The organism is Lutispora sp. QWL-02 (genome assembly GCF_058315355.1).
Genome location: NZ_CM177762.1, coordinates 2,940,796 through 2,998,466, shown reverse-complemented (window position 1 = coordinate 2,998,466; position 57,671 = coordinate 2,940,796). Strand labels below are relative to the sequence as shown.

Sequence of the window (57,671 nt, the reverse complement as noted above, 5' to 3'; positions counted from 1 at the left end):
AACTATCCAAAAGAAAATAACCGAAGAAGACACCGCACTGTATTTCGGCAGCGGCTCCATAAAGGATCTGCTGGCTACGCCCGTACTATCGGCCTTGATGATCGAAGCTGCGGTTTCTGTAGTAGACCCCCTTCTCCCGGACAATTACATCACTATCGGCAAATTTTTAAGCATCGATCATTTCCAGCCGACGGTAAAGGATATGACGGTTACGGTCAATGCTTCCATATCAGAGATTGAAAATAACAGAATCGTTTTCCAACTTAAAGCATACGATGAGCTAGGCGAGATTGGCAGCGGACATCATGAAAGGCATATTGTCAATCATGGCTTGCTCAGAGAAAAGGTCAGCAAGAGAATAGAAGGATTACAGCCTCAACCATAAATATGACAAGATTAAGGGTTATATTTTAAACTCTACTCTAACAACTTTCCCGATTATATTAATATTTTTCTGGTTCGATAGAATGGGCTGATATTCATGATTGTCTGCATAAAGAAGAATATCTTCCTTGTCTAGAAAAGCTATACGCCTGATATAGCATTTGTTTTTCTCCATATATAATATTATATCCCCGTTTCTTATGGAATCTGTGATAAAGACAAGAGCCAGATCACCTTTTGAAATTCTTGAATTAGCCATGGCATTATCCTGTGCAATATAATAAACAAATTCTCCATCGGGAACATTGGCTGCCTTGTTTTGAAAAACCGGCTCATATTTGTAATCCACTATATCATTTTTATTAGGAAAATCCTTTACTGAGGTTATTTTATCAATAACGGGAATCTTTCTGACAGCCTTGGACAATGCTGATGATATGGCATTATCATCCTCAGAAGGTTTTCTATCAGTAATTTTGTGCTTTAGGTTTTTAGGTTCATTTTTTTCATCATCATCTTCAAAGTATTGGGAAAAATATGAGGGTTCAAGCAAGTCAACGCTTATACCAAGGGCTTTAGAAATAGATTCAATAAGCTTTTGATTGGGAATCTTTTTCCCAGACTCAATATCAGCCAAGTATTGTTCAGTAACCCCGGACTTCTTGGCAAGCTCTTTTAAAGACAAATTCTTCTTATTTCTTGTGTTTCTTATATTTGTACCAATGATACTCATCTAAAAGCCTCCATTATTAATGTTGATTCCTCTGCAATCGTTGTTGGTATGAGCAACAGAGATTCACAAATGAGTCATTGCAGTAGACTCAATGTTAAAAAAAACTAATAAGCCATAAAATAAATTTACTTGTAAATGCATATTATTTATATTATCATAATATCACTATAGATGAAAGCTTGGTAAATAATTGTAAACTTTTTGTAACAGCCTGAAACATTATTTATTTTTTTACGTCTATGTAGTATAATAACATAATAAAAATTGAATAATGCTCATACTTTCGCTGAATTCCTTTGAGAGGAAACGGGGGAACCAATAATATGGGGTGAATCCCACTTTTGTGGGTAGGGCCATTCTCTTTCGGTCCGAATCCGTCAGCTAACCTCGTAAGCGTGGGAAGAGGAGGTTTGGGTGTATAAGGTCTATACGCTTTATGAAGTGTATTGAAAAAACCTTAAGCCGTGGATTCCTCCGCGGCTTTTTTTATAGCTCCTGCCTCCCCTGACAATCTTATATTTTACTAATAAATAAAAGGAGGTATAACTATGGTTGTAGTTAACAGAACCAGTGTAGAACTGAATCACTTTATATTGAAAAAGCTTCTAAGAGTGAGGAAAGCAAACAAAAATGATTTGAATGAAATATATGGCATAGCCTGCTCTGTGGGCAGCTCAGAAAAAATATCCGAGCAAGGTTTTTTGGTGGATGATTATAGAGCCAATCCTAAGTTTTATAAGAAGAAGCTATTGAAAGGTATCAACAGCCTTGATCACTTCTATGTTGCTGAATATGATAAGATATATGGTTTTATGATGACATATACGAAAGAGCAATGGCTGGAAGATAATCCGGATTGGCTTGCGGATGTGTATTGGAGACCGGATTTTGATAAAAGCAAGCTGGATAATTTCGTTGTCGTAGATAAAACCGCTATAAAGGCAGATTTGACAGGGCAAGGTATAGGCAGTCTTATTTATACAAGATTATTATCTGATCTAAAAAGTGAGGGTGTCCACAATATTTTCGCGGAGACAATAATAAGTCCCCAACCTAATTTTGCTTCTCTTCAGTTCAGAAAAAAGCAAAAATACAGCCTTGCCGGAATGCGATATGAAAATTATAACGATAATTTATATACAGATCTGATATATCACAAGAAGGTAGAATAATGAATATAATAAAAGCACCCCAAAAGGGGTGCTTTTATTATATTCATTATTCAATTATCTTCCAGACATGCTTCTTTCAGCCTGTTCTATCATCTTCTTAACCATGTTTCCGCCAACTCTTCCGGCATCCCTTGATGCTAAATCACCATTGTAACCTTCCTTAAGGTTTACACCTACTTCAGAAGCTACTTCAAATTTCATTCTATCGAGAGCGGCTGTAGCTTGAGGTACTACTTTACGATTTGTTCTTGCCATTAATATCACCTCCTGCTATTATATTTTACTTTTTTAATTAAAATATTAGTGTTATATTTTGCATACGCTGCTAAGTATTTCTTAGGAAAGTATTTATATTTAAAATAAAAAGTACCATGGCCAAGAAAAAACGATATATTATGCATATTTCCCGATAAATCCTTGAATAATGAAAATAAAGATGAAATAAGGCTCTTTAATTTAAACTATCAGTATGATATAAATAATATATGAAAGTCAAAGAAAGTCAAAGTCAAAGGGGATGAGGATTATGGATATTAACAAGCTGACACAAAAAGCCCAAGAAGCAGTTTTCGAAGCACAGAACCTGGCGATCAAGCTTAGCCATCAATCTATAGATGCAGAGCATTTGCATCTTGTTTTGCTGTCGCAAAAGGATAGCTTGATTTCAAAAATATTGACCAAAATGAATATTCCATTTGATTTTTATTATAAGGATTTAAATGATGAATTATTCAAAATGCCGAAGGTATATGGCAGCAATAGCAATGTTTCAATCACCAGAAGATTTGAAGAAGTATTTATAAAGGCCGAGGAAGAGGCCAAAAAGTTTAAGGATGATTTTATTAGCGTTGAGCATCTTTATTTAGCTATTATAGATGAAAGAAATAGCCCTTCAGAGAGAATAACGAAAAAATATGGTGTAAACAGAGAAAGATTTCTAAAAGAATTGTCCTTGATCAGAAGCAATCAAAGGATCACCAGTCAAAATCCCGAAGAAACCTATGAAGCCCTGGAAAGATTCGGGAGGGATTTGGTTGAAGATGCGAAGAAAGGAAAGCTTGATCCTGTTATCGGGAGGGATTCCGAGATACGGCGCATCATAAGGATACTTTCAAGAAGAACAAAAAATAATCCGATATTGATAGGCGAGCCGGGAGTGGGCAAAACTGCAGTAGCCGAAGGGCTGGCTCAGAGAATTATGAAGGGTGATGTGCCTGAGGGCTTGAAGGGCAAAAGCATATTTTCCCTGGATATGGGAGCGCTTATTGCCGGAGCAAAATATCGCGGAGAGTTTGAAGAAAGGCTGAAAGCAGTTTTAAAAGAGATTGAGGGTTCCAATGGCAGGATAATACTTTTTATTGATGAGATACACAATATCGTTGGAGCGGGCAAGACAGAAGGCGCTATGGATGCCGGGAACCTTTTGAAGCCTATGCTTGCAAGGGGCGAGCTCCATTGCATAGGTGCGACAACCATGGATGAATATAGGAAATATATAGAGAAGGATGCCGCGTTGGAGAGGAGATTTCAACCCGTTGTGGTTGATCCTCCTACAGTAGAAGATACCATATCGATTCTAAGGGGATTGAAAGAAAAGTTTGAGATACATCATGGAGTCAGGATACAGGATAATGCTTTAATATCCGCTGCAGTTTTATCAAACAGATATATAAGCGACAGATTCCTGCCTGATAAGGCAATCGACTTGGTAGATGAAGCAGCAGCTATGCTTAGGACAGAGATTGACAGCATGCCTGCGGAGCTCGATGAAATAATGAGAAGAATAATGCAGCTTGAGATAGAGAGGGAAGCATTAAAAAAGGAAGATGACAAACAGTCCATGGAAAGACTAGAAATGCTGAATAAGGAGCTCTCGGATCTGAAGGGCCGAAGCGATGTTATGAAAGCACAGTGGGAACTGGAAAAAGCGGGTATTAAAAGCATAAGGGAAACAAAAAAAGAAATTGAAAGTGTTAAAGCTCAGATAGAAAAAGCTGAGCTGGAATATGATTTAAACAAGGTAGCTGAACTTAAGTATGGCAAGCTCACAGCCCTGGAAAGAAAGCTGAATGAAGAAAAGCTCAAGCTGGAGGGTTTGCAAAAAGGAGAGCAGCTCCTGAAAGAAGAAGTGACAGATGATGAGATATCGGAAATAATTTCAAAATGGACCGGAATTCCGGTGACCAGGCTTATGGAGAATGAGAAAGATAAGCTCCTGCGATTGGATGAAGTGCTGCATGAAAGGGTTATCGGCCAGGATGAGGCCGTATCCGCAGTAGCAGATGCGGTGATCAGGGCGCGAAGCGGCCTGAAGGACCCAAGGAAGCCTATAGGATCATTTATATTTTTAGGACCTACAGGAGTGGGTAAGACGGAGTTGGCAAGAACCTTGGCTCAAGCACTGTTTGATACCGAAGATAATATGGTCCGTATAGATATGTCCGAATACATGGAGAAGCATACCGTATCCAGACTTATAGGAGCTCCTCCCGGCTATATAGGATATGATGAAGGCGGGCAGCTGACAGAAGCGGTGAGAAGAAAGCCTTATACCGTAATACTATTTGATGAGATCGAAAAAGCCCATCACGATGTTTTTAACATCCTGCTGCAGATACTGGATGATGGAAGAGTTACCGACAGTCACGGTCATGTGGTTGATTTCAAGAATACGGTCATCATAATGACCTCAAATATCGGCAGCTCACATCTGCTGGAAGGCATAGGCAAAAAAGGAGCATTGGATGATAAGATACAGGATGCTGTTGTAGCTGAGATGAAAAAGTATTTCCGGCCTGAGTTTTTAAATAGAGTTGATGATATAGTATTCTTTAAGCCCTTAAGCAAAGATGAGATATTAAAAATAATCGATTTGCAGTTTGACCGCATTGCTCAGCGCTTGAAGGACAGAGAGATAGAAATCCGATTGAGCGAAGATGCCAAGAATTTGATTCTTGAAAATGCATACGATCCTATATATGGAGCAAGGCCTATAAAGAGGTATTTGCAAAAGAGCATCGAAACATTTATAGGCAGGGCATTGATTTCCGGCGAAATTGCAGAAGGTCAAAAGGTATTGATCAGCAGGGACGGAGATAAACTGAATTTCAAAAAGCTGTAAGGCTGCTTCAGGCAAAGATCATCTCCACTGGATATATTCTGGCAGAGATGATTTTTCCTTCCTTCTATATGATATAATTCAAAATATATGGATTAATACAATACTGTTTGGAGGGGATAATATGAGTACCATAATAAAAAATCAAGAGTCATTGGAATGGATTAGGAATTCTAAGCATAGGGATGTATTCCTTAGGCATCTGACCACTTCCAAAGAAAATGACAGATTGTCAGCTCATATAGTTAGAATAGAAAAGGGTGGAGAAATTGTGCCTCATACCCACGAAATACTTGAGGTGTTTTATATAATGAAAGGTGAAGGCCTAGCTCTGGCAAATAGAGAAAGAGTAAAGACTGCAGCCGGAGATTGCATTATAGCCCATCCGGGAGAAGAGCATGGGCTTATTAACACAGGTGAAGGGGAAATACTTTTATATTCAGTGTTTTCACCGGCGAATTGTTGATTAAGGCGGAGATCAAATGAAGGATATAAGGATCACTGAAAATGAAGCAGGCCAAAGGCTGGATCGATTCCTAAGGAAGCTGTTGAAAAAAGCATCCTTGAGTGAAATATACAAAGACATAAGAACAGGCAAGATAAAAGTAAACGGCAAGAGATCCAGGGAAGCCAATATGCTTGCTGTTGGAGACATAGTTACTTTGAGCAATATTGATATGGGAGTCGAGCCCCTGTTCAAAAAGAAGGATACCAAATGCGGAGATATCAAAATAGTTTATGAGGATGAAAATATTATAATCGTTGATAAGCCTGCCGGACTGCTAAGCCATCCTCAAAGCGCCCAGGATAAGGATACGCTTATATACAGGGTACAGCACTATTTAGAATCTGCTGAAGGGTTCAGCACCTCCCCAACCTTTTCGCCGGCTATATGCAACAGGTTGGATAGAAATACTGCAGGTTTGGTTATCGCTGCAAAAAATTACAAAAGCCTCAAAGCCGTCAACGAGATGATAAGGGAGAGAAGCCTAAGAAAGCTTTATCTGTGTGCCGTAAAGGGCATTACGGAAGTAAATGGGGAAATAATAGGCCTGCTGGAAAAGGATGAAAGCAGCAGAAAAACATTTTTAGCAAGGGAAGAGGATGATAGAGGGAAGGAAGCCAGAACGTATTATGAGAAAAAGTGTGATAATGGTGAATACTCCTTGCTCTTGGTCGAACTGGTCACGGGGAGATTCCATCAAATAAGGGCTCATCTATCAAATATCGGCCATCCTGTAATAGGCGACGCCAAATATGGAGATAAAAGGGTCAATGAATATTTTAAGAAGAGGTTTGGGCTGAACCATCAACTTCTACTGGCTCATATATTAAATTTCAATAATCCTCCTCAAGAGCTTCAATACTTAAAAAACAAGACATGGCACAGCAGCATGCCGCAAGAATATGAAGCAATAATTAAGCATCTCTTCGGCCAGCGAACACTATAGGAAGACGGAACATTACAGAGGACTTCATATAAAGTCAATATCCTATCTCGAATAAATAGGGATTAATGGCTATTGGGAGCTATAACAACGGCTATGGAAGGCTGAGCACCGAGAAAAGATTCTAAAAATAGTATATAATTAATCTATAAAGTGAATTAAATGCTTTCAGAATTTCGGAGGTGTTTATCAAGGTTGAAAGGCATTTTATTATTATCAAAGTCGGATTTAAAGCGAGGTGTTATGATGAAGGATAATAATAAAGCATTACTTTCAAAACCGGAAGCCTACCAGAACATAATCAGACTATTAAAGCTACAAGAGCGGTTGTCTTCTGACGAGACATTGAAGCATGCAAAGCAGATGCAAAATGGAAGTAAGAGCTGTACAGCAGTTAATCCAATAATTTAAGATAAAAAGCAGATGATTTATCTGCTTTTTATCTTTTTGCCTTGTACATTTTATGATATATGTATTAGAATTATTATGGTTGATTATATAGTGAATTTATCCTATTAGGGAATAGGGGAAGTCTATATGAAAAAAAATATACCATACTTTCAGTGCGTGGCTGTAATAGTAACTTTGAGCGTTTCTCTGATTCTTAATATATTTGTTTTTAATAAACCATTGTATTTTGGACTTATTATAGGGTTAATTGCATCATTTATTGTTGGAATTATTAACGGATATAATATAAGGACATTGATCAATTTTGCATATGCAGGTCTGAAAAAAAGCTCCAAGGTATTGATCATGCTATCAATGATAGCTATGCTGATAGGCATATGGAAAGTCGGCGGTGTAATACCTGCTATGCTGTATTACAGCTTTGGAATGATAAATGAGAGGATATTTCTTGTATCGTCATTTATTATATCCTCAGCAATATCTATGCTCATGGGAACTTCTACCGGTACGGTGAGCACTGTGGGTATCGTATTGATCGGATTAGGAAGTGCAATGAATATACCGCTTCCCGCTATAGCCGGCACCATAATATCCGGAGCCTTTTTTGGGGATAGGACCTCGCCTATCTCAAGTGTTTTCAATCTTGTTTCAACCATGACCGAAACAAGCCCCCATGAAAATTCGAAGTATTTTATGAAAACTATATCTATAGGAGCGGTGTTAAGCATTATTTTTTATTTTGTCATAGGGCTGAATTATACAGGCATGAACTCTAATGCTCATAATATTATAGATTATAAAAATTTGATGACTCAATATGCCAACATATCGCCTCTGCTTTTGATACCTCCTGTAATATTGATAGTTTTCTATGTCTTTAAGCTTACGGCCTTATATACAATGGCAGCATCAGTGGCTATTGGAACAATTTTCTCCATTGTTTATCAGCGGATTTCTGCTATTGAAGTGGTAAAGGCGGCAGTTATGGGATTCCATCCCTCAATGCCTGCCGAATATAGCGTTGTTCTGGCCGGAGGAGGACTTGTTTCCTTTAAAACCATGTTCATTGTGCTTGTTTGTGCCACCTCATTAAACGGAGTATTTGAAGGGACCAAAATGGTAGAAACCTTGATTGAGCCCATATTGAAGAAGATTAAAACATCAAGAGAGCTTATGCTCTTTACCATAGGGTTTAGTATTGTTTCCGCATTGTTTATGTGCAATCAAGTGATATCAATAATAGTACCATCAGGAGTGTTGATGCAGAGATATAAAGATATGGGAATTGACAAAAAAGAATTTGCCAGATTGCTTTCAGACTCAGGAGTCATGGTGAGCTCCATAATACCATGGAATGTTGCGGCTTTAACGCCGGCATCCATCATGGGGGTATCGGTAATAAGCTATTTGCCCTATGCATTTTTATCATATATCATGCCTATAATATCAGCAGTAAGCATACTATTTTTTCAAAATAATAGTTTAGCATTTAAAAGAGGGAATATGAATGAAGAATCACATAGTTAAGTTAGGTATGAGCAAAAAAACATTGATAGCATATTTGAAGGAAGATATGTATTTATCCTCAAGAAGAGCTAAGGCCTTAATGGATAAGGGTATTCAAATTAACGGAAAAAAAGCATATGGAGATTCGCGGCTGAAAGACGGCGATCTCCTTATCATTGAAGAAGAGGACCTGCAAAAAGATAATATAGTTCCGCAGAAAATGGAGATTAGCATCTTGTATGAAGATGATGATATATTAGCAGTTGACAAACCGCCTTATATGGTAGTTCATCCAACCAAAAATCACAAGGGAGAAACTCTGGCAAATGGCTTGAGATACTATTTCGATGAGAATAATATAAATGAGCCTGTGAGGTTTTTTAACAGGATTGATATGAATACTTCAGGAATAGTTATTATACCAAAAAGTTCTCAAATACACAGCCTTATGGATAGATATTCTGCCGATAGCCTTGAAAAGAAATATTTGGCGGTGGTTTCGGGTATACCAAAGAATAAAAAAGGCAGGATAGAATCTTTTGTAAGCGATCATCCGGATGAGGTCGGCAAAAGATATATATCTGATGAGGGAAAATTTGCAGTTACTGAATATGAGGTATTAGAAGCCTATACTTCTGCATCGCTTTTAGCCATATCTATAAAAACCGGGAGAACTCATCAAATAAGGGTTCATTTGAGCGGCCTGGGACATCCTATATTAGGCGACATCCTATATGGAGGAGACGATGATAGAATAAAGAGACAGGCTCTTCATGCCTCTGAACTCAGTTTCACCCATCCGGTCAAAAATGAGCGTATAGTTATTAAATCCCAGCTTCCTTCGGATATTTTGCTGCTGCTGAAAGGGCTTAAGGAGGCTTTATTAAATTGAAGGATCATAATGAATATATCATTGATGAACAATATTCAGGCAGATGCATAAAGGATTTTCTGATAAATAAATTAGGAGTTTCCCATAGGAACTTGGTCAATATGAAAAGGAATTCGTCTATACTATTAAACGGCGAAGCAGCCTATGTCAATGCAAAGCTTACAATGGGCGACAGGCTTGAGGTTTTTTTAGTGGACAAGGAATCAGAAAATATTTTACCGGAAGCTTTTGATCTGGATATAATTTATGAAGATGATTATATTATTGCTGTAAATAAAGAAGCGGGAATGCCGGTGCATCCTACAAAGGGGCATTTTACCGGAACAGTTGCCAATGCTTTGGTATACTACTGGCGGAATAAGCGGAAAGATATTAAGATAAGACCTATAAACAGGCTTGACAAAGATACATCAGGGCTTGTACTTTTTGCAAAAAATTCTCATGTTCAATATATGATGTCCAAAGAGAAATTTTCATTTCATAAGGAGTATATTGCTATTGCCGAGGGCTTGATTGAAAAGGAAGCAGATATCATCGACTTGCCTATTAAGAGAGAAAGCTATCACACTATAAGGCGCATAATAAGCAAGGACGGGCAAAGAGCAGTTACTTCTTATGAGGTGATAAAAAAGAGTGAAGCAGCAACTTTGCTGAGGATCAACCTTATCACAGGGCGCACACATCAGATAAGAGTCCACATGTCTTATTCGGGTCACCCCCTGTTAGGCGATGAGTTATACGGGGGCAGCAGAGAGATAATACAAAGGCAGGCGCTCCATGCTGAAAAGATTTTTTTTATTCACCCCGCAATAGGATCAGATATTGAGCTGCATGCCAAAATACCTGAAGATATGATGCTGCTATGTGATATATTGGGCTTTTAGCCTTTACAGGATATTTTGCAGTGTAAAGGATTCTTTCTCAGGTATATGCTTTACCAGCAGCTTTAATATAGATAATTTTGATAAGGCTTGAGTTTTGTCCCTGCTTATTAAAAAAGATTCCAGCTCGGAAATATGGATGTCAAGATTATCTATCTCCAAGTGGTCAATGAGCATTGGCCAGACCTTTTTATATTTTTTCCACTGATTATGGAGCTTATCACCTTTTTCACCGGCATCATCCCATTTTTCAGACATTATATCGCTTTCCATTTCCAGTACAAAATCATATAATATTTCTGCATCCTTTTTAAGCATATTTATTGTAAATATGCCTGAGCCTATTATTGCCAGTGTCAGTATGATCGTATATAATAATGGTTTCATTTATCATCATCACCTTTTGTTTTGTCCTTTAGTTGAAACATAAACTTGTTGTCTTGGGAGATATAAGCAAATAAAACATCATCGGAGGATCTTATGTTGCTGTTATCCAGCTGCTTTGCCAACCAATTTTTATCATGGCCTGCTATAGAAAGATTTTGTAAATTTATATGACCGTCTATGATCAATGATATGGGCAGACCTTCATATGCGGCATTTATATTTAGGTCCTCCCTGATCACCGGCTTTTTATTAGTCTTAAGAATTACGCTGATTTGTCCCCCTGTTTCCAGCAGGGCATATTCTACATCATTTATATCGCTTACATCCTTTAACCTAAGCTGCTCCATCAGATCGTCAATGTTGAATCTCTGTTTTCTCAATTCATTTTCAAGTATTTTCCCTTTTTCAACCACTATGCTGGGCTTGCCAGATATAAACCTTCTGGCTGGCTGACTTTTTAAGGATATGTAAGATAGCAATGCCTCACAGATAAATAAAGTGAGAATTGGTATTATGCCTGTAAGCAGGGGTATGCCCACATTGCCCATAGGGATTGCTGCCAGATCAGCTATGACTAAGGCTACAACCAGCTCTGAAGGCTGAAGCTGTCCTATTTGTCTTTTACCCATCAGCCTCATTATCAATACTATTAAAAAATATAGAATTATAGTTCTAACAAAAACGATCAGCATTATAAAGCACCTCATCTTCAACACGGGACTCGACTAACATATACATTTTAACCTGATAACAGATTTATATTCATATCAATCAAAGCAATAAGCCTCCGGCTAAGCCGGAGGCTTATCAAACTCAAGACAAGGTATCCTTTGATATATCATGCAAGGCTTCTCCGGCTTCATCCGCATACATGCCTTCGACAGCCAAGTCTCCGATAGCTATTATGCCTACAAGGCTGTCACCGTCAACAACGGGTAGCCTGCGTATCTGTTTTTTGGACATTATATCGGCTGCTTCATGGACTTCAGTGTCTGAGCAGACGGTTTCTATATCTCTCGTCATAACATTAGATATTTTCTGGCTTGAGTCCTGGCCTTGTGCTACAGAACGGAGCACAATATCTCTGTCAGTAATGATTCCCACTAATTTGTTGTTTTCAAGGACAGGGACAGATCCAATATCCATTGTATTCATTATGTTTGCAGCGTCTTTTATGGTCGCATCCGATGAAATAGTTCTTACATCGCGGCTCATAAGCTCTCTGATTTTCAAATCAATCACCCTTTCAATAGTAGTCTGAATATATTTTTTCCATTAGAATTTTAAATAAATGTATAAAAAAATAGTTTAAATTGAAACATTTTCTATGAAAATATTGTATTCTTTATACATGGAGGTGATGGCGTGAACGATCAAATTAGCAAAGAACTGCTTTTATCCTGTAAGAAAAGAGACAAGCAGGCATTTTCAGAGCTGTGCAAATCATACGAAAGATATCTTTTCACATTATGCTTCAGATATGCAGGAAATGAACATGATGCATTGGATTTAGTACAGGAAATATATATAAAAATTTTTAGATTTATTGATAAATACAATATCGACAAACCCTTTCATCCATGGATCAGAAAGGTTGCGGTTAATACCTGCCTGAATTTTATAAGAGAGATTAAAAGCAATGTCATATCCCTAAACGCCGTAGCCAATAATAATGTGCCTCTTGAGGAAATATTGCCTTCATGTGAGGATTTGGAATATAGGATAGAAAAGATAGAGTTGAAAAAGACCATTGAGAAGCTGTTAAAAGAATTGACACCACGGCAAAGAATGGTCATATCATTAAGATACTATGAAGATTTGACGTATAAGGATATCGCTTTAACTTTGGATCAGCCGATAGGAACGGTTAAAACAGATCTGTACAGAGCACGAAATGCTTTGAAAGAGTATTTATCCGGAGAAATGGAGGTATGAATATGGAGTGTAAATTTGATACATCACTGCTGCAGGCATTGATTGATGATAATATCGAACCCTTGGAACTGATTTTTCTATCTGAACATTTAAAAGTATGCAAAAGCTGTATGGATGAACTGAAAATGCTTTATTCTATTGATCAAAGCCTTAAATCTCTGTTCAATGAAGATAATGAATATACGGATAAACTCTCGTCAAAAACTGAACTGGTGATAGATAACCTGTTTGCACAATTAGAAGAAGAAAAGAAGCTGAAGGATATTGTCAAGGATTCTGCGAAACTGAATGGTTTAATTATTGAAAACTCATCAAGATTTCTTGAATTTATACCTGGAATGCCATTGCTGAGAAGAATGGGAATAAGTTATATGAGAAGAATGAGAATAAGCTATAAAAATAGGATAATGAGTTATGCAATACCTCATAGAAGAAAATCACAATGAGGAGGGGAAAAATTTGATTTTGCTGACTTTTTTGTTAAAGCTGCTTCTTTCGTTGGTATTATTATTTTTTGTAATAACTGCGGTTTTGTTGCTGGTGCCTTTTTATTATCATATGGATTTGGCATATAATAAAGGTATGGCCTTAGATCTGAAAGTAAAATGGGCTAAGAGGTTCTGCTTAAATGGTATCTATAATAGTGACGCTGGATTTGTAACAAAGCTTTTTATATTCGGCAGGGAAATAACAATAAAGCCCAAAAATAAAGCAAAGCAGAAAAAAGAGCAAAAAGACAAAGCAGGTGAATATAAAAAGCATAAAAAACGAAAATTCAAGATCAATGATATTATGGATAAGTATTTTCTTGAAGAATTAATAGTATTTCTAAAAAAAATACTTATAGCCATTAAGCCGGAGCAGTTAAGAATAAAGCTTCTCTATGGATTTGACGATCCTTTTGTTACAGGTTCCGTTTCAGGGATTGTTTATTTCTTAGAGAGCATTTTCCCTAACGCAGATTGTGATATCAGCCCTGTGTTTGATGAAGTAACTGCTGATTTTGAAATGGTTGTCAGCGGTAAACTCACCCTTGGTACATTTATGGTTGAATTGATCAGATTTTTATTTAAAAAAGATGTAAGAAATAAATTAAAAAATTTAATCAAAGCTGAAACTTTTAGCTAGGTATATGTGTAAATATTAATGAGATAAAGATTGAGAGGAGAGAAAAAAATGGATAATAAATTACCCATTGACAACAGTTTGGAGCTAGTATTCAATAAGCTTGAAAATTTCTTAAAAACTGAGACAGTAATAGGTGAACCCATTGCGATTGGTGAAATTACCTTGATTCCCATTATCACAGTTTCTTTTGGCTGCAGCGGCGGTTCCGGCCAGGGCAAAGACTCAAAGGGTTCTGATGGCGCAGGCGGCGGGCTTGGAGTCGGAGCTAAAGTATCACCCGATGCCATGCTGGTCATTAAGGATGGAGACGTCAGTGTCTTACCCATAAAACAAAAGCATAATTTGGAAAAACTTATTGATATGGTACCGGAATTAATAAAAAAGATAGACTTAAAGAAAGCAAATAAAAACTGCTGCAGTGATACTTCTGAAGAAGAGCAGAAAGAAGAATAAGCCCGTTAGGGCTTTTCTTTTATTGAACAGAATTTTGTGATATTCTAATGATGGAAGCGGGGTTAGTATATTATGGACATGATCAAGGCTTTGAATATTGATATAAATAAAAGGCATCTGATTTCCATTGTAGGTGCCGGAGGGAAGACCACTCTACTCTATAATCTGTCAGAAGAATTGAAACAGTTCAATAAAAAAATATTATTATCTACTACTACTCATATATACATACCGCCAAAAGAAATTAATAATGATTTGATCATAAGCAAGGATAGGAAAGCTTTGCTAAGATATGTTGAAGCCATTAGAGATAAAGGAATTTATGTGATGGGGAAGGAAATCACAAATGAAAATAAAATAAAGGGCATAGATATTCATCTTGCAGATGAGTTATATAATACTGGTGTCTTTGACTTTATGCTGTTCGAAGCCGACGGAGGGAAAAAGAAACCAATAAAGGCGCCGGCAGAGTGGGAACCGGCAGTGCCGCAATCAACTACGGTATTGATTGGAGTGATCGGCTTGGATTCACTGGGCAGGGCTGCGGGGGAAGAAACAGTTCACAGACCGGATGAGTTTTGCATCATCTGCGGATGCCGCCCTGGTGATAAAATTGACACGATCATGTTAGCCAAACTGATCAGGCACCCTCAAGGATTGTTTAAAAACGCACCTGATAATGCAAATAAGATAGTTCTGCTTAATAAAGCGGATAATTCCGGTTTAAGAGAAGCAGGATTAAAAATAAAAAGCATGGCAGAAGATGAAAATATCGGGTTTGTCATTGCTTCACTTAGAAATAAGATGTATTGGATGTGATTGATATTATAACGGGTATTATACTTGCTGCCGGAAGTTCGAAGCGTATGGGAAAACAAAAGCTGATATTGCCTTTGAAAAACAGCACGATAGTTGAAAATGCAGTAGAGACGGTTAAAAGCTGTAAAGCATTTTGGGAGATACTTGTGGTTTATCATTCTGAAGAAGTGATGGACAGGATCAAAAAATATGATGTGAAAGCTGTCTATAATGCAAGAGCAGAATTCGGTCAGAGCACTTCGGTAATTGAAGGAATAAAAAATTCTGATCCGGATGCAAAGGCTTATATGTTCATAGCAGGAGACCAACCTTTTATGACCAAAGATATTATCGAAGCGCTTATAAATGCTTGGAAGAAAAATCAAAATTCCATAATTGTACCTTGCTATGACGGAAAAAAAGGAATGCCCACAATATTCCCCGTGGAATTCAAACAAGAGCTTATGAACATCACAGGTGATACCGGAGGAAGAACGATTATACAAGGCAATTCCGACAGGGTGATGTTTGTTGACTTTTATGGCACAATGGCAGGATTTGACATCGATACCCCTGAAGAATATAATGAGACGCTGAAAATAATATAGGTATTGATTAAATCCCTTTTATAATGATATAATATAATTTGAAATCTAATGGGCGGTTAGCTCAGCTGGTTAGAGTGCCACGTTGACATCGTGGAGGTCGTTGGTTCGATCCCAATACCGCCCACCAAAGCATGAAATCATAAGCATTAAAAATTGCGGTGTTATGCACCGCAATTTTTGAATAATAAGCCATTCTTATTTTAGATTTTCAGGATTTAAGCCTTCCAGTTCTTTTAGTACAAACAGGCCGTTTTTCCGCACCAGCACATCGTCAAACCATATTTCTCCGCCGCCGTATTCAGGAGTTTGAATGAATACCAAATCCCAATGCACAGCAGACTTGTTTCCGTTGAAACAATCATCGTAAGAGCTGCCGGGGGTAAAATGGAAGCTTCCCATAATCTTTTCATCAAAGAGGGTATCCTTCATCGGCTTTGTTATATACGGGTTTACACCTATGGCAAACTCACCCACATAGCGAGCGCCTTCATCGGTATCAAATATTCTGTTTATTCTTTCGGTGTCGTTTGCTGTTGCTTTTATGATTTTTCCCTTTGAAAATTCCAGCTTGATGTTCTCGTATGTAAAGCCTTGATATTCTGAAGGGGTATTATAGGTTATATATCCTTCGACTGAATCCTTTACTGGGGCAGTATAAACCTCTCCGTCAGGAATGTTGGCTTCGCCTGAACATTTAATTGCAGGCAGATTCTTTATAGAGAAGCTTAAATCCGTATCTTTGCCTCTAATTTTGACTTTATCGGTTTTATCCATTAACTCCTTCAAAGGATTCATCGCCTTATCCATGTTTGAATAGTCAAGGCAGCAAACATCAAAGAAAAAGTCCTCAAACCTTTCCATGCTCATGCCGGCCATTTGAGCCATAGCATGGCTTGGATACCTCATAACGCACCATTTGGTATGGGGAACTCTTATGTCCGAATGAACGGGCTTCGACCAATTTTTCATATAGATGCTCAGCTTATCTTCCGGGATGTCCGACCATTCTGAGGAATTGAGCGCACCTCTGATAGCTATGTAAGCATGCATTTTTTTCATTCTGTCGGCTTCAAAGGATGATAGAGCAAGCATATGTTCTTTACTTGTGTTCATGATCAGATCCTTCATAAGCTTTCTGCTCTTAATTGAAAGAAATGGGTTGGCCCCCGCCCTATAGCATTCTCTGATAAGCTCTGAAGCCAATTCATCGCCTGAATCAAATAGCTCAATGAGAAGATTTTCACCGGGCTTTATGCTTACTGAGTAATTTATTAGATTTTTTGCTAATTGAGATATTCTAGGATCTTTCAAGTTCTCTCCTCCAATTCGATTGCACTTTTATATTAATCAAATTATATCATAATATAATATAGGTATATAGAATATTCCTGTGGAAAACATATAATTATCACATGTAACAGCTACGATTGGGGTTGAAAAAATGAGCGTTGTTGAAAAAGTATATGGAAGAAGCTTTAAAACTATACTATGGTTTGCTGTACCTTTTAAGAAATATTTTGTTCAGACTTTTTGCCAGGTTCATATGTTTATCAATAAGCGGGCCTTAGAAATACTAAAAAATGACGGTTATAGGGAAGCTTATGAATTTTTCCTACAATATCTGGATGAAATAAATAAAGGTGTTTATTGGGCAGATCAGGATTTCAGAAGCAGAGAGCATTTTTATAATCCATATACGCATAGAGGCTTATACGGATGCAAAAACTCAAGGCAAAGATTCGCGCGTTATTATGGCTGCGCCAAGGTATATTGGGAATCGGGGGATAAAGAGATGGCCATGACTTATCTTGGAGCAGCGGTGCACCTTATACAGGATTCCACAGTGCCGCAGCACGGTGATATATATTTATTGAAAAGCCATAGACGTTTTGAACAATGGATTAAAGCAGTCCATGATAGTTTTGAAAATTACGCAGCTTCTCAAGGCGGTATATATCTTGAGAATCCATATGACTATATCGAAAGGAACGCTAAGGATGCGATTGCAATATATAGAAGATATTCTCTGATCGCGTGTAGACGGGACAGGTTTTATAGGATTGCAGGCCAGATATTTCCGATGGCTCAAAGAACCACAGCGGGATGCTTTCTAAATTTTTATAAGGAAGTTGGAGAAAAAATCTAAGGCGCCTGTATGGCGCCAAATAATTATTTAAGCATGGAAAATACATATACAAAGCGAGTGGCATGTTCCTGTTCATCTGTTATAATCTCGAAAAGCATATCTCTGTGCTTTTTTGAGTTCAGCATGGAGCGTATATCTCTGTATAGTTCCACAGCCTCTAGCTCACCATTGATGCTGCTTTTGACAGCATCAATATAGTTTTCGTATTTTTCTACTTGAGGGATAGGAATTTCTATAGTTCTGCCCGTTAAATCCCTATATATTTTTTGAAACATCCTGTAGTGCTTTCCTTCATCCTCATGGGCAAAGCGTACCTGATCCGCTATTTCTCTGCTTGGTGCTGCCTCCATCATCATTTTGTATTTAAGGTAATCATGCCTTTCGTCTTTCATAGCTTCCCTGAGCAAGTCCAAAAGTTTGCTGTTGTCATCATAATTATCCATATACCATATGGCCCCCTTAAAGAATCATTAGTATATTATATGAAGTTATATAGAAAAGTTTACTTTACGTGCTTATTTTCACAAACTCATCCAGCGGAAAGGACATCAGCCTTTCTTCAGCACCGCCCTTTGGGTCTTTTATTGAAAACAGGATATGCTTGCCTTGCTCCAGGCCGCCCAGCATATCTGCATCAAATATTTCAAACCTTATATATTTAAGCTTCTGTTTCACATCCATAGAGATTAGCTCAGGCATATGACTGGCTATATTTTTTTCATTCTTCAAAAAGCTGCTGACTTGCCCCTTGATTGCTGCGCTGTTGAACCTGTGGATACAAGCCGGCATGTTGGTTCCGATTGACTTAAAGTAGTCAAATTTTAATAATTCATTGAATAAGCAAGATCTCCCTATTATTTTTAATGCGAAACCGTATAAAAGCTCATAATGGTCAGATATTTTTAAAGATCTGCTAAACCCATCGTTATCAACATAATAAGCACCTAAAGCTTTAAAAAATTGAAAAGGGTTAATATTGTGCTCTTCAATCAGATATGAAAGGCTCTTGCTAAATCTAGCCGAGTTGTGGAATATTTCTACCAGCTCTTCTATAATTTTTAACTCCAATATATCCTTATAACTTACTTCTTTTGTTGACAAGACCTCATAGGGAGGGTGAGCATTATACAAAATACCGTATTTATCAGCGGCCTGTCTCAGCCCAGAACCTCTGAGCAGCTTCAAAAAGCCAAGCTGAAGCATATTGGATTTCAGATAATAAACGTCGTTAAAGGATTTTTCGAAGCTTTTTATGTCCTCGCAAGGCAGTCCTGCGATGAGGTCCAAATGCACATGGCAGTTACCTATATCAATGAGCTTTGTTATGTTGTATCTTATACTCTCGAAGCTTTCCGTCCTGCTTATAGTTTCAAGTGTATCATCATTTGTAGACTGAACTCCTATTTCAAACTGGAAAATTCCTTTTGGTGCCTTTTTTACCATATCTAAAAAATCAGAGTCTATAAGCTTGGCGGAGATTTCAAAATGAAAATTAGTATTGCCCTTTTTACTGAGTATGTAGTCCATTATTTTGAGACATCTTTCCTTGCTGCAGTTAAAAGTCCGATCTACGAGCTTAACCTGCCTAACATGGTTTTCTATAAATATATTTATATCATTATAAACTCTCTCCAGAGAAAAATATCTTACACCCGTCTCCAAAGAAGAGAGGCAATATTGGCATTTAAACGGGCAGCCTCTTGAGGTTTCATAATAAAGTATTTTATTCTCCAGGCCGTCAAAAGAAACATATGGGAAAGGTAGCCGGTCAAGGTCGGATATGGGATTTCGCAGCTTGTTTATATGGATGATTCCATTTTTATTGCATGCAAGGCCATCTATATTTTGAGCGGACTCACGCCCCGATTTGAGACGAGACGCAAATTCATAGAAAGTTTCTTCGCCTTCCCCAAAGATAATGTAATCAATCCAAGGGTTTTCTTTCATAGTGGATTCGACATCGTAAGAGACTTCCGGCCCTCCCAATACGATTATGGAATCCGGCATTACTTTTTTCAGGCTTGATCCCAGCTTCATCACCAATTCCCTGTTCCATATATAGCACGAGAAAGCCATTACATCACTATTGCTCAAATATATTTTTTTTATTATGCTGTCAAAGCTGTCGTTTATGCTGAATTCTAATATATATGCTTTTATATTTTTGTTTTGAAGATAGCTGCTTAAGTATCTTACTGCCAGATTAGAGTGTATAAATTTAGAATTTAAAGCTATGAGAGAGAGCTTTTGTATATCCATAGTACGCCTCCGTTTAAAATTGATATAATATTAATTATAACAGTAATTTTAATAATTATGATCGCTAGACCGCAGGCAATCGTCTTTATACTGCTCCATGTTTAAAAAAGTCATAATTTTTATCTTAAATAAGAATACTGTCAATGTATAAAAGTATATCACATGGTTGCTAATAGAGGATAATTTGTTAGAATGTAATTAATATTGCGAGGTGAGAGTATATGGATAAGCGAGAAATCAGCAGGATACTGGAAGAAATAGGGCTTATGCTGGAGATAAAGGGTGATAATCCGTTCAAAATCAAGGCCTATGTGAACGGGGCAAGAATTTTGGAAATGCTGGAAGGAGAACTGGATGATTATATTGAAGATGATAAAATAGTAGGAATAAAAGGAATAGGAGAGGCCCTGTCGGGAAAAATCATTGAGCTTCACAGAACAGGAAGACTGGAGTTTTATGAAAACCTAAAAAACAGCATACCGCCGGGAATTTTTGATATTTTAAAGATCCAAGGCATAGGGCCCAAGAAAGCGAAGATGCTGTATGAAAAATTGGGTATAGAAACCGTTGGCGAGCTTGAATACGCCTGCATGGAGAATCGCTTGCTGAGCTTGGAGGGTTTCGGTGAAAAAACTCAAAGCAAGATACTGAAAGGTATACAGGACATAAAGAGATTCAGCGGACAGTATCTTTATGGATACGTCATAGAAGATGCGGAATCCATAAAGGATAAACTTCTTAAATCTCCTTTGGTCATCCGATGTGATATAGCAGGAAGCTTAAGGAGAAAGAAAGAAGTGGTAAAGGATATAGATATCCTGGCAAGCACAAATCAGCCATTGAAGCTTATGGATTATTTTACTGCTTTTGAAGAGATAGGTGAGGTCGTATCTAAGGGAGAAACAAAGACTTCGGTAAGGCTGAAAAAAGGGATAATGATGGATTTGAGGGTAGTGGAGGATGTTCAATTTCCCTACGCACTGCACCATTTTACAGGCAGTAAGGAACATAATACGGCTTTAAGGCATAGGGCCAAAGCTGAGGGAATTAAAATAAATGAGTATGGTTTATTTCAAAATGATAATTTGATTGATTGCAAAACTGAGACTGAGGTTTATAATGCCCTGGGGCTGAGTTTTATTCCGCCTGAGCTGAGAGAAAATACTGGTGAGATTGAGATGGCGGAAAAAAGAAGTTTGCCTGATTTAGTAATTTATGAGGATTTGAAAGGAGCATTTCATATACATACCTCCTATAGCGACGGCTCTTCGGGAATAGCTCAAATGGCAGATGCGGCAAAAAGAATGGGCCTTAGCTATATAGGGATATCAGATCATAGCCGTTCGGCATTTTATGCGAATGGCTTAAAAGAAGATGACATAAGGAGGCAGATTGAAGAAATTGATGAATATAACTTTAAGTCCAAAGACTTCAAAATATTTAAAGGGGTTGAGTCAGATATTTTGCCGGATGGTTCTTTAGATTACAGCGATGAGATATTATCCTTGTTTGATTTTGTTATTGCATCTGTCCACTCAAACCTGGGCATGGAGAAGGACAAGATGACCGCTAGAATAATAAATGCTATAAAAAACAAGCATACTACTATTATAGGGCACATTACAGGAAGGATTCTTCTGGCTCGTGAGGCGTCAGATATGGATATTTATTCAATTATAGATTCTGTGGCTGATAACGACAAAATCATTGAAATAAATTGCGATCCGCATAGGCTTGATCTGGATTGGAGATACATAAAATATGCAAAATCCAGGGGTGTAAAATTTGCAATAAATCCTGATGCACATAGCGTAGAAGGCATGAAAAATATCAAGCTTGGTGTAGGGATTGCACGTAAAGGATGGCTTGAATCAAAAGATATAATAAATTGCATGGAATGCAGTGAATTGGGGGATTATTTTGAAAAACAAAAACGATAAGCCTTTATTGGTCATGGAGAAGCTGGCAGAGCTTTATCCTGAAGCTAAATGCGAATTAAGCTTCGAAAATACTTTTCAACTGTTGGTAGCAACGATGCTAAGTGCTCAATCGACAGATAAAAAGGTTAATGAAGTTACATCAGAACTCTTCAAGCACTATAAAACACCTGATGGCTTTTTAACAATGAATCACCATCAATTAGAGGAAAAAATAAAAAAAATTGGGCTTTACAGGAATAAAGCCAAGAACATACTGAACATGTGCAGCATTCTGGTCAGTGATCATAATGGAGAAGTTCCCGGTAATATGGAAGATTTGATTTCTCTGCCTGGGGTCGGAAGAAAGACTGCCAATGTTGTATTGAGCAATGGCTTCGGTGTCCCTGCCATAGCTGTGGATACTCATGTATTCAGGGTATCTAACAGAATAGGCTTAGCTGACAGCAAGAATGTGGACGAAACAGAAAAGCAGCTTATGAGCTCTTTGCCAAAGGACATCTGGTCATTAGCTCATCATCTTTTGATATGGCATGGAAGAAGAATATGCGATGCTAAAAAACCAAAATGTGAAATATGCAATATCAAGGACATTTGTGATTATTATAACAAAGAAAAACGGTAATTGAGAAAGGAAATTTGCATTTAGATGCAATAGATGCGTTTAAAATTGCAAGTGTTGACTTGTCATTATTTAAGCAGAAATGTTATAATTTTAGATATTAAAATAATATAATAATTGTTTCTTTTTTTGAACAGATTATATTGCAGGAATTTATACATTAGTGACGAATAAATACCAATGTTTGTATTAATTCGTCTGTATATTTCCAATGTACTTTGTACAATATGAACAATCCGCGGCGTCAGAGTAGAATCTGAAAGAGGTGGTGAGAGGTATTGCTGTATATGACATGATATTGCTTTATTGATCTGCGGCAAAGCATATAAGGTATATTGGAAACCCAAAATTATAAATCTAGGGGGTGACTAGATGGCAAAGGATGCGATTGAGACAGTAAAAGAGGCAGAAGAGAAAGCAAAGAAAATATTGCAGGATACGATTTTGGCTTCTAAGAATTCAAAACAGGAGGCAGAAATTTCGGCTGAACAGGAGCATAAGAGGATACTTTCAGATGCAAAAGCCGAGGCGGAAGATATTAAGAGATTAGCTGTGCAGGAAGGAGAGGCTATAGCAAAGCCTATCATTGAAAAAGGCATTGAAGCAGCTAAAGCATTAAATAACCTAAAAGACGAGGATTTAGACTCAGCTGTTAACATTATTATCGAGAGGATTGTGAACGCAAATGGCAATAGTTAAGATGAGTAACTTCAGCTTGTTTGCCTTTGATTCAGAAAGGGAAAATCTTCTCCATGAGCTTCAAAAATTTGAATATGTTCATTTTACTAACCTAGATGAGGATGAAACTCTTAAGAATGAAGGTTTAAAGAATGTTAAAGTGCCTGAAAGCGTGGTTGCTGTGGATGAAGAGATTACAAAGGTAAAATATGCCATCGATTTATTATCTAAATATTATATTAAAGATACCGGCATCAAAGCCATGCAAAAGGGCAAGGAAAGCTTTAATTTCATTGAACTTGAAGAAAGAGGCTCAAGCATAGATTATACCCCTTTGTATAATCAGCTGAGAGAGCTGAATACAAAGAAAGAAGCCTTAAGCCAAGAGACCTCTAAGATAAATACCTCAATAGATGAATTAAGACCTTGGGTTAAGCTGAATACATCTATTAAAAACTTGAATTCTTTTGAACAGGTAGAAGTAAACATGGGGACCATACCTAAGAAACTTAGAGAAAAGCTGCAAAACGATTTATTGGGCACTCAGTACACATACTTTGAAGTCATAAGCGAAGATAAAGACAATTTATATATTTTGGTTTTATCCTCTAAGTCGGAATCAGAAATGGTTATGGAGATATTAAGAAACAGCAGCTTTTCTAAGAGCAAGCTGAATTTGGAAGGTAAACCGGCAGAAGAAATTTCAGAATTGGATAAAAGAATAAATGCCATAGAGAATGAAGCAAAGGGTTATGAGCAAGAGATTGCAGAATTATCGAGCAATCTGCCTAAGCTGGAAGTAGTATATGATTATTTGATGAATCAAAAATTAAGGATTGCATCCTCAGAAAATTTCTTAATGACAGAAAGTGTAAACGTTATAATGGGTTATATCCCTTCAAAAATGGTTGAAGAATTTACGGATACTGTAAAAAAAGCTCTCAACAATGTTTACTATTTACAAGTTAACGAAGTGGATAAGGATGATTCGAACGTGCCCATACTATTGGAGAATTCAAAATTTGCACAAGCTTTTGAGTCTTTAACCAGTATGTATTCCTTACCAAAGTATAATGAGATAGATCCAACTCCGTTTTTAGCACCGTTCTATCTTATTTTCTTTGGAATGATGCTGGCCGATATTGGTTATGGCCTGGCACTGCTTATTGGTACAATAGTTGCACTTAAATCTTTCAATTTATCAGAGAGTCAAAAGAATTTCATAAGATTTTTTCACTATTTAAGCTACCCGACTATCGTATGGGGCTTGATATATGGATCATTCTTAGGCGGTATTATACCTATGCCGGCTTTGATCAATCCTTCAACTGAGTACTTTAATATATTGATCATATCCATTGTATTTGGTATATTCCACTTATACTTCGGATTGGGATTAAAAGCTTATTTATATATAAAAGAAAAAAAATATCTGGATGCACTATTTGATGTAGGTTTTTGGTATATGGCACTGACCGGCGGAATCGGATTCCTCGTGTCCGGCTTTGTTGCATTGCCTGATATTATTAAGAATATATCATTGATTGTTATGATAGCAGGGATGGCAGGTATAGTTGCCACTGGGGGAAGAGAATCAAAAAGTATTGCCGGCAAAGCTGTTGGTGGTTTATACAGCTTATATGGCATATCAAGTTATGTAGGAGATTTTGTATCCTATTCCAGGCTTATGGCTCTAGGGCTGTCCGGCGGATTTATTGGCGGTGCCATAAATATGATAGCCGGAATGCTTTTCGATTCTGGAATAGTTGGAATAATAGCGGGTGTTGTCGTGTTTATCGGCGGCCAATTTTTCAATATATTCCTTAGTGCATTGGGGGCATATGTCCATTCAATAAGACTTATCTTCGTTGAATTTTTTGGAAAATTCTACGAAGGCGGAGGCAAACCATTTAATTTATTCAGAAGCGAACCTAAATATATAAACTTAAAATAAGTTAGGAGGAAATGTTAATGAATTTTTCAGAATTTATAGTTCAAAACGGTGGAGTATTTTTTGCAGGCCTTGGTGCCGCAGTAGCTGTATTTCTTTCCGGAATTGGATCTGCCATGGGCGTTGGCATAGTTGGTGAAGCAGCATCAGGGCTTATGATCGAAGAGCCTGAAAAGTTTGGTAAATCCCTGGTTCTTCAATTATTGCCAGGTACACAGGGCCTTTATGGATTTGTTATCGGTCTTTTGGTATTAGGAAAGCTGAGTGCTGGAATGCCCTTGAATGAAGGCTTGTATATACTTGCTGCATGTCTTCCGGTAGGTTTCGTAGGCTGGCTGTCGGCTATAGCTCAGGGCAAAACTGCAGCTGCAGGTATTGCAATACTTGCAAAGAATGAAGAACAATCCACAAAGGGTATAATATATGCTGTAATGGTTGAGACCTATGCTTTGCTGTCCTTTGTTACATCGCTAATCCTTGTTAATGCAGTTGGTTTTTAGAAAAGCTAAGGATGTGAAGATATGTCGAATTTAGATAACCTTATTAATAAAATTCTTGATGATGCTAAAAAAGAAGCTGACAGGATTATGGAAGAATCAGCTAAGATTAATGAGGAAATAGTTAGCTCAAAGGTTAACGAAGCAAATGAAAAAAAGAAGAGATTGATAGAAAAAGCTGCAGCCGAAGCTGCCATGATGAAGGATAGAATAATTTCCAATGCGGAGTTAAAAGTTAGAGATGAGAAATTAAAGGCAAAACAAGAAGTTATGGATAGAGTTTTTAAACTATCTAAAGAAAGACTTAAAAATTTAAATGAAGATGAGTATATGAAATTTTTAAGAAATAATATAAAAACATTGGATTTAAAAGGCCAAGAGCTATTGATAGTACCTGAAAATATGAAGTCAAAAGTAAAATCCATGGGATTAGTTCCGATGATATCTGATGATGAAACTGTAGAATCAGGGTTTATGTTGAAGAATAGGGATGTCACAATGAATTTTTCCTTTGATTCCCTGGTAGATTATTTAAGAGAAGAACTTGAATCTGAGATAGCACAAGATCTTTTTAAAGAATAGGAGTGATTTCATGGATAGAATGGATTTTATCCAAGGCGTGACCAGAACCAGAGTCCTTGAAACCAGGCTCCTATCAAAGGCAAGAATAGATAGGATGATAGAAGCTAAGGATATTGAAGAAGTTTTCAAAATTCTTAATGAAACTGAATACTCGAACGCAGTTGCAGGAATAAGCAGAAGTGAGGATTATGAAAATATTCTATCTCATGAACTGAAAAGAGTATATAAGTTGATGAGGGAGATTTCTAAAAATCAAATCGTAGTGGATTTAATGGCATTAAAATATGATTATCATAATTTGAAGGTATTGGTCAAGGAGAGAAAATTAAATAAAGATCTGGCTGATCTTTATATACCCATTGGAACTACAGACTTCCATAAGATAAAAGATGGATTTTTAGAAGGAAACCTGAGAGATATGCAGCCGGAGTTCAAAGATGCCATAGAAGCTGTTATAAAGGATTTTGAACTTACTAAGGACCCGCAGAGGATAGATTTGATTTTCGACAAATTCTATTTCGAGCATTTGTATAAGATGGCTGTAAATACAGGGATTGAATTATTCATAAACTATGTCCGGGACATGATTGACTTTATAAATATTAAGTCTTCTATTCGGCTTAAGAAGCAAGGAAAAGATATGGGATTTTTTGAAGATGTGCTTCTTCCCAACGGAAATATTGATAAGGATGCTATACTTTTTACCTTAAATGATTCTATAGAAAATATGATCAACAGATTTAAAAACTCCAGGATCAGTTCTAAGCTGATAAAGGGGTTGGAAGCTTATAAGACAACCGGCCGTTTATCAGACCTTGAAAAGTATATGGATAATTATCTCGTGGAGATCAATCAGCCTTCAAAATATGTGAGTTTTGGACCTGAACCCATTTTTTCTTATATAGTGGCAAAGGAAACAGAGGTAAAAACTTTGAGAATTATTATGGTTTCAAAGCTGAACAAGCTTTCACCGGATGCCACGAGGGAAAGGGTGCGTGATTTATATGTTTAAAGTCGCTGTTGTTGGAGACAAAGATTCAATTCTTGCCTTCAAAGCATTAGGGGTGGATGTTTTCCCTGTTTACGACCATGAAGAAGCCAGGAGAACTGTCGACACCATTGCCCGGAATAACTATGGTATTATATTTATCACTGAGCAGATAGCTAGTTTAATTCCAGATACCATAGAACGATATAATAAAGAGATAATCCCTGCGGTAATACTCATACCAAGCAATCAAGGGACATTAAACATAGGTATGAGCCGAATAAATAATAATGTGGAAAAAGCCGTAGGATCAAATATTTTATAGAGAAAGAGAGGGCTTATCTTGAAAGTTGGAAAGATAATAAAGGTATCTGGCCCCTTGGTCATTGCTGAGGGGATGGACGAAGCCAATGTATATGATGTAGTCCATGTTTCAAATAATAAGCTTATTGGTGAAATAATAGAAATGAGAGGTGACAGAGCCTCTATCCAGGTATATGAAGAAACAACCGGAATAGGCCCTGGAGACCCTGTATATACAACAGGAGAGCCTCTATCGGTAGAATTAGGACCTGGCTTGCTGGAAGCAATGTTTGACGGCATACAAAGACCACTTGAGCCATTAAGAGCAATTGCCGGAGATTTTCTTTCAAAGGGCACTGAGGTAAAAAGTCTTGACAGAGAAAAAAAGTGGCATTTTGTACCCGCTGTTAAGGTCGGAGATAAGGTTGTTCAGGGAGATGTAATAGGAACTGTGCAAGAAACTCCCATAGTTCTTCATAAAATAATGGTGCCCTATGGGATATCCGGTGAAGTAACGGATATTAAAGAAGGAGATTTTACGGTAGTAGATGATGTATGTATTTTGAATGGAGAAATTAAACTCCAAATGATGCAAAAATGGCCTGTAAGAAAGGGCAGAGGATATCAGAAGAAGCTAAACCCTACAGTACCGCTGCTAACGGGGCAAAGGGTGATAGATACATTTTTTCCTGTGTCAAAAGGCGGAACAGCTGCAATTCCGGGCCCCTTTGGTTCCGGTAAAACCGTTGTACAGCATCAGCTTGCAAAATGGGCAGATTCTGAAATAGTTGTATACGTAGGCTGCGGTGAGCGCGGCAATGAGATGACAGACGTTCTTATGGAGTTCCCTGAGATTATCGACCCGACTACCGGGGAATCACTTATGAAGAGGACAGTTCTTATTGCAAACACTTCCAATATGCCTGTGGCTGCCAGAGAAGCATCCATATATACGGGAATAACCATAGCCGAATATTTCAGAGATATGGGCTATTCTGTAGCTATAATGGCCGACTCCACTTCCCGATGGGCAGAAGCGCTGAGAGAAATGTCAGGAAGGCTTGAGGAAATGCCTGGAGATGAAGGCTATCCTGCTTACCTTGCATCGCGTGCTGCAGAATTCTATGAGAGAGCAGGGAAAGTAGTATGTTATGGCAACGATAATAGGGAAGGTGCCGTAACGGTCATAGGTGCCGTATCACCTCCGGGAGGAGATATTTCCGAGCCGGTTTCCCAGGCTACCTTAAGAATTGTTAAGGTATTCTGGAGCTTGGATTATGCTCTTTCTTACAAGAGACATTTCCCGGCTATAAACTGGTTAAATTCATATTCATTATATCAAACAAAAATAGATGAATGGATGAATGAAAATATAGATCCTGAATTCGCGGCTAACAGAGCAAAGGCAATGAATCTGCTCCAGGATGAAACAGGTCTCTTAGAGATAGTAAGGCTGGTAGGAAGAGATTCATTATCTGAGGAGGACCAGCTAAAGCTTGAAGCAACAAAGTCCATAAGAGAAGACTTCCTGCAGCAGAATGCGTTCCATGAAGTTGACACCTTCTGCTCATTAGCAAAGCAAAATAAAATGCTTAAACTTATATTAAACTTTTTTGATCAAGGGAAGAGAGCGCTGGAGCAAGGTGTTTATCTGAAGGATATAGAAAAAATGGAAGTAAGAAATAAAATAGCCCGTGCTAAGTATATAGCCGAGGAAGACTTAGAGAAAATCGATGATATTAATGCAGAATTGACTGCCAGCGTAGATAATCTCATAAGCAAGGGAGGTATCCTCAATGCTTAAAGAATATAAAACAGTTAGAGAAGTAGTAGGACCGCTGATGATAGTTGAAGGGGTAGAAGGGGTTAAATATGAAGAACTGGTTGAAATAGAATTGCAAACCGGTGAGAAGAGACGCGGAAGGGTTCTTGAGGTCAACGAAGACAGAGCTATGATCCAGCTTTTTGAGGGTTCTTCGGGAATAAATCTAAAGAGCACCAGCGTAAGATTCTTAGGAAAGCCCCTTGAATTAGGAGTTTCTCCTGATATGATAGGCAGAGTGTTTGACGGACTAGGCCGCCCAAAGGATAATGGACCTAAGATAATTCCGGAAAAGAAGATTGATATAAACGGCGTGCCCATGAATCCGGTAGCAAGGGATTATCCGGATGAATTTATTCAAACAGGTATTTCTTGTATAGACGGATTGAATACATTGGTCAGAGGACAAAAGCTTCCGATTTTCTCCGGTTCAGGTTTGCCCCATAATGAAGTTGCAGCTCAGATTGCAAGACAAGCAAACGTTTTGGGTTCTGGTGAGAAGTTCGCTGTGGTGTTTGCCGCTATGGGAATAACCTTTGAAGAAGCTGAATTTTTTATTGATGACTTTACAAAAACCGGTGCTATAGATAGAGCCGTATTATTTATAAACTTGGCCAATGACCCTGCTATAGAAAGGATTGCAACACCGCGTATGGCCCTTACATGTGCTGAATATCTAGCTTTTGAGAAGGATATGCATGTACTCGTAATACTGACAGACATGACTAACTATGCTGAAGCATTGAGAGAAACATCAGCAGCCAGAAAAGAAGTTCCCGGCAGACGCGGATATCCGGGATACTTATATACCGACCTTTCAACCATATATGAGAGAGCAGGAAAAATCAGAGGAAGGAAAGGCTCTATAACGCAGATACCGATACTGACAATGCCAGAGGATGATATCACCCATCCGATTCCTGACTTAACAGGATATATAACCGAAGGACAGATCATACTATCAAGAGAATTATATAAGAGGGGCTTGCAGCCTCCCATAAACGTTGTTCCTTCTCTTTCGAGACTTAAGGATAAAGGAATCGGCAAGAAAAAAACAAGGGAAGACCATGCTGACACAATGAATCAATTATATGCTGCTTATACTTCAGGCAGAGAAGCAAGAGAACTGGCTACCATACTGGGAGAATCTGCGCTTTCGGATGCTGATAAAGCATTTGCTAAATTTGCTGAAGAATTTGATAAAGAATATGTAAACCAAGGATATCAAAATAATAGAAGCATTATCGACACCTTGGATCTTGGGTGGGAGTTATTGAAGATCATCCCAAGAAGTGAGCTCAAGAGAATCAGAGATGAGTTCCTTGACAAGTATCTGCCACAAGAAGACAAAGGGGCTGAGTAGATGGCTAAGCTGAATGTGAATCCTACTCGAATGGAGCTGACCGGCCTTAAGAAGAGGCTATCCACTGCCAAGAGAGGTCATAAGCTCCTTAAGGACAAACAAGATGAGCTCATGAGAAGATTTATCGAGTTGATTAAAAGGAATAAGTCTCTTAGGATGAAGGTCGAAGAAGAATTGCAAGATTCCTTTAAGGACTTTTTGCTCGCCAGTGCAGTCATGTCTCCTGAGATGTTGGAGGAGGCCGTAGCCTTTCCCAAGGAAAATATTACGGTGGATATAAAGAAAAAAAATGTAATGAGTGTAAATGTGCCTGTTATGAATTTTATCAGGAAGCTTGAAGGCGATGAGGGGAGTATTTATCCTTATGGTTTCGCTCAAACTTCATCAGAACTGGACGATGCCATATCCAAACTTTATGGGATAATGTCTAAGCTATTGGAATTGGCCGAGGTAGAAAAAGCTTGCCAATTGATGGCCGATGAGATTGAAAAGACCAGAAGAAGAGTGAACGCCCTGGAATATAGGACTATACCTGACCTGGAAGAGACTATAAGGTTTATTAGAATGAAATTGGATGAGAGTGAAAGAAGTACAATCACTCGCTTGATGAAGGTAAAAGATATCATCAGCAAAGAAGCTTAAGAAACCGCAGCGAAAGCTGCGGTTTTTGTACTGTTTTCACTGGAGCTTGACATTTTTGCAGATTTGTAATTATAATTTATAGATGGAAAGCATCAGCATTGGTTTGTGCTATGCTGGATGATTTCCCTTGCATAAGCTATATTGTATAATCATTAGCTTTTTCTTGATGCAAGCCTACCTCGAGCTGCTGAAATGAGCTAAAAGAGGCTGGAGATTTATTTTATAATACTAAGAAGATATATCTATATGAGTATTGGAGGAGTTCTAATGAATCCTGTTGCATTTGATATTTTTGGAATATCCATTAGGTGGTATGGCATTTTGATTTCCATGGGCATGCTGCTGGGGATTTTTCTTGCTTATTACGAGGCAAAAAAGCAAGGGTATAATCCTGATGATATTATTGATCTGTCCTTGTGGGTCATACCTGCTGCTTTAATAGGTGCAAGGCTATATTACGTGGCCTTTCAATGGGAGTATTACAAAGGTGATATCCTTAAAATACTCAATACAAGAGAAGGCGGACTTGCTGTGCACGGCGGCCTTATCGCAGCAGTTTTGGCAGGTTACTTTTTTACCAGGGCAAAGAATATACCTTTCTGGAAAACCGCTGACATTGTGGCACCGTCTATAGCACTTGGTCAAGCGATAGGCAGATGGGGGAACTTTATAAATGGAGAAGCATACGGAGGCCCCACAGATCTCCCCTGGGGCATTATGGTAGATGGTGTAAAGGTGCATCCTGCTTTTTTATATGAATCCATATGGGATTTGGGTTTGTTTATATTCTTGATCATATATAGAAGAAACAAGAAGTTTAATGGAGAGATTTTCTTATTATACGCCATAATATATTCTGTGGGAAGATTTTGGATTGAAGGCTTGAGGACTGACAGCCTGATGTTTATGGGCCTGAGGACTGCCCAGCTCATAAGCATTGCTATAATCGCTTTCGGGTTAGTATTATATTTTATTATGAGGAGACGGTAACCACTGAAAGACACGGAATATCCTGATACCAGAGGCTAGTAGCTAGAAGCCAGAAGCAAAAAATAAAATGGTACGTTGGAATATAGTTCTAACGTACCATTTTGATTTTTTATAGCTTTTTGAAATTTTTTGGAAGGATTTTTAAATAATATAGAGAATTATACTCATAGTGGGATGAAGTGGGTCGAAGTGGAGAAAAGTGAAGTAATTTAGCAAAGTGGTGGCGAGGATGTTTATTGGTGAATACAGACATACTCTTGATAATAAAAACAGACTTATCATGCCTGCAAAATTCAGGGATGAGCTAGGTTCAACCTTTGTTATTACTAAAGGCCTGGACAACTGTTTATTCATTTATTCCGGAGATGAATGGAAGAATATCGAGAATAAACTGAAGGCATTGCCTATGACAAATAAAGATGCCAGGGCTTTTGTAAGATTTTTCTTTGCAGGCGCCACAGAATGCGAAATAGATAAGCAAGGCAGGGTATTGATACCATCAAACTTAAAAGAGTTTGCAAAAATTGATAAGGATGCAGTAATCATCGGCGTATCTACAAGATTGGAATTGTGGAGCCTTGAAGAATGGAATAAATTTAACAGTGATGCAAATATTAGCTATGAAGATGTGGCTGAAAAAATGTCTCAGCTGGGGATTTAGTTAAGAGACGGAAACCACTGAAAGACACGGAATTTTTCACGAAAAAACACAAAGGGTTTTTTATTTATTGATTGTTAATTAGCAGCTTTTAACTATTGATTGCTATCATTTGGGTATTTTACTAGGATCAAAATTAATAATTTCATGCAACTTTAATATTATAAAACTTAGTGATTTTTTGTGTTTCCCGTTCACCATTTTAAAATAGAAGAAGGTGATATTTTGGATTTTGTACATATTCCGGTATTGTTAGATGAGTGTCTTAATGGCTTGAACATAAAAAAATCAGGCATATACATAGATGGCACCATAGGTGGTGCGGGCCATTCAAAGAAAATTGCAAAACTGATAGCTTCAGAAGGCTTATTGATAGGAATAGATCAGGATATAAATGCAATAAATGCTGCGAGAGAGAATCTTAAGGAATATGGGGAGAGCATAAAGCTTATAAATGATAACTTTAAGAATATGAAGGATATCGTAAACGGGTTAGGGATAAATGGATTGGATGGAATACTTCTGGATCTTGGAGTTTCTTCGCATCAATTGGATGAAGAAGAAAGAGGCTTTAGTTACATGAAAGATGCAGAATTGGATATGAGGATGGACAGAAGAAATCCTTTAACTGCAGAAATAATTGTCAACGAGTGGTCTGAGCAAGATATTTTCAATATAATAAAAGATTATGGAGAGGAAAGATGGGCTAAAAGGATAGCCGAATTTATCGGTAATGAAAGGGTAAAGGCGAGGATTACGAGTACCCTTAAGCTTGTAGAAATAATTAAGAAGGCTATACCGGCTTCCGCCAGGAGGGAAGGTCCCCATCCTGCTAAGCGGACTTTTCAAGCTCTAAGAATAGCAGTGAATGATGAGCTTGGAATACTCGAAAAAACAATAAATGATGGGGTAGATTTGCTTAAGCCTGATGGAAGGCTGTGCATTATTACCTTCCATTCTCTGGAGGACAGAATAGTTAAAACCATGTTCAATAAACTAGAGAAACCGTGCACCTGTCCGCCTAGAATTCCGCAATGTATTTGTGGACAGGTTCCCTTAATAAAGATTATAACAAGAAAGCCCATAGTTGCCGGCGTTAAAGAATTGGATCAAAACCCCAGGTCTAGAAGTGCTAAATTGAGAGTGGCTGAAAGGCTGGGTTCTAAATAAAAGTAAGGGGGAATAAAATTGTTAGTAGCAGATAATAGAGCATATGATTACAGCAGAGAAAATTATATAAATGATGCACCCCTTTTTGATGAAGCGAAGAAACCGATGGCTAAAAAGGTAAAGAAGGCAAAGCCAAGAGCACGCATTCTTCCCATTATCATGGTGTTTTCCATGAGTATTTTGATGATATCTCGTTATGCTTATATAGCCGAAATAAATTTTAATAACAGCAAGCTTGAGAAGGAGTACAAGGAAACATTGAAGCAAAATGAAACTCTTAAGGTAAGCTTGATGCACACCATTAACCTGCAGACGTTGGAAAAGATGGCTGTAGAAGAGTTGAATATGCAATACCCCGATCCTGACCAAATAGTTTATGTTGCCGCAGCGAAGCCGGTTATAAAAAACAATAGCTATGAAAAATCCTATTTTTCAAAGGAAGATGTAGAAGAAAACAAATATATAACAAAAGCAAAGCTTCTTATCAATAGTTTTATCAGTTTATTAGATTAAGTTTCCCTAAGGGGGTATTATCTTGGCAGGAGTGGCAAAAAAGGTTAAAGGAAGAGTGCTGTTTTTATTAGGCGGGTTTACTATATTATTTTTATTGCTTATTGCTAGGCTGTTTCAAATCCAAGTGGTAGACGGAGCAGAGTATCAGCAGAAAGCTATGGAGCAGTGGACAAGGGATGTGCCGGTACCTTCAAAGAGAGGAATTATTTATGACAGGAATGGTAAGGAGCTTGCAACAAGTGCACCGGCTTATGAAATTTATGTCAGGCCTGTAGAGGTAAAGGACAAGGAAAGCGTTGCCCAGACTCTTTCTGAAGTTCTTCAAATGAATAAAGAGGATCTGTTGGAGAAGCTTTCTGCAAAGAAGGATACACAAATAATCAAGAAAAAGGTAGACCCTGATACGGTAAAGATTTTGAGAGAGAAAAATATCAAAGGTCTGAGTTTTGTTGATGATAGCAAGCGGTTCTATCCTCAAAGCAATTTTGCATCTTTTATACTAGGCTTTACAAATTACGACAATCAAGGTCAAGATGGTGTAGAAGCAACTTTTGAAAAATATCTCAACGGCTTTCCCGGCAGGGATATTAAGATGACTGATGCACAAGGGAGGGAGCTTCCGGGAAGCGATAGAAAATATTACGAACCCGAGGATGGCTTAAACCTTATTTTGACCATAGATGAGGTCATTCAACACTTTGCTGAAAAAGCGGTTGAGAATGCCCTTATTGAGACTAATGCAAAAAGGGTAACCGCAATAGCAATGGAGCCTAAAACCGGAGATATCCTTGCTATGGCAGTGAAGCCGGATTACAATAATAATGATCCCAGGAAGATCCCTGATGAATTAAAGGATAAATGGGATTCCATGGGTTCCACAGAGCAGTACAACGCCTTATTTAAAGTCTGGAGGAATCCGGCAATTTCAGATACTTATGAGCCTGGTTCCACCTTCAAAACAATAACCTCAGCTGCCGGATTAGAAGAAGGAGCGGTAAGGCCTGATGACAGATTCTATTGTTCCGGTTCCGTGCTGGTGGCAGGCAGAAGATTAAAGTGCTGGAGGAGTTATAATCCTCACGGGAGTGAGACATTTACACAAGGTGTTCAAAATTCGTGCAACCCGGTTTTCATTGAAGTCGCCCAGCGCTTGGGTAAAGAAAAGTTCTACAAATATATACGGGGTTTTGGATTTGGTTCGCCTACCAACATAAAACTGCTGGGCGAAGCTGCCGGTATTGTAAAAAATATAAATTCTGTGGGACCTGTGGAGCTGGCTAACAACTCTTTTGGCCAGGGTATTACCGTTACGCCTATACAGCTTATTACCGCTGTATCCGCAGTGATAAATGATGGATATCTTATGGAACCCAGGATTGCAAAAAAGCTTGTAGATAAAGATGGCAATACGATTCATGATTTTCAGCCCCGTGAAGTGCGCCAGGTTATTTCTAAAGAAACATCTGCGACAATGAGGAAAATTCTTGAGTCGGTTGTTTCGGAGGGTTCGGGCAGAGGCGCTTATATTCCCGGATACAAGGTAGGGGGTAAGACGGGTACAGCACAAAAAGCTGAGAACGGCAGATATGTAGCGGGAAAATATGTTGCATCCTTTATAGGATTTGCACCTGCCAATGATCCCCAAATTACTGTGCTGGTGGTAATCGATGAACCTGGTGGCGGAAGCTATTATGGCGGCGTCATTGCCACACCGGTGGTAAAGAGCATTATTTCTGACACTTTGAGATATATGGATGTAAAGCCTCAATATACAGAGGAAGAGGCAAAACAGCTGATGAAAGGGAAAGTTATAGTGCCGGAAATAAGAAATATGAAATTAAAAGATGCCAGAAAGCTCTTAAGTGAAAATAAGCTGCAATATAGGTTGGAAGAGGAGCAGGGAGAGCCCTCAGAAGATTCACTGGTATTGGATCAGACCCCAAGGGCTAATGCAAAGGTGGATGAAGGGTCTGTGGTAATAATATATGCAAAGCCAAAAGAATAAAAGAATAAGTATTATAATAACTAGATACAAGGCAACGGAGTTAAAGAGATTCTTTAATTCCAGTTGCCTTTTTCCAGATGGTAAAGCATAATAAAAAGGTAAAAGCAGAAATAATATATAATAATTACATATATATTCCATTATGTGAAAACAATAGTTATGAGGTGAGAGCATTGAGGCTGATGAAGCTTTTAGAAAACACGAAGATTATAAGATATTCCGGAAATTTAGATACTGAGATAGGAGGCATTGCATATGACTCAAGAAAAGTATCAAAGAACTATCTTTTCATATGCATAAGAGGCAGTTTTTCAGATGGTCATGACTTCATTGATAAGGCGGTAGAAAATGGAGCTGTTGCCGTCATAGCGGATAAAGCGGTAGAACGAGCTGATGTTGCCGTAATACAAGTAGAGGATTCAAGAACGGCTATGCCTATAATAGGAGCAAATTTTTATGAACATCCTACCGATAAGTTGAAGCTTATTGGGGTAACAGGAACTAACGGAAAAACAACTACAACGTATTTTATAAGATCAATAATGCAGCATGCAGGAAGAGAAGCTGGCTTAATAGGAACTATTTCTGTTGATGTAGGCAGCAAAAAGGTGGAATCGTCCAGAACAACACCGGAGTCCGTAGATTTGCAAAGAATTTTTAGGGATATGCTTTCTAACGGAGCAGAATATGGGATCATGGAGGTTTCTTCTCATTCTCTTGAGTTTGGACGGGTGGATCAATGCAGATTTCAAATAGGCGTATTTACAAATCTGACTCAAGATCACTTAGACTTCCATGGGAATTTTGAAAACTATAGGAAAGCAAAAGAAAAACTGTTTTATAAGACCACTAAGGCAAATATCATAAATATAGATGACGAACATGGAAGAATAATCTGCAGCAGAATTAAAGAACTGCGCACGCCTATGATAACATTTGGCATAGATAGAAAAGCTGATATTATGGCCAAGAATATAGAGATAAATGATGAGGGTATCAGATTCACTTTGATAACACCCGAATATGAGACAATTATCAGAAGCAGCATTCCGGGAAAATTCAGCGTATACAACTCACTGGCAGCGGCAAGTGTAGCTTATGTTGAAGGAATCGACAAAGAATTTATATGTCAGGGGATTGAAGCGGCGGGTTTTGTGCCTGGAAGGTCAGAGGTGATTCCTTTAAATAAGCCTTATAAGATAATTATAGACTATGCTCATGCACCGGATGGACTGGAAAACATATTAAAATCCATAAGGCATTATGCGAAAGGCAGAATAATCACTGTATTCGGCTGCGGCGGAGATAGAGATAAGACAAAGAGACCAATAATGGGTGAGATTGCCGGAAGACTATCCGATTATGCTATAATTACTTCAGACAATCCAAGAAGTGAAGACCCTAATATGATCATCGATCAAATAGAAGAAGGCATGAAGGCTACTAATTGTGATTATATATGTATAGAGAACAGAAAAGATGCAATAAGGCATGCGATGATGACGGCAGAAGCTTCAGATATTATATTATTGGCAGGCAAGGGTCATGAAGCTTATCAGGTTTTGAAGGATAAAGTGATTGACTTTGATGAAAGAGAGATTGTAAAAGAACTTCTCAAGGAGGGTATATAGTGGAACCGATGAACATTGCCGAGATTGCAGAGACTTTGAAGGGTAAGCTGGTAAACTGTAAAGAAAGCTTTATGGTGAATGGGATAAATACCGATAGCAGGAAAGTAAAATCCGGTGAGTTGTTTATACCTATCAAAGGGCCAAATTTCGACGGTCATGATTTTATTTATAAAGCTGTAAATGCAGGTGCCTGTGCAGCAATATCTCAAAATCATTTAAATACGGCAAGCTTTCCCTATATATTGGTCGAAGATACTCAGGCTTCTTTGATGAGGCTTGCTTCATATTACAGATCAAAGTTTAATATACCGGCAGTAGCGGTTACCGGGAGCTCGGGAAAAACCACAACTAAAGAAATGATAGCATCTGTTTTGGGAGAAAGCTTTGAAGTATTAAAGAATGAAGGAAATCTAAATAATACAATAGGGCTGCCAATGACTGTATTTCGCATGGAAAAGCATCACACTATGTGTGTTTTTGAGATGGGAATGAATAAAGCCGGAGAAATAGAAAGCTTGGCTTCTATTGTGAAGCCTGACGTTGGCATAATAACAAATGTGGGTACGGCACATATTGAATTTTTGGGCTCCAGAGAAAATATATTAAAGGCTAAAAAAGAGATATTTACATACTTTACTGTAAACAATACGGCCATAATAAACGGTGATGATGATATGCTTGCATCAATTCATGATTTGCCTTGCAAAGTTATTAGATACGGTATTTATAAAGAAAATGACTTATCCGCAAAAGATGTAAAACAACGAGGCGATGAAGGCATGGAGTTCACACTAAATATAAACGGCAATGTTGAGCCGTTTTTCGTACCTTTAATAGGAGTTCATAATGTTTATAATGCTTTATGCTCTATTGCCGTAGGCTTAACAATGAAAATGGAGATAGAAAAGATTAAAAAAGGGCTGGCGAAGTTTGTTCCGGGCAGGATGAGGATGGAGATTTTCTCATCAAAAAACGGGATTAGAGTAATAAATGATTCTTATAATGCAAACCCCGATTCAGCTTCAGCGGCTATTGAGGTCTTGAGGAACATGTCCTGTAGAGGGAGAAGAGTTTTGATATTGGCTGATATGATGGAGTTGGGAGAATACTCAGAAATTGGACATCGCAGCGTGGGGGAGAAAGCAGCCCAATCAAAGGCTGATATATTGATTACCATAGGTGAAAAGGCTGAGGACATCCGGCAAGGGGCGCTGGATAACGGCATGAAGGAAGAAAATATTTATTGCTTCAGCAGCAACGGTGATGCAATTTCCCATCTGGGAGAAATACTTATGCCCTATGATACTGTTTTGATAAAAGGTTCAAGAGTAATGAAATTGGAAGAGATAGCGGATTCTCTTAGAGAGAGGGGTTTCACAAAGGATGAATAATTTTTTTGCCAGCGAATATAAAATGTTTATTATTTGTATAATATCTTCTTTTGTTCTTGCATTGATCGCCGGGCCGATATTGATACCAATCTTAAAGAAAATGAAGTTTGGTCAGAATATAAGGGATGACGGTCCTCAAAGTCACTTAAAAAAGGCAGGAATACCAACCATTGGCGGTTTAATTTTTATTATTCCTGCAGTGATTGTTTCCATGTCCTTTTCTAAGGATAAGGATATGCTCCTGGCTCTGGTCACAACCTTGCTCTACGGGGCAATAGGATTTGCCGATGACTATATAAAGATTGCTAAAAAGCGGTCCCTGGGCTTAAAAGCTTGGCAAAAGATTTTAGCACAACTTGCAGCTGCGCTGTTCTTAGGCTATATAGCCGGGGGCACTAATCAGACAGGGACAGAGATATTAGTGCCTTTTACCGGAAAATTCTTTGATTTGGGAATGTTTTATATACCTTTTATAGTATTTATTATATTAGGTACAGTAAATAGCGTGAATTTGACAGACGGACTTGATGGCCTTGCCGGCGGGATTACAATAGTGGTTTTGGGATTTTTTGCAGTAATTTCACTGGCCATAAGAAATCTTGGAATTTTAGTTTTTTGCGGTTCTTTTATAGGAGCCATATTAGGATTCTTAAGATTCAATTCTCATCCGGCTCAAGTTTTTATGGGGGATACAGGCTCCTTGGCTTTGGGCGGTGCTGTTGCTTCCTTAGCTGTTATTATGAAACTGCCGCTTTTTCTGGCTATTGTAGGAGCTATATACGTAGCAGAAGCCCTATCCGATATTATTCAGGTCGTGCATTTTAAGAGGACAGGGAAACGGGTTTTTAAAATGGCGCCCTTGCATCATCATTTTGAATTATCGGGCTGGGCGGAAACTAAAGTTGTTTCTGTGTTTATTATTACTGCAATTATTCTATGCCTCATTGGAATTTTAGCTTTTAATTGATATGGAAAGGTTGGTAGTTATGAAATGAAAAACAAAAATGTATTGGTGTTAGGTGCTGCTATAACCGGGATACCTACTGCAATCGAGCTTCATAATATGGGATATGATGTTATTATAAATGATTACAAGCCATTATCAGAGCTTGATGAATCTATACATGAGCTTGAAGGGCTGTCAATTGAAATAATTACAGGAAATCACCCTATAGATCTGGCTTATACATGTGATTTTATAGTTATAAGCCCAGGAATTCCTACAGATATACCTCTTGTGGAAGAGGCCAGAAAGCTGGGGAAAGAAGTTGTAAGTGAAATAGAGCTTGGATATAGGATGACGAGGACCCCTATAATTGCCATAACGGGTACCAATGGCAAAACGACTACGACTGCTTTATTGGGAGAGATAATGAAGGCCAGCGGAAGAAAAACTTTTGTTACCGGCAATATAGGAAGCCCGATGATTGCAGAAGTAAAAAATGCATCACCGGAAGATGTATTTGTTTTGGAGGCCAGCAGCTTTCAGCTGGAAACAACAGTTGATTTCAAGCCTGCAGTGGGCGCCATTTTAAATATCACACCTGACCATTTGAACAGACATAAAACCCTTGAAAACTATATAAGCGCAAAATCAAAAATTTTTGCAAACCAAAAAGAAGAGGACTATACAATATTAAATTGGGATAACCCTGAAACCAAAAAGCTATCAGGCTTAGCAAAAAGTAAAATATTATTCTTCAGCAGAAAAGAAATCCTTCCCGAGGGGGCTTATGTAGAGGATGGATATTTGACCTTATCCTTGAATAGCAAAAAGGTGAGGGTTATAGATATAAAGGATATATTTATACCCGGACAACATAATCTGGAAAATGCCTTAGCGGCTGCATTGATGGCATATTGCATGGGTGTGGATGAAAATATAATCAAAAAGATATTGCAAGATTTTAGAGGTGTGGAGCATAGAATAGAGTATGTATGTGAAACTGACGGAGTAATATACTATAATGATTCAAAAGGCACTAATCCTGATTCTTCTATTCAAGCATTGATCACGATGACCAGACCTACGGTGCTTATTGCAGGAGGTATGGATAAAGGAACAGATTTCGATGAATTTGCATCCTATTTTAATGTAAAGGTAAAAGCTCTGGTGTTATTTGGAGAGACTTCCGCTAAAATTGAGACTGCAGCACGACAAGCAGGCTTTCACAACATATATCATGTGTCTAATCTGGAAGACGCGGTGATGAAGAGCAAAGAGCTTGCATCGTCGGGTGATTGTGTATTATTGTCTCCTGCATGTGCAAGCTGGGATATGTTTAAAAGCTATGAACAAAGAGGGAGATTATTTAAGAGTATAGTAAGGGGATTATAAGGGGGGCTTATTAATGCCTGCAAAAAGTAAAGGTAATATTGATTTTACTTTGATGGTGACGGTTTTTGTATTATTAGCCATTGGGATCACTATGGTATTTAGTGCAAGTGCTGCATCTTCTTATCTAAAATACAATGACAGCTATTTATATCTGAAAAGCCAGGGATTGTATGCTATTATAAGCATAATAGCCATGCTTGTATTGAGCAAGCTTGATTATAAAATACTGGGAAGATATGCATTGCTTTTCGTATTGGTCAGCTTAGTTTTACTGATAGCCATATTCATTCCCGGACTTGGCTATGGAGCTAAAGGTGCTGTCAGATGGATAAAAATAGGCCCATGGACCATGCAACCATCAGAATTTGCAAAAACAGCCTTGATAATTTTTATGGCAAAAAGCTTGAGCAATAAAAAGGATAAGGTGAGACAATTTGTTCAAGGCGTAGTTCCTTACATACTTTTAATGATAGTATATTTTGCTTTGATCATAATTCAGCCCAATCTTAGTATGGCCGGAAGCATATTGATCATCACTTTTGTTATGCTGTTTGCCGCCGGAGCTAAGATTGGCCATCTGCTGGTGTGGGCTGTTCCTATTCTTCCGGCAGTCATCTACCTGGTAACAAAGGAAAGTTATAGGTTAAACAGATGGCTATCCTTTAGAGATCCTTGGGCTGACCCTTTAAATACAGGCTATCAGGCTATACAATCCCTTTTAGCCCTTGGGTCGGGAGGTTTATTTGGACTAGGGCTCGGCAATAGCAGACAAAAGTTCTTCTATATACCTGAAGCACAAAATGATTTTATTTTTTCTATTATAGGTGAAGAATTAGGATTTATTGGAGCAGCTACAGTTTTGTTCTTATTTTTGTTTTTGATCTGGAGAGGAATAAGGATCGCTCTTCACGCTCCTGATATGTTTGGGTGCTTATTGGCAACAGGCATAACATGTATGATAGGCATTCAAGTGGCTATAAATATTGCTGTTGTTACGGTATCTATGCCCACAACCGGAGTAACTCTCCCTTTAATAAGCTCTGGCGGCTCTTCACTATTATTTGTTATGTCAAATATAGGAATTTTGTTGAACATATCGAGAAGCGTCAAAACTGAGGGGAGTTGAATCAAATGAAGGTGATTTTGGCAGGCGGAGGGACAGGCGGACATATCTACCCTGCTGTAGCTATCGCAAGAGAGATATTAGAAAGATATGAAAAAGCTGATATACTTTTTATCGGAACTGAGAGAGGGATGGAAAGCTCAATAATTCCAAGAGAAGGATTCTCTTTCAGAAAGATAAAAGTGAGAGGATTTATGAGAAAGATGGCGTTTGAAAATGTCATTGCAGTAAAAGAAAATCTATTGAGTCTTATAGAATGCCGCAGGATAATTAAAAGCTTTAAACCCGATATTGTAATAGGCACGGGAGGATATGTATGCGGCACCATGCTTATGACTGCTGCGCTATCGGGTATTCCGACGTTAATACATGAACAAAATGCCTTTCCAGGAATTACAAATAGAATTTTATCAAGATTTGTAGACAAGATAGCATTAACATTTCAGGAGGCATCTGATTATTTCCATAGCAAGGATAAAATTTCAGTTACAGGAAATCCGCTTAGAGTTGAGATAACTAAGATAGGAAAAAATGATGGTATGGCGGCCTTCGGTTTCGATGAAAAAAAGCCTCTCCTATTGATAATTGGAGGCAGTAGAGGAGCTAAAAAGATAAATGAGAGCATCACGCTTATTGCAGCAGATTGTGAAAAGAATAGAGAGTTTCAACTGCTGCATATGACCGGGGAAAGCCAATATGAGAGTGTTATTTCATTGTATAAGAAAAAGGGTATTCCTTACAATACATCATACTTAAAGGTTATGCCGTATATTCATAATGCTCCTTACGCATTAGCAGCAGCTGATTTGATAATAAGCAGGTGCGGAGCAGGCCTTATATCAGAGATTACGGCTCTTGGCAAGCCATCAATATTGATTCCGTACCCTTATGCAACAGATAACCATCAGGAATATAATGCCCGAGCCCTAGAGAAATATGGCGCGGCTAATGTTATACTTGAAGGTGGCTTAAATGAAAGCATGCTTTTTTCACAGGTAAAAAAACTTCTTTCAAATCCAGATAAAATGAAGGATATGGCGTTAAATAGCAAGCGATTAGGTAAGCCGAATGCGGCTTCTGATATTGTTGAAGTTATTGAAGCTTTGTTGAACTAGATTTCATTCAGTGCTAAAACAACGGAAAGATAATATGATATAATGTATTAGCAAGAGTTTAAACTGCCTTGGTAACACCTTAGGAAGAATTGCATAATATGTTAGTGTGATTACTATAAGCACTTCCTGGAGGTGTCGGAGCGGTGGGCAAATATATCATAAACGGTGGCAATAGGCTGGAGGGAGAAGTAAGGGTTGAAGGCTCAAAGAATGCTGTGCTGCCGATTTTAGCAGCATCTATAATAAATGGAGGAGAGTCAATAATTCATAATGTCCCTTATCTGAAGGATGTTAATACTTTGGTTAATGTTTTAAATACAATTGGATGCAGTTGTTCTTTTGAGGGGAACACGATGATAGTGAATTCTTCAGGTGAATTGAATATTAATATTCCTGAAAAGCCTGTAAGAGAGATGCGCTCCTCGATAATACTTATGGGTGCCATGCTGGGAAGATTTAAAAGGGTAAAGATCAGTTTCCCGGGCGGATGTGAAATTGGGTTGAGGCCTATCGATCTACATCTTGCGGGATTGAAATTGCTAGGAGCAAAAATAGTGGAATCCCATGGATATATTTTATGTGAGTGTGATAAGTTACATGGAAATGAAATCCATCTTGATTATCCCAGTGTAGGCGCAACGGAGAATATCATGCTGGCTGCCGTTTCTGCAGAGGGGGTAACAATAATACAAAATGCTGCACGTGAACCTGAAATAGCTGACCTGCAAGAATTTTTGAATAAAATGGGTGCGAGAATTACAGGAGGAGGAAGCAGCACCATAAGAATACAGGGTATTAGAGAATTTCAAAACGTGGAGCATACTGTCATACCCGACAGAATAGTAGCAGGAACCTATATGGTTGCAGCAGCTATTACCGGCGGTAAAGTTGTGATAAGAGACGTTATACCTGAACATATAAAGCCCATTATATCAAAGCTTGGAGAAAGCGGCTGCAAGATATACCGGCATGATCAGTCTATAGGTATAAGCTGCAGCAAAAGACCCAATGCGGTGGAGTTTGTGAAAACTATGCCTTATCCGGGATTTCCGACAGATATGCAGGCACAGATGATGGCACTTATGTGTACGGCAAAAGGCACCAGTATTTTTATCGAAACAATATTTGAAAATAGATATAAGCATGCAGAGGAACTTATAAAAATGGGTGCTGATATAAAAATTGAAGGCAGGGCCGCCATAGTCAAAGGAGTTAATGACCTCATGGGAGCCCATGTAGTCTCCCGTGATTTGCGCGGCGGAGCTGCATTGGTTTTGGCAGGACTTGCGGCGGAAGGAACTACAGTTGTTGATAATGTAGATACCCATATAGATAGAGGATATGACAGCTTGGATACCAAGCTTAGAAGTCTTGGTGCAGATATTGCGAAGGATGAAAATTGATTGCAGCCTAGCTGCAAGAAATTTATATGTAGTACAAGCCTTAGGGGTGAGAGCATGAAATCTTGGTTTAAATTTTTTGTTTTGGTTCTGATAATAGCTGCACTTATTTCGTTTTTATTGGTATCAGATTTATTTAATATAAAAAATATTTATGTGACAGGTAATAGGACTTTGCAAAAAGATGATATAATCAAAATATCTAATATACAGTATAATCAAAACATATTTAAATTAAATAGAAAAAAAACCATCAAAGGGATGTTTGAAAACCCCAAAATCAAAGCAGTGAGGATAAAGAGAGTATTGCCTTCCGGCATAGCTTTGGATATCATTGAAAGGGAAGGGATAGCTCTTATACCTTACTTGGGTTCATTTATTAATATTGATGAAGAGAGCACGATAATAGAAGTAGTGGGTTTGGAAACAGATTTAAATCTGCCTAAAATTTCAGGCGTTACATTTGGTGATTTCAAGATAGGAGAAAAACTAAAAATTGATAATCAGGATCAAATGGATACAATGATGAATATTTTGAAATATTTAAAAAGTGTAGGAATGACCGAAATAATTGCAACAATAGACATATCAGATGCATCTAATATTGTAATTATAACAAGAAATAATATACGTGTTCTTTTGGGAAACAATAAGCTGGATTATAAAATCAGTGTGGCTAAGACCATTGTAGAGGATCTTACTGAGGATAACGAAATAGGAATAGTTGATATGAGGCATGAGGGAAACCCAATTTTTAAGAGAGATTAGCCAGGAGGTTTATCAATGAAAAACATAAAAATGCAGCTAGCTATAGGGGTTGTCTGCTTGGTATTAGGAATAATGGTTGCTGTACAATTCAAGACGGTTAAAAACAATGTGGGTCCTGTAACTGAGTATAGGGCCAGAGAATTAGCATCACAATTAAAAAGGATTACCACAGATAGGGATAACTTGGCGGCCTTAAAAAACGAATTAGAAAAAAAATTAAGAGATTATGAAAATGCTGAAGCAGAAGGAAATAGTGCTGCTAAATTTTTGAGCGAGGAGCTGAATAAAGCCAGGGTAATTGCGGGTCTTGTGGATGTAGAAGGGCCCGGTATTACTATGATCGTAGATGACCTAAAGTTCACGGAGCATTATAATTATAATATTATTGATTACACGGATTTGCTGGAGCTTGTCAATGAGCTTAATGCAGCAGGCGCTGAAGCTATATCAATAAATGGGCAGAGAGTGATATCCACTACGGAGATCAGACAAGCAGGACTCCATATCAATATAAATACTGTCAAATTTGCGCCTCCCTTCACATTTAAAGCCATAGGCGATCCTAAGACTTTAGAGGCTGCTTTGAGAATGAGAGATGGAATTGTGCAGATGCTGGCAGACAAAGGTATTGCTATATCTATTACTCAAGAACAGTCCATTGTTATCAAAAAGTATGACGGTGTAATAGAGAAGAAGTTTTCCAAAGTAGTAAAAGAAGGAGAAACCCATTAATATGAAAAGAGGATTATCCAACTACTATTTTTTTATGATAGCAATAATTTTAGGTTTTTTTATTACCATTCAACTAAAATCTAATATAACCTCGCAAGGCATTATTATTATTCCTAAATTATTAGCTATGGAAAAGGATGTAAGCAATGTAGAAATAGAAATAAAAAATCTAAAGAAGTCTATAAATGAATTAGAGTTAAAACTGAAGGAATATGAAACCAGCTTAAATCAAAGCGGCAGCATATATAACTCTATGTTGGATGAATGGACCAAAATAAGAAATTATGCCGGATTGGAAAAAGTAGAAGGGCCCGGTATTATCATTACCTTGAACGACAGCAGTGAAAATCTTGAGGATACGGATAATCCATCATTATATATTATTCACGATATTGATGTATTAGAAGTGGTGAATGAACTTAGAGCGGCGGGTGCCGAAGCTATTTCAATCAATGGCGAAAGAGTATTGGGAACTTCAGATATTGAATGTGGAGGACCTATAATTATGATAGATGGCAACAGGCATGCTACTCCTTTTATAATAAAAGCGATTGGAGACCCAAAAGCTCTTGAAGCTTCAGTTCTGGCTCCAGACAGCTATGTTGATTTTATGGAGTATACCGGAATCCAAGTTGAAGTGGAAAAAGCAGAAAAGATTGTAATGGATGGATATAAGTCTAACTTAAAGATGAAATATCAGAAAAGCATAAAAGAAGGTGAAAAGAAATGATAGTTCCATTATTAGGTTTATTATTAGGAGTTTTGCTTGGCTTGTTATCTCCCGTCACTATACCGATACAATATTCAACCTATATGTCCATAGCAATACTGGCAGCTTTGGACTCAGTGTTCGGAGGTATAAGATCCAGTTTGGAAAATACCTTTGATATTGAAATCTTTATTTCAGGTTTTTTTGCCAATGCTATTTTAGCCGCTATATTAGCTTATATTGGAGATCAACTGGGAGTCCCCATATATTATGCGGCAATATTCGCCTTTGGTGTCAGGCTGTTCCAAAATTTTGCGATAATAAGAAGATATATATTGGCTAAAATGAAAAAAAATAGCAAATAAAAATTTTATAAAAATAAAGGAAATTAGATATTTGCGTTGAACAATATATAGGTAAAACCAACAAAAAAATGTAAGAAAGGCTTCTATTGAAGCGATTTGAGATCAATAGGTATTATTTTTATGAATAACGGATGTAATAGGGAGGTCGTAATGTGCTCGAGTTTGATGTTGAAGCTAATTCGGTTGCTCGTATAAAGGTTGTAGGCGTAGGTGGCGCCGGGAATAATGCTGTTAATAGAATGATTGCTGCAGGGCTTAAAGGTATAGAATTTTTTTCTGTTAATACAGATAAGCAGGCACTATGTATGGCCCAAGCGCAGAATAAAATTCAGATTGGGGAGAAGCTGACAAAAGGCTTAGGCGCTGGTGCCAATCCAGAGATAGGAAAAAAGGCGGCAGAAGAAAATTATGAGGAAATAAAGGCGGCCTTAGAGGGCGCGGATATGATTTTCGTTACAGCGGGTATGGGCGGAGGTACAGGGACAGGTGCTGCTCCTATTGTGGCAAAGGTTTCTAAAGAGTTAGGGATATTGACTGTAGGGGTTGTAACTAAACCCTTTGGATTTGAAGGCAAAGTGAGGAAACTGCAAGCAGAAAAAGGGCTGATGGAGTTAAAAGAGCATGTAGATACACTGGTTACGATACCTAATGACAGATTGCTGCAGATTGTTGATAAAAAGGCATCAATAATGGACGCTTTTAGGATTGCAGATGATGTTCTGAGGCAGGGCGTGCAGGGAATATCAGATCTTATAGCTGTTCCGGGGCTTGTTAATCTTGATTTCGCAGACGTAAAGACAATAATGGCTGACAAGGGACTCGCACATATGGGCATAGGCAAGTCCAGCGGTGAAAACAGAAGTGCCGATGCTGTTAAACAGGCTATACATAGTCCTCTTCTTGAAACCTCTATTGAGGGTGCGAAGAGTGTGCTCTTAAACATAACAGGGGGTGCGGACTTAGGTATTTTTGAAGTGAACGAAGCTGCAGAACTGGTCTTCCAATCGGCAGACCCGGATGCAAATATTATTTTCGGGGCAGTAATAGATGAAAATTTGAAAGATGAAATAAGAATAACTGTTATTGCAACCGGTTTTGACGAAGTCGGACCAAGAACTTTTTCAGCCGTTGAAGAAGAGATTGTAGTTGATAAAAAAGCTGATCCGCAGAAATCTAATTATAAGAATGATGATATCGATATACCGCCTTTTTTAAGAAACAGGTATAAATAAGAAAACTGGATGAACTCCAGTTTTTTTTATGCTATTGATCAATAAATTGTAAGCATAAATAAGCCATATAAAAATATACATATATTATACATAATTTTTGAGTGGTGGTATTTTATGCTAAAGGTATATATTGATTGGGGCTATGGAATGGGCAATGAAATTTTCAGCAGCTACCCGATAGGGGAAAAAGTATTAAAAAAACTTGAGGTGATAGGCATTCAAGCTAAGATCAGACCAGAGGGTATGAAAAAAATAAGTCTTGAGGAAAGGATTAGTAAAATCCGTGAATCACAAGCTCAAATATTGATTTCTATAGATTCAAACTGGTCTGAGAACGCAAATCAAAAAGGTGTTGAAACATATTACAATACGGCAAGTAAAACAGGAGATTTACTCGCTAAAAAGGTTCAAAGAGAGTTGATCAAAGCTACAAATTTTTACAATAGAGGAATAATCGGATGTGATTCTAAAACAAACAATGAAATAACCACGCTTTTGAGAGTTAACGAAACATCTATAGCTTCTTTGATTGGCTTTTCTTCAAATCCCCATGAGAGATTACAAATTGAGCAGGACAAATTTAAAGAGCTTATTTCTGATGGTGTCTTAAAGGGTATAAGCAGATATCTCAATATTAACAGCGTTCTTAGCCCGAAATGTATTTTTATGTAGATTTATAAAATGTACTTTTTTATTTCGACTACCAAAAATGACAAATATTTTTCTCACATATTTCTATAATTATTATAGTGGCTCAAAATATATACTGCTGATATGAGCTTAATCCTCCGGGCTGTGTGCGGGAGATAATTCTAAAGAATAAATGAATTATGAACTCCATCTAAATTAAGAATACTGTTAATAAAGGTTTGTGGGAATATGATCCAATATGTATATGGCGATGTAATATTTGTGGAAAATTTAGTGATGAACTGTATAATACTGTTTAGCACAGCTAAACTCACCAGGAGCCGGTATAAGAAGTTGAATATTTTTTTGGCTTCTATAATAGGGTCTGTTTATTCTGTTTTTTACTATTTTCCTGGCTATGAATATCTTTATACCTGGTTTTTAAAGCTTATATTCTCACTATTCATAATCGCTTTGGCTTTCACTCCATATAACTTAAAAGAATTCGGAAGAGCTATAGCAGTATTTTATATTGTTTCTTTGATATTTGGCGGAGCAGCCTTTGGTGTTTTTTATTTCATCAATGGGATTAAGTTTTCGTACCAGGGTATATTTTATATGGAGAGCTTTCCGGTTAAACTTCTATTTGCTTCTATTTTATCAGCATATATAATAATAAAAATTTCCTGGGGTTATATAGTCTCAAAGATCAGACGAGAAAAAATATTAATGGATGTTTCGGTACTTCAAGAAAACAAGAAAATTTATTTAGTGGCATTAGTCGACACCGGCAATTCACTTACTGATCCTATAACAAATTTGCCCGTATTGATAGCAGAATACGAAATTGTAAAAGAGCTTTTGCCGGAAGAAATTCAGAGGATTTTTGAAGAAAACAAAGATAATAATTTGAATGTAATAGCATCGGTCTTATCAAAATCTGAATGGATGACAAAATTCAGATTTATACCATTTAAATCCTTAGGCAATGAGAATGGTATGCTGATCGGATTTAAACCGGATGCTATCAACGTTGAAGACAAAAACACAAAAAAAAATATCAAGGATATTATTATTGCAATATATAATAAAAAACTATCCAAAGACGGCGAATATAACGCTTTACTACATCCTGACATATTAAGCTATTATAATGGGGGGAAAAACAGTGCATAAAATATTTAGATTATTGGCCCTTCAACTTATACTATTGATTATAAGAATAAAGCAGCATATTAAACCCACTGATGAAGGCTGGATCCACTACATAGGAGGTAATGAAGCGCTGCCTCCTCCGCTGGATATTGATGATGAAATAATTTGGATATCAAGGCTTAACGAGGCAGGAAGCAATGCCAGAGCAGTGTTGATAGAAAGAAATTTGAGGCTGGTAGTTTACATAGCAAGAAAGTTTGAGAACACAGGTATCGGTGTGGAGGATTTAGTTTCAATCGGAACCATAGGCTTGATAAAAGCGGTAAACACCTTCGATCCGGATAAAAAAATCAAACTGGCAACATATGCATCACGCTGCATCGAAAATGAAATATTAATGTATCTGCGGCGAAATAGTAAGGTCAAATCAGAAATTTCATTTGATGAACCCTTAAATATCGATTGGGATGGAAATGAATTGCTGCTTTCGGATATATTAGGCACTGATAATGATTTGATATACAGATATCTGGAAGATGAGACGGATAAGGAATTACTGGATTTGGCTTTGAGAAAATTAAATGAAAGAGAAAAAAGGATAATGGAGTTAAGGTTTGGTTTAAATGATGGTGTGGAGAAAACTCAAAAAGAAGTAGCAGATATGCTGGGAATTTCTCAATCCTATATTTCCAGGCTGGAAAAAAGAATAATAAAGAGGCTGAAAAAGGAAATCAATAAAATGATATAAAGCTTTTGCAATCCAGATGGGAATCTGGATTTTTTTTTAGTGATCAATGAAGGCATTTATGTGAATAAAAATGATAGCTATGGTAATAATTTAAATGTCAACAATAAATAAAGGGTGTGCCTGAATTATGATTAATAAGGTTGAAATATGCGGTGTGAATACTTCAAAGCTTCCGGTTTTGTCAAATGCTAAAATGATGGAGCTTCTAAAGAAAATACGGCAAGGTGATATGGAATCCAGAGAAGAGTTTATAAAATGCAACCTGCGATTAGTTTTAAGCGTAATACAAAGATTTAATAACCGTGGAGAGTATGTTGATGATCTATTTCAGGTTGGTTGTATTGGCTTGATCAAGGCCATCGATAATTTTGATTTAGATCAAAATGTCAGGTTTTCTACTTATGCAGTTCCGATGATAATAGGCGAGATAAGAAGATATTTGAGGGACAATAATTCTATAAGGGTAAGCAGATCCTTGAGAGATATAGCCTATAAAGCTCTGCAGGTGAGAGATAAGTTGATCAATAAGCATTCAAAGGAGCCTACAGTATCAGAGATAGCTAAGGAGCTTGATTTGCCGGTAGAGGAAGTTGTATTTGCATTAGATGCCATACAAGATCCTTTATCGTTATTTGAACCCATATATCATGATAATGGCGATGCCATTTATGTTATGGATCAAGTTGCCGATGATAAAAATAAAGATGACAATTGGGTGCAAAGCATAGCTCTTAGCGAAGCCATGAGGCGGTTGAACGATAGGGAGAAATTGATATTGAATTTAAGGTTTTTTCAAGGCAGAACCCAGATGGAAGTAGCGGAAGAAATAGGAATTTCTCAAGCTCAAGTATCTCGCTTAGAGAAAACTGCCCTAAGTCATATGAGAAAATATATTTAAGAAGGCTGCCAAAAGGCAGCTTTTTTAATATATTTACGTGTTCTATTTCTAATACATGTCTTATATATTTATATAAGACATGTATTAGAAATGGGGGATTGCAATGTTTAAGGCGTCGGAACTAAGACAAAAGGAGATTATAAATATATCAGACGGTAAAAGGCTAGGCTTTGTATCAGATGTAGAAATAAACATGGAGACGGGCATCATAGAAGCAATAATAATACCGTCGGAAGGCAAATTATTCCGCGTATTATCAAAGGACAATGATATTTTAATACCATGGACAGAAATTAAGAAGATAGGGCTGGATGTGATATTGATAGATAAAAATCCATAGCAGAATATGCATAACAGCGTAAAAACAAGTAAAAAAAAAGAAGGATAAGATAATTTCACCAAATCAAGCTAAAATCACAGCTAATTGCTATATAATGTATAGTATAATATTTCTATATACTATATATTGTTTAAATGAGCTTTAAGTACTACAATAATAAGCGTTTTTTCATCTTTTTTTTACAACATTTTTGGCTTATTATGAATAAAATATGTGAGGAGGAATTTCTGTGAAGTGTCCCTATTGCGGTTGTAATGAAAGCAAGGTTGTTGATTCAAGGCCTGCAGATGAATATACAGTAATAAGACGAAGAAGAGAATGTGAAAGCTGTTCAAAGAGATTTACAACCTATGAAAAGGTTGAAGAGATGCCTTTGGTAATTGTAAAAAGAGATGGAAGCCGCGAACTCTATCAAAGGAACAAAATTGTAAATGGAATCCTGAAAGCTTGTGAAAAGAGACCGGTTTCTGTTAAAGATATTGAAGACATGGCAGATAACATTGAAAAAGAGCTGTACAATACGATGGAGAAGGAAATTAACAGCAAGAAGATAGGAGAAATGGTCATGGCCAGATTGAGAAAGCTGGATGATGTCGCCTATGTTCGTTTTGCTTCAGTTTATAAACAATTCAAAGATATCAATACATTTTTGGAAGAGCTCAATAAACTAATGAACGAAGGGTAGGTTGGAATTTTGCTTAAAAAAATAAAAAAGAGAGATGGAAGAATAACAGATTTCACAAAAGAAAAGATTACAAGTGCTATCTTCAAAGCTGCCAGAGCAGTGGGCGGGGAGGATTATGAAACCGCTGAGAGCATAACAGAGAAAGTAATATCTTACTTGATAAAATATAACACTGATGAAGTTCCTGATGTTGAAACGATTCAGGATGCCGTAGAAAAGGTTCTTATAGAAAATGGACATGCGAAGACTGCAAAGGCATATATATTGCATAGATCAAAGAGAACCAGGATGAGAGAAGCAAAAAGTGAATTGATGGATATAGTAAAAGATATTTTAGTTGAAACAAGCAGGGAAAATGCAAATGTAGGCAATTCACCATCTGCTAAGATGCTTCAAATAGCCTCTGCTGCCAGCAAGCAATATTATTTGAATAATGTAATTCCCGAGGAAATGAGCAGGGCTCACATAAATTGTGAGATACATATTCATGATCTTGATTATTATGGCAAAACCTTAAATTGCCTGCAGATAGATTTAACAAAACTTCTCTTAGAAGGCTTCAATACAGGATATGGTTATATAAGACCTCCTAAAAGAATATCAACTGCTGCAGCACAAGCTGCGATTATTCTGCAAAGCAATCAGAATGATATGTTCGGAGGTCAGAGCTTTCCCCATTTTGACAAGACCATGGGTGAGATAATCAGAAAGCTATGTCCTCAAACAAGGGAAGAAGAGGTTTATCAAGCGATGGAAGGCTTGGTTTACAATCTAAATACCATGCATAGCAGAGCGGGTGCGCAGGTACCGTTCAGCAGCATCAACCTCGGGACTGATACCACACCGGAAGGAAGAATGGTGATCGGAGCTATCTTAACCGCTTTTGATAAAGGCCTTGGTAAAGGAGAAAGCCCCATATTTCCGAATCTCGTTTTCCGCTTAAAACGAGGAATCAATTTCCAGCCAGGTGACCCAAATTATGATATGTTCCAGAGAGCCATGGCGGTAGCTTCAAAAAGGATGAACCCTACATTCAGCTTCATGGATTCGTCTTTCAATAGAAAATATGGAGATGAAGTAGCCTATATGGGTTGCCGCACAAGAGTTATAAGCAATAGGCACGGCGAGGAAATCTCTTCCGGCAGAGGAAATATTACACCGGTTACTATAAATCTGCCTAGGCTGGCTATTAAAAATAAAGAAGTTGATAGCTTTTTTAATGAGTTGGACAAGCTTATGGAGCTTTGCAAGGAACAACTCCTTCATAGATTCAATACCATTGCGGCGTTAAAAGTCAAGGATCTTCCGTTTCTTATGGGGCAAAAGCTTTATATGGGTTCTGAGAATTTGAAGGATGAGGATTCCATCAGGGATGCAATAAAAAATGGAAGTCTGGCTATAGGCTTTTTAGGCTTGGCGGAGGCTTTGATCGCTTTGACGGGAAAGCATCACGGAGAATCGGACGAAGCAATGGATTTAGGCTATAGAATTATTGAAAGGATAAAAGAAAGAACAGATTATTATTCGGATAAATATGACCTGAATTTTGTATGCTATGCGACACCTGCCGAAGGTTTAAGCGGAAGATTCACCAATAAGGATAGAGAGGAGTTCGGTGAAATTCCCGGTATAACCGATAAAAAATATTATACAAATTCATATCATATCCCTGTCGGTTACGATATAAGTATTTTTGAAAAAATACGCCGGGAGGCTCCTTTTCACAAGTTGTGCAATGCAGGGCATATTTCATACATAGAGCTTCAATCATCACCAAATGGCAATAGAGAAGCCTTTGAAAAAATACTTAATCACATGGCTGACTGCGATATGGGATATGCAGGAATTAATTTCCCTATAGACGAGTGCAAAAACTGCGGATATTCAGGAATTATTGAAAAGGATTGCCCAAGCTGCGGCAGTATTGAAATTAGAAGGATTAGGCGAATAACAGGTTACCTGTCTACCATTGACAGATTTAATGATGCCAAAAAATCCGAGCTCCTAGACAGAAGAACGCATTGGAGATGATCGCATGTTTATTAAGGTAGCGGGCCTGGAGAAGGAAAGTATAGTTGACGGAAAAGGCATACGGTATGTTATCTTTGCCCAGGGCTGCCCCCATAAATGCAAAGGTTGCCATAATCCAATAACCCACTCCTTTGATGGTGGAAGTATTTATGAAGTTGATGAGCTTGTCAAAGATATACAAAGCAATGCTTATATTGACGGGATAACTTGTTCCGGGGGAGAATGCTTTGAACAGGCAGAAGCTTTTGCATTTATAGCAGAGAAAACAAAGTCCATGGGTAAGGATGTATGGGCGTATTCAGGCTATGAATATGACTATATCATCTCACATAAGGAAGAAAAGCCTTTTTGGAAAGAACTGCTGGGAAATGTTGACGTATTGGTTGACGGACCATATATTGAAGAAAAGAAGGACTTATCACTATGTTTTAGAGGCTCATCGAACCAGAGAATAATTGATATAAAAGAAAGCCTGGCAAAGGGAAAAATTGTTTTGATGAATCTTTAAATTCTATATTGACAAAAAAATATAAGGCGCTTATAATTAAATCATACTATAATACTCGGAATTAAATATATAAGGGCTATGATTGGAAAGTGTAGGTATGTAGTTGCTTTTAAAGAGAGAGATTGTCCAGGCTGCGAGCAATCTTAAAAGCATTTGCCGAAAGTGCCTCCAGGAGCTTTAGGCCGAAATTTATTAGGCTGTTACGGATGCATCCGTTATAAGTGCTCAGGTATGATGGTACCTATGAAGTATTTTAAGAGTGGAACCGCAGAATAAAACTGCCTCTTAGTAGGAATATATTCCTATTAAGAGGCTTTTCTGATGTGCAGAAAGATTTGGTTTTTTAATATACCATTGACTTAAAAGCCTGTACCATCAGTGCATGGGCTTCAAATGATCCCCTACAATAAATATTAGAGGAGAGGTATAATGTTTAAAAATTTTAATGAAGACATTTCGGCTGTAATGGAGAGAGATCCTGCCGTAAAAAGCAAACTGGAAGCCCTGTTATGCTATCCGGGGCTGCACGCAATAATTTTTTATAGGATCAGTCATTTTTTCTATAAGAAAGGCGCCTTTTTGATAGCGAGGCTCATATCACAAGCAGGGAGATTTTTTACAGGTGTAGAGATTCATCCGGGGGCAGTCATTGGCAAAAGGCTTTTTATTGACCATGGAATGGGCATAGTAATCGGTGAGACAACTGAAATCGGAGATGATGTGACTCTATACCAGGGAGTGACGCTTGGCGGAACCGGTAAAGATAAAGGAAAAAGACATCCTACAATCCACAATAATGTTACTATCGGCTCAGGAGCAAAAATATTAGGGCCAATAACCGTAGGCAAAAATGCCAAAATAGGTGCCGGAGCTGTGGTCCTAAGATGTGTTC

61 protein-coding genes, 1 tRNA gene and 1 riboswitch (2 of these 63 only partly in view) are annotated in these 57,671 nt (G+C 37.7%); of the genes, 54 read left to right on the top strand and 8 right to left on the bottom strand.

What is annotated here, in order from left to right; genetic code table 11:
• Positions 1 to 385, top strand: partial view of a thioesterase family protein gene (locus AC4HCY_RS14255; RefSeq protein ID WP_323430852.1) — the 3' portion only. It extends 35 nt beyond the left edge of the window; only the last 385 of its 420 coding nucleotides appear in the window; the start codon falls outside the window, past its left edge; it ends in the stop codon at positions 383 to 385.
• An 18-nt stretch (positions 386 to 403) separates the two neighbouring features.
• Here the strand turns inward: AC4HCY_RS14255 and AC4HCY_RS14250 are convergent, their stop codons facing one another.
• Entirely contained in the window at positions 404 to 1,117 is a 714-nt protein-coding gene (locus AC4HCY_RS14250; protein ID WP_491094443.1) for a helix-turn-helix domain-containing protein, read from the bottom strand.
• Positions 1,118 to 1,391: 274 nt separating this feature from the next.
• Positions 1,392 to 1,527: riboswitch (cyclic di-AMP (ydaO/yuaA leader) on the top strand.
• A gap of 138 nt (positions 1,528 to 1,665) precedes the next feature.
• Between AC4HCY_RS14250 and AC4HCY_RS14245 the strand changes: the two genes are divergently transcribed.
• Positions 1,666 to 2,289: a GNAT family N-acetyltransferase gene (locus AC4HCY_RS14245; RefSeq protein ID WP_323430854.1), complete on the top strand. Its 624-nt coding sequence runs from the start codon at positions 1,666 to 1,668 to the stop codon at positions 2,287 to 2,289.
• A 54-nt stretch (positions 2,290 to 2,343) separates the two neighbouring features.
• Here AC4HCY_RS14245 and AC4HCY_RS14240 read toward each other — a convergent pair whose 3' ends face one another.
• Entirely contained in the window at positions 2,344 to 2,544 is a 201-nt protein-coding gene (locus AC4HCY_RS14240; RefSeq protein ID WP_323430855.1) for an alpha/beta-type small acid-soluble spore protein, read from the bottom strand.
• A 271-nt stretch (positions 2,545 to 2,815) separates the two neighbouring features.
• Here AC4HCY_RS14240 and clpB point away from each other — a divergent pair, with 271 nt between their 5' ends.
• The 7 genes from clpB (at position 2,816) to AC4HCY_RS14205 (ending at position 10,548) form a co-directional block, all read left to right on the top strand.
• The gene (clpB, locus tag AC4HCY_RS14235; RefSeq protein WP_323430856.1) at positions 2,816 to 5,410 is read left to right on the top strand and encodes an ATP-dependent chaperone ClpB; all 2,595 of its coding nucleotides are present in this window, start codon (positions 2,816 to 2,818) and stop codon (positions 5,408 to 5,410) included.
• 121 nt (positions 5,411 to 5,531) lie between these two features.
• The gene (locus tag AC4HCY_RS14230; protein WP_323430857.1) at positions 5,532 to 5,873 is read left to right on the top strand and encodes a cupin domain-containing protein; all 342 of its coding nucleotides are present in this window, start codon (positions 5,532 to 5,534) and stop codon (positions 5,871 to 5,873) included.
• Between the two features lie 16 nt (positions 5,874 to 5,889).
• Positions 5,890 to 6,858 carry an RluA family pseudouridine synthase gene (locus tag AC4HCY_RS14225; RefSeq protein WP_323430858.1) on the top strand — a complete coding sequence of 323 codons (969 nt, stop codon included), beginning with the start codon at positions 5,890 to 5,892 and terminating at the stop codon, positions 6,856 to 6,858.
• A 192-nt stretch (positions 6,859 to 7,050) separates the two neighbouring features.
• Positions 7,051 to 7,266: a hypothetical protein gene (locus AC4HCY_RS14220; RefSeq protein WP_323430859.1), complete on the top strand. Its 216-nt coding sequence runs from the start codon at positions 7,051 to 7,053 to the stop codon at positions 7,264 to 7,266.
• 126 nt (positions 7,267 to 7,392) lie between these two features.
• Positions 7,393 to 8,793, top strand: a complete 1,401-nt coding sequence (locus AC4HCY_RS14215) for a Na+/H+ antiporter NhaC family protein (protein WP_491094442.1) — start codon at positions 7,393 to 7,395, stop codon at positions 8,791 to 8,793.
• Positions 8,774 to 9,664 carry an RluA family pseudouridine synthase gene (locus AC4HCY_RS14210; RefSeq protein WP_323430861.1) on the top strand — a complete coding sequence of 297 codons (891 nt, stop codon included), beginning with the start codon at positions 8,774 to 8,776 and terminating at the stop codon, positions 9,662 to 9,664. Before AC4HCY_RS14215 ends, AC4HCY_RS14210 begins: the two co-directional genes overlap by 20 nt.
• Entirely contained in the window at positions 9,661 to 10,548 is an 888-nt protein-coding gene (locus tag AC4HCY_RS14205; protein ID WP_323430862.1) for an RluA family pseudouridine synthase, read from the top strand. The genes AC4HCY_RS14210 and AC4HCY_RS14205 overlap by 4 nt, the downstream gene beginning before the upstream one ends.
• Positions 10,549 to 10,551: 3 nt before the next feature.
• Here AC4HCY_RS14205 and AC4HCY_RS14200 read toward each other — a convergent pair whose 3' ends face one another.
• The 3 genes from AC4HCY_RS14200 to AC4HCY_RS14190 all read right to left on the bottom strand — a co-directional run bounded on the left by AC4HCY_RS14200 (position 10,552) and on the right by AC4HCY_RS14190 (position 12,165).
• Positions 10,552 to 10,932: a DUF4363 family protein gene (locus AC4HCY_RS14200; RefSeq protein ID WP_323430863.1), complete on the bottom strand. Its 381-nt coding sequence runs from the start codon at positions 10,930 to 10,932 to the stop codon at positions 10,552 to 10,554.
• Positions 10,929 to 11,624 (bottom strand): DUF421 domain-containing protein, encoded by a 696-nt coding sequence (locus tag AC4HCY_RS14195; protein WP_323430864.1) that lies wholly within the window; start codon positions 11,622 to 11,624, stop codon positions 10,929 to 10,931. The genes AC4HCY_RS14200 and AC4HCY_RS14195 overlap by 4 nt, the downstream gene beginning before the upstream one ends.
• Positions 11,625 to 11,745: 121 nt before the next feature.
• Positions 11,746 to 12,165, bottom strand: a complete 420-nt coding sequence (locus AC4HCY_RS14190; protein WP_323430865.1) for a CBS domain-containing protein — start codon at positions 12,163 to 12,165, stop codon at positions 11,746 to 11,748.
• A gap of 132 nt (positions 12,166 to 12,297) precedes the next feature.
• Between AC4HCY_RS14190 and AC4HCY_RS14185 the strand changes: the two genes are divergently transcribed.
• From AC4HCY_RS14185 to AC4HCY_RS14155, 7 genes are all read left to right on the top strand, one after another.
• Positions 12,298 to 12,867 (top strand): RNA polymerase sigma factor, encoded by a 570-nt coding sequence (locus AC4HCY_RS14185; RefSeq protein WP_323430866.1) that lies wholly within the window; start codon positions 12,298 to 12,300, stop codon positions 12,865 to 12,867.
• Positions 12,868 to 12,869: 2 nt separating this feature from the next.
• Positions 12,870 to 13,313 carry an anti-sigma factor family protein gene (locus AC4HCY_RS14180; protein ID WP_323430867.1) on the top strand — a complete coding sequence of 148 codons (444 nt, stop codon included), beginning with the start codon at positions 12,870 to 12,872 and terminating at the stop codon, positions 13,311 to 13,313.
• A gap of 13 nt (positions 13,314 to 13,326) precedes the next feature.
• Complete coding sequence (locus AC4HCY_RS14175; RefSeq protein WP_323430868.1) at positions 13,327 to 13,995, top strand: hypothetical protein; 669 nt, start codon at positions 13,327 to 13,329, stop codon at positions 13,993 to 13,995.
• 48 nt (positions 13,996 to 14,043) lie between these two features.
• Complete coding sequence (locus AC4HCY_RS14170) at positions 14,044 to 14,448, top strand: GerW family sporulation protein (protein ID WP_323430869.1); 405 nt, start codon at positions 14,044 to 14,046, stop codon at positions 14,446 to 14,448.
• A 72-nt stretch (positions 14,449 to 14,520) separates the two neighbouring features.
• Complete coding sequence (yqeC, locus tag AC4HCY_RS14165) at positions 14,521 to 15,267, top strand: selenium cofactor biosynthesis protein YqeC (RefSeq protein WP_323430870.1); 747 nt, start codon at positions 14,521 to 14,523, stop codon at positions 15,265 to 15,267.
• Positions 15,264 to 15,854 (top strand): nucleotidyltransferase family protein, encoded by a 591-nt coding sequence (locus tag AC4HCY_RS14160; protein ID WP_323430871.1) that lies wholly within the window; start codon positions 15,264 to 15,266, stop codon positions 15,852 to 15,854. Before yqeC ends, AC4HCY_RS14160 begins: the two co-directional genes overlap by 4 nt.
• A 50-nt stretch (positions 15,855 to 15,904) precedes the next feature.
• Positions 15,905 to 15,981, top strand: a tRNA-Val gene (locus AC4HCY_RS14155).
• 68 nt (positions 15,982 to 16,049) lie between these two features.
• Here the strand turns inward: AC4HCY_RS14155 and AC4HCY_RS14150 are convergent.
• Positions 16,050 to 17,165, bottom strand: coding sequence for an aminopeptidase (locus AC4HCY_RS14150; RefSeq protein ID WP_491094441.1), 1,116 nt, complete (start codon positions 17,163 to 17,165; stop codon positions 16,050 to 16,052).
• 130 nt (positions 17,166 to 17,295) lie between these two features.
• Here AC4HCY_RS14150 and AC4HCY_RS14145 point away from each other — a divergent pair, with 130 nt between their 5' ends.
• On the top strand, positions 17,296 to 18,000 hold the full coding sequence (locus AC4HCY_RS14145) for a zinc dependent phospholipase C family protein (protein WP_323430873.1): 705 nt from the start codon (positions 17,296 to 17,298) through the stop codon (positions 17,998 to 18,000).
• 23 nt (positions 18,001 to 18,023) lie between these two features.
• Here AC4HCY_RS14145 and AC4HCY_RS14140 read toward each other — a convergent pair whose 3' ends face one another.
• Complete coding sequence (locus AC4HCY_RS14140) at positions 18,024 to 18,443, bottom strand: ferritin-like domain-containing protein (RefSeq protein WP_323430874.1); 420 nt, start codon at positions 18,441 to 18,443, stop codon at positions 18,024 to 18,026.
• 64 nt (positions 18,444 to 18,507) lie between these two features.
• Positions 18,508 to 20,259, bottom strand: a complete 1,752-nt coding sequence (locus tag AC4HCY_RS14135; RefSeq protein ID WP_323430875.1) for a B12-binding domain-containing radical SAM protein — start codon at positions 20,257 to 20,259, stop codon at positions 18,508 to 18,510.
• A 221-nt stretch (positions 20,260 to 20,480) separates the two neighbouring features.
• Here AC4HCY_RS14135 and polX point away from each other — a divergent pair, with 221 nt between their 5' ends.
• The 37 genes from polX to epsC form a co-directional block, all read left to right on the top strand.
• The gene (gene polX / locus AC4HCY_RS14130) at positions 20,481 to 22,199 is read left to right on the top strand and encodes a DNA polymerase/3'-5' exonuclease PolX (RefSeq protein WP_323433889.1); all 1,719 of its coding nucleotides are present in this window, start codon (positions 20,481 to 20,483) and stop codon (positions 22,197 to 22,199) included.
• Positions 22,200 to 22,212: 13 nt separating this feature from the next.
• Positions 22,213 to 22,821, top strand: a complete 609-nt coding sequence (gene nth / locus AC4HCY_RS14125; protein ID WP_323433906.1) for an endonuclease III — start codon at positions 22,213 to 22,215, stop codon at positions 22,819 to 22,821.
• Positions 22,822 to 23,190: 369 nt separating this feature from the next.
• Positions 23,191 to 23,517 (top strand): ATPase, encoded by a 327-nt coding sequence (locus tag AC4HCY_RS14120; RefSeq protein ID WP_323433890.1) that lies wholly within the window; start codon positions 23,191 to 23,193, stop codon positions 23,515 to 23,517.
• Positions 23,504 to 25,450 carry a V-type ATP synthase subunit I gene (locus tag AC4HCY_RS14115; protein ID WP_323433891.1) on the top strand — a complete coding sequence of 649 codons (1,947 nt, stop codon included), beginning with the start codon at positions 23,504 to 23,506 and terminating at the stop codon, positions 25,448 to 25,450. Before AC4HCY_RS14120 ends, AC4HCY_RS14115 begins: the two co-directional genes overlap by 14 nt.
• Positions 25,451 to 25,467: 17 nt before the next feature.
• On the top strand, positions 25,468 to 25,947 hold the full coding sequence (locus tag AC4HCY_RS14110; RefSeq protein WP_333783375.1) for a V-type ATP synthase subunit K: 480 nt from the start codon (positions 25,468 to 25,470) through the stop codon (positions 25,945 to 25,947).
• 21 nt (positions 25,948 to 25,968) lie between these two features.
• Positions 25,969 to 26,526, top strand: coding sequence for a V-type ATP synthase subunit E (locus tag AC4HCY_RS14105; protein ID WP_323433893.1), 558 nt, complete (start codon positions 25,969 to 25,971; stop codon positions 26,524 to 26,526).
• Between the two features lie 10 nt (positions 26,527 to 26,536).
• On the top strand, positions 26,537 to 27,538 hold the full coding sequence (locus AC4HCY_RS14100) for a V-type ATP synthase subunit C (protein ID WP_323433894.1): 1,002 nt from the start codon (positions 26,537 to 26,539) through the stop codon (positions 27,536 to 27,538).
• Positions 27,531 to 27,839: a V-type ATP synthase subunit F gene (locus AC4HCY_RS14095; protein ID WP_323433895.1), complete on the top strand. Its 309-nt coding sequence runs from the start codon at positions 27,531 to 27,533 to the stop codon at positions 27,837 to 27,839. The genes AC4HCY_RS14100 and AC4HCY_RS14095 overlap by 8 nt, the downstream gene beginning before the upstream one ends.
• 72 nt (positions 27,840 to 27,911) lie before the next feature.
• Positions 27,912 to 29,621 carry a V-type ATP synthase subunit A gene (locus tag AC4HCY_RS14090; RefSeq protein WP_491096127.1) on the top strand — a complete coding sequence of 570 codons (1,710 nt, stop codon included), beginning with the start codon at positions 27,912 to 27,914 and terminating at the stop codon, positions 29,619 to 29,621.
• On the top strand, positions 29,614 to 31,002 hold the full coding sequence (locus AC4HCY_RS14085; protein ID WP_323433897.1) for a V-type ATP synthase subunit B: 1,389 nt from the start codon (positions 29,614 to 29,616) through the stop codon (positions 31,000 to 31,002). The genes AC4HCY_RS14090 and AC4HCY_RS14085 overlap by 8 nt, the downstream gene beginning before the upstream one ends.
• The gene (locus AC4HCY_RS14080) at positions 31,003 to 31,644 is read left to right on the top strand and encodes a V-type ATP synthase subunit D (protein WP_323433898.1); all 642 of its coding nucleotides are present in this window, start codon (positions 31,003 to 31,005) and stop codon (positions 31,642 to 31,644) included.
• 267 nt (positions 31,645 to 31,911) lie between these two features.
• Positions 31,912 to 32,634, top strand: a complete 723-nt coding sequence (gene lgt, locus AC4HCY_RS14075; protein ID WP_323433899.1) for a prolipoprotein diacylglyceryl transferase — start codon at positions 31,912 to 31,914, stop codon at positions 32,632 to 32,634.
• 229 nt (positions 32,635 to 32,863) lie between these two features.
• Positions 32,864 to 33,295, top strand: a complete 432-nt coding sequence (gene mraZ / locus AC4HCY_RS14070) for a division/cell wall cluster transcriptional repressor MraZ (RefSeq protein ID WP_491094440.1) — start codon at positions 32,864 to 32,866, stop codon at positions 33,293 to 33,295.
• A 222-nt stretch (positions 33,296 to 33,517) separates the two neighbouring features.
• A complete protein-coding gene (gene rsmH, locus AC4HCY_RS14065) occupies positions 33,518 to 34,462 on the top strand; it encodes a 16S rRNA (cytosine(1402)-N(4))-methyltransferase RsmH (protein ID WP_491094439.1) in 945 nt (314 codons plus the stop codon).
• An 18-nt stretch (positions 34,463 to 34,480) separates the two neighbouring features.
• Complete coding sequence (locus AC4HCY_RS14060; protein ID WP_491094438.1) at positions 34,481 to 34,975, top strand: hypothetical protein; 495 nt, start codon at positions 34,481 to 34,483, stop codon at positions 34,973 to 34,975.
• Between the two features lie 31 nt (positions 34,976 to 35,006).
• Positions 35,007 to 36,980, top strand: coding sequence for a stage V sporulation protein D (locus AC4HCY_RS14055; protein ID WP_323433907.1), 1,974 nt, complete (start codon positions 35,007 to 35,009; stop codon positions 36,978 to 36,980).
• Between the two features lie 173 nt (positions 36,981 to 37,153).
• Positions 37,154 to 38,611 carry a UDP-N-acetylmuramoyl-L-alanyl-D-glutamate--2,6-diaminopimelate ligase gene (locus tag AC4HCY_RS14050; protein ID WP_323433903.1) on the top strand — a complete coding sequence of 486 codons (1,458 nt, stop codon included), beginning with the start codon at positions 37,154 to 37,156 and terminating at the stop codon, positions 38,609 to 38,611.
• 8 nt (positions 38,612 to 38,619) lie between these two features.
• Entirely contained in the window at positions 38,620 to 40,002 is a 1,383-nt protein-coding gene (locus tag AC4HCY_RS14045; protein WP_491096126.1) for a UDP-N-acetylmuramoyl-tripeptide--D-alanyl-D-alanine ligase, read from the top strand.
• A complete protein-coding gene (gene mraY / locus AC4HCY_RS14040; RefSeq protein ID WP_323433904.1) occupies positions 39,995 to 40,969 on the top strand; it encodes a phospho-N-acetylmuramoyl-pentapeptide-transferase in 975 nt (324 codons plus the stop codon). The genes AC4HCY_RS14045 and mraY overlap by 8 nt, the downstream gene beginning before the upstream one ends.
• 24 nt (positions 40,970 to 40,993) lie before the next feature.
• Positions 40,994 to 42,340, top strand: coding sequence for a UDP-N-acetylmuramoyl-L-alanine--D-glutamate ligase (gene murD / locus AC4HCY_RS14035; protein WP_491094437.1), 1,347 nt, complete (start codon positions 40,994 to 40,996; stop codon positions 42,338 to 42,340).
• A gap of 13 nt (positions 42,341 to 42,353) precedes the next feature.
• Positions 42,354 to 43,466 carry a stage V sporulation protein E gene (gene spoVE / locus AC4HCY_RS14030; RefSeq protein WP_255225631.1) on the top strand — a complete coding sequence of 371 codons (1,113 nt, stop codon included), beginning with the start codon at positions 42,354 to 42,356 and terminating at the stop codon, positions 43,464 to 43,466.
• Between the two features lie 5 nt (positions 43,467 to 43,471).
• Positions 43,472 to 44,578 (top strand): undecaprenyldiphospho-muramoylpentapeptide beta-N-acetylglucosaminyltransferase, encoded by a 1,107-nt coding sequence (gene murG / locus AC4HCY_RS14025; protein ID WP_323432055.1) that lies wholly within the window; start codon positions 43,472 to 43,474, stop codon positions 44,576 to 44,578.
• 143 nt (positions 44,579 to 44,721) lie between these two features.
• Complete coding sequence (gene murA, locus AC4HCY_RS14020) at positions 44,722 to 45,981, top strand: UDP-N-acetylglucosamine 1-carboxyvinyltransferase (protein ID WP_323432056.1); 1,260 nt, start codon at positions 44,722 to 44,724, stop codon at positions 45,979 to 45,981.
• Between the two features lie 54 nt (positions 45,982 to 46,035).
• Positions 46,036 to 46,746 (top strand): cell division protein FtsQ/DivIB, encoded by a 711-nt coding sequence (locus AC4HCY_RS14015; RefSeq protein WP_491094436.1) that lies wholly within the window; start codon positions 46,036 to 46,038, stop codon positions 46,744 to 46,746.
• Positions 46,747 to 46,761: 15 nt separating this feature from the next.
• Positions 46,762 to 47,478 carry a DUF881 domain-containing protein gene (locus tag AC4HCY_RS14010; protein ID WP_323432058.1) on the top strand — a complete coding sequence of 239 codons (717 nt, stop codon included), beginning with the start codon at positions 46,762 to 46,764 and terminating at the stop codon, positions 47,476 to 47,478.
• 1 nt (position 47,479) lies between these two features.
• On the top strand, positions 47,480 to 48,208 hold the full coding sequence (locus tag AC4HCY_RS14005; RefSeq protein WP_323432059.1) for a DUF881 domain-containing protein: 729 nt from the start codon (positions 47,480 to 47,482) through the stop codon (positions 48,206 to 48,208).
• On the top strand, positions 48,205 to 48,552 hold the full coding sequence (locus tag AC4HCY_RS14000; RefSeq protein WP_303740617.1) for a small basic family protein: 348 nt from the start codon (positions 48,205 to 48,207) through the stop codon (positions 48,550 to 48,552). Before AC4HCY_RS14005 ends, AC4HCY_RS14000 begins: the two co-directional genes overlap by 4 nt.
• Before the next feature lie 152 nt (positions 48,553 to 48,704).
• On the top strand, positions 48,705 to 49,784 hold the full coding sequence (gene ftsZ / locus AC4HCY_RS13995; protein WP_323432060.1) for a cell division protein FtsZ: 1,080 nt from the start codon (positions 48,705 to 48,707) through the stop codon (positions 49,782 to 49,784).
• A gap of 114 nt (positions 49,785 to 49,898) precedes the next feature.
• Positions 49,899 to 50,456, top strand: a complete 558-nt coding sequence (locus tag AC4HCY_RS13990; RefSeq protein ID WP_491094435.1) for an N-acetylmuramoyl-L-alanine amidase family protein — start codon at positions 49,899 to 49,901, stop codon at positions 50,454 to 50,456.
• A 207-nt stretch (positions 50,457 to 50,663) separates the two neighbouring features.
• Positions 50,664 to 51,590: a sigma-E processing peptidase SpoIIGA gene (gene spoIIGA, locus AC4HCY_RS13985; protein WP_323432062.1), complete on the top strand. Its 927-nt coding sequence runs from the start codon at positions 50,664 to 50,666 to the stop codon at positions 51,588 to 51,590.
• Positions 51,568 to 52,317, top strand: coding sequence for an RNA polymerase sporulation sigma factor SigE (sigE, locus tag AC4HCY_RS13980; protein ID WP_323432063.1), 750 nt, complete (start codon positions 51,568 to 51,570; stop codon positions 52,315 to 52,317). Before spoIIGA ends, sigE begins: the two co-directional genes overlap by 23 nt.
• Positions 52,318 to 52,441: 124 nt before the next feature.
• Complete coding sequence (sigG, locus tag AC4HCY_RS13975) at positions 52,442 to 53,215, top strand: RNA polymerase sporulation sigma factor SigG (protein WP_491096125.1); 774 nt, start codon at positions 52,442 to 52,444, stop codon at positions 53,213 to 53,215.
• Positions 53,216 to 53,318: 103 nt separating this feature from the next.
• Positions 53,319 to 53,555, top strand: coding sequence for a YlmC/YmxH family sporulation protein (locus tag AC4HCY_RS13970; RefSeq protein WP_255225621.1), 237 nt, complete (start codon positions 53,319 to 53,321; stop codon positions 53,553 to 53,555).
• Between the two features lie 229 nt (positions 53,556 to 53,784).
• The gene (nrdR, locus tag AC4HCY_RS13965) at positions 53,785 to 54,240 is read left to right on the top strand and encodes a transcriptional regulator NrdR (RefSeq protein ID WP_323432064.1); all 456 of its coding nucleotides are present in this window, start codon (positions 53,785 to 53,787) and stop codon (positions 54,238 to 54,240) included.
• Between the two features lie 9 nt (positions 54,241 to 54,249).
• A complete protein-coding gene (gene nrdD / locus AC4HCY_RS13960; RefSeq protein WP_323432065.1) occupies positions 54,250 to 56,271 on the top strand; it encodes an anaerobic ribonucleoside-triphosphate reductase in 2,022 nt (673 codons plus the stop codon).
• 4 nt (positions 56,272 to 56,275) lie between these two features.
• Positions 56,276 to 56,779, top strand: coding sequence for an anaerobic ribonucleoside-triphosphate reductase activating protein (gene nrdG / locus AC4HCY_RS13955; RefSeq protein ID WP_323432066.1), 504 nt, complete (start codon positions 56,276 to 56,278; stop codon positions 56,777 to 56,779).
• A gap of 429 nt (positions 56,780 to 57,208) precedes the next feature.
• Positions 57,209 to 57,671: the 5' portion of a serine O-acetyltransferase EpsC gene (gene epsC / locus AC4HCY_RS13950; RefSeq protein WP_323432067.1), read on the top strand. It continues 188 nt past the right edge of the window; only the first 463 of its 651 coding nucleotides appear in the window; the start codon lies at positions 57,209 to 57,211; its stop codon lies beyond the right edge, outside the window.

What these genes read in the sequence shown, in the direction of transcription:
- AC4HCY_RS14095 (WP_323433895.1), top strand. Translation starts at nt 27,531, where the DNA reads ATGTTTAAAGTCGCTGTTGTTGGAGACAAAGATTCAATTCTTGCCTTC.
- AC4HCY_RS14240 (WP_323430855.1), bottom strand. Translation starts at nt 2,544, where the DNA reads ATGGCAAGAACAAATCGTAAAGTAGTACCTCAAGCTACAGCCGCTCTC.
- AC4HCY_RS14195 (WP_323430864.1), bottom strand. Translation starts at nt 11,624, where the DNA reads ATGCTGATCGTTTTTGTTAGAACTATAATTCTATATTTTTTAATAGTA.
- AC4HCY_RS14085 (WP_323433897.1), top strand. Translation starts at nt 29,614, where the DNA reads ATGCTTAAAGAATATAAAACAGTTAGAGAAGTAGTAGGACCGCTGATG.
- mraZ (WP_491094440.1), top strand. Translation starts at nt 32,864, where the DNA reads ATGTTTATTGGTGAATACAGACATACTCTTGATAATAAAAACAGACTT.
- AC4HCY_RS14135 (WP_323430875.1), bottom strand. Translation starts at nt 20,259, where the DNA reads ATGGATATACAAAAGCTCTCTCTCATAGCTTTAAATTCTAAATTTATA.
- AC4HCY_RS14045 (WP_491096126.1), top strand. Translation starts at nt 38,620, where the DNA reads ATGAACATTGCCGAGATTGCAGAGACTTTGAAGGGTAAGCTGGTAAAC.
- AC4HCY_RS14015 (WP_491094436.1), top strand. Translation starts at nt 46,036, where the DNA reads ATGAAATCTTGGTTTAAATTTTTTGTTTTGGTTCTGATAATAGCTGCA.
- nth (WP_323433906.1), top strand. Translation starts at nt 22,213, where the DNA reads ATGGAGAAGCTGGCAGAGCTTTATCCTGAAGCTAAATGCGAATTAAGC.
- polX (WP_323433889.1), top strand. Translation starts at nt 20,481, where the DNA reads ATGGATAAGCGAGAAATCAGCAGGATACTGGAAGAAATAGGGCTTATG.
- AC4HCY_RS14200 (WP_323430863.1), bottom strand. Translation starts at nt 10,932, where the DNA reads ATGAAACCATTATTATATACGATCATACTGACACTGGCAATAATAGGC.
- AC4HCY_RS14230 (WP_323430857.1), top strand. Translation starts at nt 5,532, where the DNA reads ATGAGTACCATAATAAAAAATCAAGAGTCATTGGAATGGATTAGGAAT.
- AC4HCY_RS14110 (WP_333783375.1), top strand. Translation starts at nt 25,468, where the DNA reads ATGAATTTTTCAGAATTTATAGTTCAAAACGGTGGAGTATTTTTTGCA.
- yqeC (WP_323430870.1), top strand. Translation starts at nt 14,521, where the DNA reads ATGGACATGATCAAGGCTTTGAATATTGATATAAATAAAAGGCATCTG.
- AC4HCY_RS13970 (WP_255225621.1), top strand. Translation starts at nt 53,319, where the DNA reads ATGTTTAAGGCGTCGGAACTAAGACAAAAGGAGATTATAAATATATCA.
- spoVE (WP_255225631.1), top strand. Translation starts at nt 42,354, where the DNA reads ATGCCTGCAAAAAGTAAAGGTAATATTGATTTTACTTTGATGGTGACG.
- AC4HCY_RS14090 (WP_491096127.1), top strand. Translation starts at nt 27,912, where the DNA reads ATGGACGAAGCCAATGTATATGATGTAGTCCATGTTTCAAATAATAAG.
- AC4HCY_RS14145 (WP_323430873.1), top strand. Translation starts at nt 17,296, where the DNA reads ATGAGCGTTGTTGAAAAAGTATATGGAAGAAGCTTTAAAACTATACTA.
- AC4HCY_RS14080 (WP_323433898.1), top strand. Translation starts at nt 31,003, where the DNA reads ATGGCTAAGCTGAATGTGAATCCTACTCGAATGGAGCTGACCGGCCTT.
- mraY (WP_323433904.1), top strand. Translation starts at nt 39,995, where the DNA reads ATGAATAATTTTTTTGCCAGCGAATATAAAATGTTTATTATTTGTATA.
- AC4HCY_RS14210 (WP_323430861.1), top strand. Translation starts at nt 8,774, where the DNA reads ATGAAGAATCACATAGTTAAGTTAGGTATGAGCAAAAAAACATTGATA.
- clpB (WP_323430856.1), top strand. Translation starts at nt 2,816, where the DNA reads ATGGATATTAACAAGCTGACACAAAAAGCCCAAGAAGCAGTTTTCGAA.
- AC4HCY_RS14180 (WP_323430867.1), top strand. Translation starts at nt 12,870, where the DNA reads ATGGAGTGTAAATTTGATACATCACTGCTGCAGGCATTGATTGATGAT.
- AC4HCY_RS14245 (WP_323430854.1), top strand. Translation starts at nt 1,666, where the DNA reads ATGGTTGTAGTTAACAGAACCAGTGTAGAACTGAATCACTTTATATTG.
- murG (WP_323432055.1), top strand. Translation starts at nt 43,472, where the DNA reads ATGAAGGTGATTTTGGCAGGCGGAGGGACAGGCGGACATATCTACCCT.
- AC4HCY_RS14100 (WP_323433894.1), top strand. Translation starts at nt 26,537, where the DNA reads ATGGATAGAATGGATTTTATCCAAGGCGTGACCAGAACCAGAGTCCTT.
- sigE (WP_323432063.1), top strand. Translation starts at nt 51,568, where the DNA reads ATGGGGGGAAAAACAGTGCATAAAATATTTAGATTATTGGCCCTTCAA.
- murD (WP_491094437.1), top strand. Translation starts at nt 40,994, where the DNA reads ATGAAAAACAAAAATGTATTGGTGTTAGGTGCTGCTATAACCGGGATA.
- AC4HCY_RS14140 (WP_323430874.1), bottom strand. Translation starts at nt 18,443, where the DNA reads ATGGATAATTATGATGACAACAGCAAACTTTTGGACTTGCTCAGGGAA.
- AC4HCY_RS14010 (WP_323432058.1), top strand. Translation starts at nt 46,762, where the DNA reads ATGAAAAACATAAAAATGCAGCTAGCTATAGGGGTTGTCTGCTTGGTA.
- AC4HCY_RS14115 (WP_323433891.1), top strand. Translation starts at nt 23,504, where the DNA reads ATGGCAATAGTTAAGATGAGTAACTTCAGCTTGTTTGCCTTTGATTCA.
- AC4HCY_RS14250 (WP_491094443.1), bottom strand. Translation starts at nt 1,117, where the DNA reads ATGAGTATCATTGGTACAAATATAAGAAACACAAGAAATAAGAAGAAT.
- AC4HCY_RS14225 (WP_323430858.1), top strand. Translation starts at nt 5,890, where the DNA reads ATGAAGGATATAAGGATCACTGAAAATGAAGCAGGCCAAAGGCTGGAT.
- nrdG (WP_323432066.1), top strand. Translation starts at nt 56,276, where the DNA reads ATGTTTATTAAGGTAGCGGGCCTGGAGAAGGAAAGTATAGTTGACGGA.
- AC4HCY_RS14105 (WP_323433893.1), top strand. Translation starts at nt 25,969, where the DNA reads ATGTCGAATTTAGATAACCTTATTAATAAAATTCTTGATGATGCTAAA.
- AC4HCY_RS14000 (WP_303740617.1), top strand. Translation starts at nt 48,205, where the DNA reads ATGATAGTTCCATTATTAGGTTTATTATTAGGAGTTTTGCTTGGCTTG.
- AC4HCY_RS14215 (WP_491094442.1), top strand. Translation starts at nt 7,393, where the DNA reads ATGAAAAAAAATATACCATACTTTCAGTGCGTGGCTGTAATAGTAACT.
- AC4HCY_RS14120 (WP_323433890.1), top strand. Translation starts at nt 23,191, where the DNA reads ATGGCAAAGGATGCGATTGAGACAGTAAAAGAGGCAGAAGAGAAAGCA.
- AC4HCY_RS14170 (WP_323430869.1), top strand. Translation starts at nt 14,044, where the DNA reads ATGGATAATAAATTACCCATTGACAACAGTTTGGAGCTAGTATTCAAT.
- AC4HCY_RS14005 (WP_323432059.1), top strand. Translation starts at nt 47,480, where the DNA reads ATGAAAAGAGGATTATCCAACTACTATTTTTTTATGATAGCAATAATT.
- AC4HCY_RS13990 (WP_491094435.1), top strand. Translation starts at nt 49,899, where the DNA reads ATGCTAAAGGTATATATTGATTGGGGCTATGGAATGGGCAATGAAATT.
- spoIIGA (WP_323432062.1), top strand. Translation starts at nt 50,664, where the DNA reads ATGATCCAATATGTATATGGCGATGTAATATTTGTGGAAAATTTAGTG.
- lgt (WP_323433899.1), top strand. Translation starts at nt 31,912, where the DNA reads ATGAATCCTGTTGCATTTGATATTTTTGGAATATCCATTAGGTGGTAT.